Annotated in this window: 52 protein-coding genes, 5 tRNA genes and 1 riboswitch (2 of these 58 only partly in view); of the genes, 35 read left to right on the top strand and 22 right to left on the bottom strand. The window is 67.3% G+C overall.

Translation table 11 applies throughout. The features are described from left to right. Both fdhF and WS51_RS15410 read left to right on the top strand, forming a co-directional pair. On the top strand, positions 1-2,878 hold the 3' portion of the coding sequence (fdhF, locus tag WS51_RS15415; protein WP_069229412.1) for a formate dehydrogenase subunit alpha. It extends 59 nt beyond the left edge of the window; only the last 2,878 of its 2,937 coding nucleotides appear in the window; its start codon lies beyond the left edge, outside the window; its stop codon occupies positions 2,876-2,878. 7 nt (positions 2,879-2,885) lie between these two features. Next, the gene (locus tag WS51_RS15410) at positions 2,886-3,137 is read left to right on the top strand and encodes a formate dehydrogenase subunit delta (RefSeq protein WP_059507140.1); all 252 of its coding nucleotides are present in this window, start codon (positions 2,886-2,888) and stop codon (positions 3,135-3,137) included. An 8-nt stretch (positions 3,138-3,145) separates the two neighbouring features. On the opposite strand, the gene WS51_RS15405 is transcribed toward WS51_RS15410, so the two are convergent. Further along, the gene (locus WS51_RS15405) at positions 3,146-4,801 is read right to left on the bottom strand and encodes an FAD-dependent monooxygenase (protein WP_060328932.1); all 1,656 of its coding nucleotides are present in this window, start codon (positions 4,799-4,801) and stop codon (positions 3,146-3,148) included. Positions 4,802-4,931: 130 nt separating this feature from the next. On the opposite strand from WS51_RS15405, the gene WS51_RS15400 reads away from it, so the two are divergent. Beyond that, the gene (locus WS51_RS15400) at positions 4,932-6,770 is read left to right on the top strand and encodes a tetratricopeptide repeat protein (RefSeq protein ID WP_418219695.1); all 1,839 of its coding nucleotides are present in this window, start codon (positions 4,932-4,934) and stop codon (positions 6,768-6,770) included. Positions 6,771-6,848: 78 nt separating this feature from the next. On the opposite strand, the gene tcuC is transcribed toward WS51_RS15400, so the two are convergent. Beyond that, positions 6,849-8,144, bottom strand: a complete 1,296-nt coding sequence (gene tcuC, locus WS51_RS15395) for an MFS transporter (RefSeq protein ID WP_059448244.1) — start codon at positions 8,142-8,144, stop codon at positions 6,849-6,851. Positions 8,145-8,259: 115 nt separating this feature from the next. Here tcuC and WS51_RS15390 point away from each other — a divergent pair, with 115 nt between their 5' ends. Beyond that, the gene (locus tag WS51_RS15390) at positions 8,260-9,420 is read left to right on the top strand and encodes a hypothetical protein (protein WP_335645608.1); all 1,161 of its coding nucleotides are present in this window, start codon (positions 8,260-8,262) and stop codon (positions 9,418-9,420) included. Between the two features lie 75 nt (positions 9,421-9,495). On the opposite strand, the gene WS51_RS15385 is transcribed toward WS51_RS15390, so the two are convergent. Together WS51_RS15385 and WS51_RS15380 are read right to left on the bottom strand one after the other, a co-directional pair. Continuing rightward, complete coding sequence (locus WS51_RS15385) at positions 9,496-10,197, bottom strand: DUF2968 domain-containing protein (RefSeq protein ID WP_059507136.1); 702 nt, start codon at positions 10,195-10,197, stop codon at positions 9,496-9,498. Between the two features lie 114 nt (positions 10,198-10,311). Further along, complete coding sequence (locus tag WS51_RS15380; protein ID WP_069229410.1) at positions 10,312-11,499, bottom strand: type 1 glutamine amidotransferase; 1,188 nt, start codon at positions 11,497-11,499, stop codon at positions 10,312-10,314. Between the two features lie 277 nt (positions 11,500-11,776). Here WS51_RS15380 and WS51_RS15375 point away from each other — a divergent pair, with 277 nt between their 5' ends. The 7 genes from WS51_RS15375 to WS51_RS15340 all read left to right on the top strand — a co-directional run bounded on the left by WS51_RS15375 (position 11,777) and on the right by WS51_RS15340 (position 19,843). Further along, positions 11,777-12,457, top strand: coding sequence for a GntR family transcriptional regulator (locus WS51_RS15375; protein WP_059543694.1), 681 nt, complete (start codon positions 11,777-11,779; stop codon positions 12,455-12,457). 7 nt (positions 12,458-12,464) lie between these two features. Further along, entirely contained in the window at positions 12,465-13,841 is a 1,377-nt protein-coding gene (locus WS51_RS15370) for an amidase (protein ID WP_069229409.1), read from the top strand. Positions 13,842-13,988: 147 nt separating this feature from the next. Beyond that, the gene (locus WS51_RS15365; RefSeq protein ID WP_059448203.1) at positions 13,989-14,501 is read left to right on the top strand and encodes a disulfide bond formation protein B; all 513 of its coding nucleotides are present in this window, start codon (positions 13,989-13,991) and stop codon (positions 14,499-14,501) included. A 612-nt stretch (positions 14,502-15,113) separates the two neighbouring features. Then, positions 15,114-16,118 (top strand): xanthine dehydrogenase accessory protein XdhC, encoded by a 1,005-nt coding sequence (gene xdhC / locus WS51_RS15360; RefSeq protein WP_059772207.1) that lies wholly within the window; start codon positions 15,114-15,116, stop codon positions 16,116-16,118. An 18-nt stretch (positions 16,119-16,136) separates the two neighbouring features. Next, positions 16,137-17,162, top strand: coding sequence for an adenosine deaminase (locus WS51_RS15355; protein WP_059448201.1), 1,026 nt, complete (start codon positions 16,137-16,139; stop codon positions 17,160-17,162). Positions 17,163-17,643: 481 nt separating this feature from the next. Next, positions 17,644-18,960: a guanine deaminase gene (guaD, locus tag WS51_RS15345; RefSeq protein WP_069229407.1), complete on the top strand. Its 1,317-nt coding sequence runs from the start codon at positions 17,644-17,646 to the stop codon at positions 18,958-18,960. Between the two features lie 96 nt (positions 18,961-19,056). Then, positions 19,057-19,192, top strand: a riboswitch (yybP-ykoY riboswitch). Between the two features lie 78 nt (positions 19,193-19,270). Beyond that, on the top strand, positions 19,271-19,843 hold the full coding sequence (locus WS51_RS15340) for a TMEM165/GDT1 family protein (RefSeq protein ID WP_059448199.1): 573 nt from the start codon (positions 19,271-19,273) through the stop codon (positions 19,841-19,843). 52 nt (positions 19,844-19,895) lie between these two features. Here WS51_RS15340 and WS51_RS15335 read toward each other — a convergent pair whose 3' ends face one another. Then, a complete protein-coding gene (locus WS51_RS15335) occupies positions 19,896-20,597 on the bottom strand; it encodes a DUF4136 domain-containing protein (protein ID WP_059448198.1) in 702 nt (233 codons plus the stop codon). A 186-nt stretch (positions 20,598-20,783) separates the two neighbouring features. Between WS51_RS15335 and pepN the strand changes: the two genes are divergently transcribed. From pepN to WS51_RS15300, 7 genes are all read left to right on the top strand, one after another. Next, positions 20,784-23,477 (top strand): aminopeptidase N, encoded by a 2,694-nt coding sequence (gene pepN / locus WS51_RS15330; RefSeq protein WP_069229406.1) that lies wholly within the window; start codon positions 20,784-20,786, stop codon positions 23,475-23,477. Positions 23,478-23,774: 297 nt separating this feature from the next. Further along, a complete protein-coding gene (locus tag WS51_RS15325) occupies positions 23,775-24,788 on the top strand; it encodes a class 1 fructose-bisphosphatase (protein WP_059448196.1) in 1,014 nt (337 codons plus the stop codon). A 208-nt stretch (positions 24,789-24,996) separates the two neighbouring features. Then, positions 24,997-25,072, top strand: a tRNA-Thr gene (locus WS51_RS15320). A 174-nt stretch (positions 25,073-25,246) separates the two neighbouring features. After that, a complete protein-coding gene (locus WS51_RS15315) occupies positions 25,247-26,056 on the top strand; it encodes a helix-turn-helix transcriptional regulator (RefSeq protein ID WP_059807390.1) in 810 nt (269 codons plus the stop codon). A gap of 175 nt (positions 26,057-26,231) precedes the next feature. After that, complete coding sequence (locus tag WS51_RS15310; protein ID WP_069229405.1) at positions 26,232-27,965, top strand: FAD-dependent oxidoreductase; 1,734 nt, start codon at positions 26,232-26,234, stop codon at positions 27,963-27,965. Further along, positions 27,962-28,174, top strand: a complete 213-nt coding sequence (locus WS51_RS15305) for a hypothetical protein (RefSeq protein WP_059448193.1) — start codon at positions 27,962-27,964, stop codon at positions 28,172-28,174. Before WS51_RS15310 ends, WS51_RS15305 begins: the two co-directional genes overlap by 4 nt. Positions 28,175-28,405: 231 nt before the next feature. Then, positions 28,406-28,660: a GlsB/YeaQ/YmgE family stress response membrane protein gene (locus tag WS51_RS15300; protein ID WP_059448192.1), complete on the top strand. Its 255-nt coding sequence runs from the start codon at positions 28,406-28,408 to the stop codon at positions 28,658-28,660. Between the two features lie 89 nt (positions 28,661-28,749). Here WS51_RS15300 and WS51_RS15295 read toward each other — a convergent pair whose 3' ends face one another. The 4 genes from WS51_RS15295 to WS51_RS15280 form a co-directional block, all read right to left on the bottom strand. Further along, a complete protein-coding gene (locus WS51_RS15295) occupies positions 28,750-29,232 on the bottom strand; it encodes a thioredoxin domain-containing protein (protein WP_059448191.1) in 483 nt (160 codons plus the stop codon). Further along, positions 29,229-30,488 carry a sialidase family protein gene (locus WS51_RS15290; protein WP_069229404.1) on the bottom strand — a complete coding sequence of 420 codons (1,260 nt, stop codon included), beginning with the start codon at positions 30,486-30,488 and terminating at the stop codon, positions 29,229-29,231. Before WS51_RS15290 ends, WS51_RS15295 begins: the two co-directional genes overlap by 4 nt. Further along, complete coding sequence (locus tag WS51_RS15285; RefSeq protein WP_069229403.1) at positions 30,476-32,830, bottom strand: TonB-dependent receptor; 2,355 nt, start codon at positions 32,828-32,830, stop codon at positions 30,476-30,478. The genes WS51_RS15290 and WS51_RS15285 overlap by 13 nt, the downstream gene beginning before the upstream one ends. Positions 32,831-32,957: 127 nt before the next feature. Then, entirely contained in the window at positions 32,958-33,347 is a 390-nt protein-coding gene (locus WS51_RS15280) for a DUF2946 domain-containing protein (protein WP_059543675.1), read from the bottom strand. Positions 33,348-33,543: 196 nt separating this feature from the next. Between WS51_RS15280 and WS51_RS32535 the strand changes: the two genes are divergently transcribed. Next, complete coding sequence (locus WS51_RS32535) at positions 33,544-33,690, top strand: hypothetical protein (protein ID WP_009690993.1); 147 nt, start codon at positions 33,544-33,546, stop codon at positions 33,688-33,690. A gap of 220 nt (positions 33,691-33,910) precedes the next feature. Next, a complete protein-coding gene (locus tag WS51_RS15275; RefSeq protein ID WP_059507125.1) occupies positions 33,911-34,504 on the top strand; it encodes a chorismate mutase in 594 nt (197 codons plus the stop codon). Positions 34,505-34,539: 35 nt separating this feature from the next. Here the strand turns inward: WS51_RS15275 and WS51_RS15270 are convergent, their stop codons facing one another. Continuing rightward, positions 34,540-35,667: an exonuclease domain-containing protein gene (locus tag WS51_RS15270; RefSeq protein ID WP_059448186.1), complete on the bottom strand. Its 1,128-nt coding sequence runs from the start codon at positions 35,665-35,667 to the stop codon at positions 34,540-34,542. Positions 35,668-35,827: 160 nt separating this feature from the next. Next, a complete protein-coding gene (locus WS51_RS15265; RefSeq protein ID WP_059448185.1) occupies positions 35,828-36,031 on the bottom strand; it encodes a cold-shock protein in 204 nt (67 codons plus the stop codon). Positions 36,032-36,424: 393 nt separating this feature from the next. On the opposite strand from WS51_RS15265, the gene WS51_RS15260 reads away from it, so the two are divergent. Further along, the gene (locus WS51_RS15260; protein ID WP_059448184.1) at positions 36,425-36,688 is read left to right on the top strand and encodes a hypothetical protein; all 264 of its coding nucleotides are present in this window, start codon (positions 36,425-36,427) and stop codon (positions 36,686-36,688) included. A 512-nt stretch (positions 36,689-37,200) separates the two neighbouring features. Beyond that, positions 37,201-38,343 carry a porin gene (locus WS51_RS15255; protein WP_059448183.1) on the top strand — a complete coding sequence of 381 codons (1,143 nt, stop codon included), beginning with the start codon at positions 37,201-37,203 and terminating at the stop codon, positions 38,341-38,343. Between the two features lie 90 nt (positions 38,344-38,433). Here the strand turns inward: WS51_RS15255 and greB are convergent, their stop codons facing one another. Continuing rightward, complete coding sequence (greB, locus tag WS51_RS15250) at positions 38,434-38,997, bottom strand: transcription elongation factor GreB (protein WP_059448182.1); 564 nt, start codon at positions 38,995-38,997, stop codon at positions 38,434-38,436. A gap of 131 nt (positions 38,998-39,128) precedes the next feature. On the opposite strand from greB, the gene WS51_RS15245 reads away from it, so the two are divergent. The 3 genes from WS51_RS15245 (at position 39,129) to WS51_RS15235 (ending at position 39,487) form a co-directional block, all read left to right on the top strand. Next, a tRNA-Arg gene (locus WS51_RS15245) sits at positions 39,129-39,205 on the top strand. Between the two features lie 67 nt (positions 39,206-39,272). Beyond that, positions 39,273-39,349 (top strand) — tRNA-Arg (locus WS51_RS15240). Positions 39,350-39,410: 61 nt separating this feature from the next. After that, positions 39,411-39,487, top strand: a tRNA-Arg gene (locus WS51_RS15235). Positions 39,488-39,668: 181 nt separating this feature from the next. On the opposite strand, the gene WS51_RS15230 is transcribed toward WS51_RS15235, so the two are convergent. From WS51_RS15230 to WS51_RS15215, 4 genes are all read right to left on the bottom strand, one after another. Beyond that, the gene (locus WS51_RS15230; RefSeq protein WP_059448181.1) at positions 39,669-42,035 is read right to left on the bottom strand and encodes a RelA/SpoT family protein; all 2,367 of its coding nucleotides are present in this window, start codon (positions 42,033-42,035) and stop codon (positions 39,669-39,671) included. 66 nt (positions 42,036-42,101) lie between these two features. After that, entirely contained in the window at positions 42,102-42,305 is a 204-nt protein-coding gene (gene rpoZ / locus WS51_RS15225; protein ID WP_006025620.1) for a DNA-directed RNA polymerase subunit omega, read from the bottom strand. A 58-nt stretch (positions 42,306-42,363) separates the two neighbouring features. Next, positions 42,364-43,047: a guanylate kinase gene (gmk, locus tag WS51_RS15220; protein WP_059448180.1), complete on the bottom strand. Its 684-nt coding sequence runs from the start codon at positions 43,045-43,047 to the stop codon at positions 42,364-42,366. Positions 43,048-43,053: 6 nt separating this feature from the next. Beyond that, a complete protein-coding gene (locus tag WS51_RS15215; RefSeq protein ID WP_059448179.1) occupies positions 43,054-43,977 on the bottom strand; it encodes a YicC/YloC family endoribonuclease in 924 nt (307 codons plus the stop codon). 174 nt (positions 43,978-44,151) lie between these two features. On the opposite strand from WS51_RS15215, the gene rph reads away from it, so the two are divergent. The 9 genes from rph to WS51_RS15170 all read left to right on the top strand — a co-directional run bounded on the left by rph (position 44,152) and on the right by WS51_RS15170 (position 50,485). Then, positions 44,152-44,892 carry a ribonuclease PH gene (gene rph, locus WS51_RS15210; RefSeq protein WP_059448178.1) on the top strand — a complete coding sequence of 247 codons (741 nt, stop codon included), beginning with the start codon at positions 44,152-44,154 and terminating at the stop codon, positions 44,890-44,892. Further along, positions 44,885-45,514 carry an RdgB/HAM1 family non-canonical purine NTP pyrophosphatase gene (rdgB, locus tag WS51_RS15205; RefSeq protein ID WP_069229402.1) on the top strand — a complete coding sequence of 210 codons (630 nt, stop codon included), beginning with the start codon at positions 44,885-44,887 and terminating at the stop codon, positions 45,512-45,514. Before rph ends, rdgB begins: the two co-directional genes overlap by 8 nt. 34 nt (positions 45,515-45,548) lie before the next feature. Then, positions 45,549-46,763 carry a radical SAM family heme chaperone HemW gene (gene hemW / locus WS51_RS15200; RefSeq protein WP_059448176.1) on the top strand — a complete coding sequence of 405 codons (1,215 nt, stop codon included), beginning with the start codon at positions 45,549-45,551 and terminating at the stop codon, positions 46,761-46,763. 42 nt (positions 46,764-46,805) lie between these two features. Beyond that, positions 46,806-46,893 (top strand) — tRNA-Ser (locus WS51_RS15195). A gap of 151 nt (positions 46,894-47,044) precedes the next feature. Then, complete coding sequence (locus WS51_RS15190) at positions 47,045-47,446, top strand: hypothetical protein (protein ID WP_059507119.1); 402 nt, start codon at positions 47,045-47,047, stop codon at positions 47,444-47,446. 157 nt (positions 47,447-47,603) lie between these two features. After that, positions 47,604-47,897: a hypothetical protein gene (locus WS51_RS15185; RefSeq protein ID WP_059507118.1), complete on the top strand. Its 294-nt coding sequence runs from the start codon at positions 47,604-47,606 to the stop codon at positions 47,895-47,897. Positions 47,898-48,103: 206 nt separating this feature from the next. Further along, positions 48,104-48,595, top strand: coding sequence for an energy transducer TonB family protein (locus tag WS51_RS15180; RefSeq protein WP_069229401.1), 492 nt, complete (start codon positions 48,104-48,106; stop codon positions 48,593-48,595). Between the two features lie 297 nt (positions 48,596-48,892). Next, positions 48,893-50,203, top strand: coding sequence for an MFS transporter (locus WS51_RS15175; protein WP_060273804.1), 1,311 nt, complete (start codon positions 48,893-48,895; stop codon positions 50,201-50,203). A gap of 102 nt (positions 50,204-50,305) precedes the next feature. Next, a complete protein-coding gene (locus WS51_RS15170) occupies positions 50,306-50,485 on the top strand; it encodes a hypothetical protein (protein ID WP_059448171.1) in 180 nt (59 codons plus the stop codon). 61 nt (positions 50,486-50,546) lie between these two features. Here WS51_RS15170 and waaC read toward each other — a convergent pair whose 3' ends face one another. Then, a complete protein-coding gene (gene waaC / locus WS51_RS15165) occupies positions 50,547-51,545 on the bottom strand; it encodes a lipopolysaccharide heptosyltransferase I (protein WP_059507116.1) in 999 nt (332 codons plus the stop codon). 175 nt (positions 51,546-51,720) lie between these two features. Between waaC and WS51_RS15160 the strand changes: the two genes are divergently transcribed. Beyond that, positions 51,721-53,271: a chloride channel protein gene (locus WS51_RS15160; RefSeq protein WP_069229400.1), complete on the top strand. Its 1,551-nt coding sequence runs from the start codon at positions 51,721-51,723 to the stop codon at positions 53,269-53,271. A 117-nt stretch (positions 53,272-53,388) separates the two neighbouring features. Here WS51_RS15160 and WS51_RS15155 read toward each other — a convergent pair whose 3' ends face one another. From WS51_RS15155 to WS51_RS15135, 5 genes are all read right to left on the bottom strand, one after another. Then, a complete protein-coding gene (locus tag WS51_RS15155) occupies positions 53,389-53,790 on the bottom strand; it encodes a YXWGXW repeat-containing protein (RefSeq protein WP_059448168.1) in 402 nt (133 codons plus the stop codon). Between the two features lie 157 nt (positions 53,791-53,947). After that, on the bottom strand, positions 53,948-54,202 hold the full coding sequence (gene minE, locus WS51_RS15150; RefSeq protein ID WP_006486661.1) for a cell division topological specificity factor MinE: 255 nt from the start codon (positions 54,200-54,202) through the stop codon (positions 53,948-53,950). A gap of 12 nt (positions 54,203-54,214) precedes the next feature. Further along, on the bottom strand, positions 54,215-55,030 hold the full coding sequence (gene minD / locus WS51_RS15145; RefSeq protein ID WP_059448167.1) for a septum site-determining protein MinD: 816 nt from the start codon (positions 55,028-55,030) through the stop codon (positions 54,215-54,217). Positions 55,031-55,089: 59 nt separating this feature from the next. Further along, positions 55,090-55,860 (bottom strand): septum site-determining protein MinC, encoded by a 771-nt coding sequence (gene minC, locus WS51_RS15140; RefSeq protein ID WP_059448166.1) that lies wholly within the window; start codon positions 55,858-55,860, stop codon positions 55,090-55,092. A 163-nt stretch (positions 55,861-56,023) separates the two neighbouring features. After that, a protein-coding gene (locus WS51_RS15135) for a GNAT family N-acetyltransferase (RefSeq protein ID WP_230938231.1) crosses the window boundary here: on the bottom strand, positions 56,024-56,338 show its 3' portion. 339 nt of this gene lie beyond the right edge of the window; only the last 315 of its 654 coding nucleotides appear in the window; its start codon lies beyond the right edge, outside the window — the gene reads right to left on this strand; it ends in the stop codon at positions 56,024-56,026.

Genomic DNA, 56,338 nt, shown 5'->3' with positions numbered 1-56,338 from the left:
CAAGAGCGCCGCCCAGGCGCGCGTGCGCGATCCGTTCGACGAAACCGACTACGGCACGCCGCAGCGGCATGCCGATACCGACGTCACGCTCGAAATCGACGGCCAGCCGGTGACGGTGCCGGCCGGCACGTCGGTGATGCGCGCCGCGATCGAAGCCGGCATCAACGTGCCCAAGCTCTGCGCGACCGATTCGCTCGAACCGTTCGGCTCGTGCCGTCTGTGCCTGGTCGAGATCGAAGGCCGGCGCGGCTATCCGGCATCGTGCACGACGCCCGCCGAAGCCGGGATGAAGGTTCGCACCCAGTCGGACCGGCTGCAGTCCCTGCGCCGCAACGTGATGGAGCTGTACATCTCCGATCACCCGCTCGACTGCCTCACCTGCCCCGCCAACGGCGACTGCGAGTTGCAGGACATGGCGGGCGTGGTCGGGCTGCGCGAAGTGCGCTACGGTTTCGACGGCGCGAATCACCTGCGCGAGCAGAAGGACGAATCGAATCCGTACTTCACGTACGATCCGTCGAAGTGCATCGTCTGCAACCGCTGTGTGCGCGCATGCGAGGAAACGCAGGGCACGTTCGCGCTGACGATCGCCGCGCGCGGTTTCGAATCGCGCGTCGCCGCCGGCGAAAGCGAATCGTTCATGGCATCGGAATGCGTATCGTGCGGCGCCTGCGTCGCCGCGTGCCCGACCGCGACGCTGCAGGAAAAGTCCGTCGTCCAGCTCGGCCAGGCCGAGCACTCGGTCGTCACGACCTGCGCGTACTGCGGCGTCGGGTGCTCGTTCAAGGCCGAAATGAAGGGCACGCAGGTCGTGCGCATGACACCGCACAAGAACGGCCTCGCGAACGAAGGCCATGCGTGCGTGAAGGGCCGCTTCGCGTGGGGCTACGCGACGCACAAGGACCGCATCACGAAGCCGATGATCCGCGAGAAGATCACCGCCCCGTGGCGCGAAGTCAGCTGGGAAGAGGCACTCACGTACGCGGCGACGCAGTTCCGCAAGCTGCAGCAGAAGTACGGCCGCGATTCGATCGGCGGCATCACGTCGTCGCGCTGCACGAACGAGGAAACCTACCTCGTGCAGAAGCTCGTGCGCGCCGCGTTCGGCAACAACAACGTCGACACCTGCGCACGCGTGTGCCACTCGCCGACCGGCTACGGCCTGAAGACGACGCTCGGTGAATCGGCCGGCACGCAGACTTTCGCGTCGGTCGGCCAGGCCGACGTGATCGTCGTGATGGGCGCGAATCCGACCGACGGCCACCCGGTGTTCGGCTCGCGCATGAAGCGGCGCATCCGCGAAGGCGCGAAGCTGATCGTGATCGACCCGCGCCGTATCGATGTGGTCGACGGCCCGCACGTGAAGGCCACGTACCACCTGCAGTTGCGCCCCGGCACCAACGTCGCGATGGTCAACGCGCTCGCGCACGTGATCGTCACCGAAGGGCTGGTCGCCGATTCGTTCGTCGCCGAGCGTTGCGACACGCGCGCGTTCGAGCAATGGCGCGATTTCGTGTCGCGTGCCGAAAATTCGCCGGAAGCGACGGCGGACGTGACGGGCGTGCCGGCCGCGCTGGTGCGCGAGGCCGCGCGCCTTTACGCGACGGGCGGCAACGCCGCGATCTACTACGGCCTCGGCGTGACCGAACACGCGCAAGGCTCGACGACGGTGATGGGCATCGCGAACCTCGCGATGGCGACGGGCAACATCGGCCGCGAAGGCGTGGGCGTCAATCCGCTGCGCGGACAGAACAACGTGCAAGGCTCGTGCGACATGGGTTCGTTCCCGCACGAGCTGCCGGGCTACCGGCACATCAGCGACGCAACCGTGCGCAGCCAGTTCGAGGCGGCGTGGTCGGCCACGCTGCAACCGGAACCGGGACTGCGCATCCCGAACATGTTCGACGCGGCGCTCGACGGCAGCTTCAAGGGGCTTTACTGCCAGGGCGAGGACATCGTCCAGTCGGACCCGAACACGCAACACGTGGCGGCCGCGCTGTCGTCGATGGAATGCATCGTCGTGCAGGACATCTTCCTGAACGAAACCGCGAAGTACGCGCATGTGCTGCTGCCGGGTTCGACGTTCCTCGAGAAGGACGGCACGTTCACGAACGCGGAACGCCGCATCTCGCGGGTGCGCAAGGTGATGCCGCCGCTTGCGGGTTACGCCGACTGGGAAGTCACGCTGCTGCTGTCGCAGGCGCTCGGATACGACATGCACTACACGCATCCGTCGGAAATCATGGACGAGATCGCGCGGCTCACGCCGACCTTCTCGGGCGTGTCGTACGAGAAGCTCGACGCGCTCGGCAGCATCCAGTGGCCGTGCAATGAACAGGCACCGGACGGCACGCCGACGATGCACATCGACGCGTTCGTGCGCGGCAAGGGCCGGTTCGTGATCACGCAGTTCATTCCGACGCCGGAAAAGGTCACGCAGCGCTATCCGCTGATCCTGACCACGGGCCGCATCCTGTCGCAATACAACGTCGGCGCGCAGACGCGCCGGACCGAGAACGTGCGGTGGCACGAAGAAGACCGCCTCGAGATTCATCCGCACGATGCGCAGGATCGGGGGATCCGGACCGGCGACTGGGTCGGCATCGAATCGCGGGCCGGCCAGACGGTGCTGCGTGCGCTCGTGTCCGACCGCATGCAGCCCGGTGTCGTGTACACGACGTTCCACTTCCCCGAGTCGGGGGCGAACGTGATCACGACGGACAGCTCCGACTGGGCCACGAACTGCCCGGAATACAAGGTCACGGCCGTGCAGGTGATGCCGGTTGCGCAGCCGTCGGACTGGCAGCGCGCGTATGCACGCTTCAACTCGGAGCAGCTCGACCTGCTCGAGCGCCGCGCCGCGACGACGGGCAAGTGAGGACGCGATGGACAACGGACACCTGATCGACATGGCCAACCAGATCGGCGCGTTCTTCGAATCGATGCCCGATCGCGAAGAAGCGCTGGCCGGAATCGCCGAACACATCCGGCGCTTCTGGGAGCCGCGGATGCGGCGCGCGTTGCTGGCCGCGCTCGACGATCCGTCGAACGAAGCCGCGCAACGCGCCGCGCCGATCGTGCGCGACGCGATCGCCGCGCACCGCGCGTCGCTCACGCCGGCTGCGGCCCCCGCCTGAGTGCCCCGCTACGCGGGCACCGGCATGCCCGCGAACCAGCTTTCGCAATGGCGCAGCAGCGCGTTTGCGTCGGTAGCGGTGCGGCCGCGCACCGCGATGTAGCCATCGGGACGCAGCAGGTAGAACGACGGCCTCGAACGGCCATATACCTGCGCGAGCCCGTCGGCGCCGTCGCTTTCGGCATCGGCGACGCGCCAGGTTCGCACGGCTCCCGGCATGATCCGCTCCAGGCCTTCGGCGAGCGCACGCGCGTCCGCGGGCATTGGCGGAACGTCGCCCGTATCGCCCGCGTCGGCATCTGGCGGCTCCTCGAGCAGCAGCAGCGTGAAGCTCGCCGGGTCGTGCAAGTCGTATAGTCGCGCCGTCCCGGGTGCCCGTCCGAGCGGCCCGTCGATCACGTGCACGAGCGCGTCGGGCGCACGCTCGCCTGCGCGCGGCCCGCCATCGAGCACGCGTTCGAGCGTGAGCGGACTTTTCCGGTATTGCACGCCGAGCTCGCTGACGGTGCGGCGCACCGCATCGCGCACCGGCCCGAACGACGCCAGCAGCGGCACGACGTGATCGCGCAGCAGCTTCATCGCGCCGTGGTCGGCTTCGACGATCTGCGTGATGAAGCCCGTCTGCCGCAATACGTCACGCTCGATCGGGTGGCGCTCCGCGTGATACGTGTCGAGCAGCCGCTCCGGCGTGCCCGCGCCCAGCACGCGCGCGAGCTTCCAGCCGAGATTGAGCGCTTCCTGGATGCCCGTATTCATGCCCTGCGCGCCCGCCGGACTGTGCACGTGCGCGGCGTCGCCCGCGAAGAACACGCGCCCGTGACGCAGCCGGTCGACCATCCGGCTGTGCAGGCGGAAATACGCCGACCACGCGAGATCGCTCGGCGCGATCGACGCACCGACGCGAGCGCGCACGATCGCATCGCATTCCTCGAGCGTCGGGGGCGGCGCATCGGGCGATGCGCTATCGCCGGGCGGCCGGTCGGCGACGAGCCGGTAGCGGCCGCCGCCCATTGGAAACAGCCCCGCGATGCCGTCGGGCGTCGTGAACAGGTGGATCTCCTCGTCCGGCCAGCCGGGTATCGCGGCAAAATCGGCGAGCAGGAAGGTCTGTTCGAACGCATGACCGGCGAAGCCCAGCCCAAGCAGGTGGCGCACCGTGCTGTGCGCGCCGTCGGCAGCGATCAGGTACGACGGCGCGAACGCCTGTTCGCGGCCGTCGGCGCCGCGAAGCGTCACGTCGAGCGACGTAGCGCCGGCATCGCACGCGGTCAGCGTGACACCGCGCTCGACCGTCACGCCGAACCCGGCCAGGTGCTCGGCGAGCAGCCGTTCGGTGATGCTCTGGTCGAGAAACAGCAGATACGGATAACGCGTTTGCAGCGGATCGAAATCGAGCCGTGCGATCACGCGGCCGTCGGCATGCAGTGCGGCGGCATGCGCGCGATGACCCAACGCGAGAAACGGTTCGACCGCGCGATGCTGCTCCAGCAGTTCGAGCGTGCGCGCCTGGATGCCGATCGCGCGCGAATACGGCGCGGGCGTGGCGAGCCGGTCGATGATGCGCACCGGAACGCGGGCACGCGCGAGCGCCATTGCGGCGGCAAGGCCGGTCGGGCCCGCGCCGACGATCAGCACGGGCGGGATATCGAGCAGTGTGTCAGCCATGAGAACCTCGATGACACGCGATTGTGCAAGTCTACGCCGCTCCGCGTGACGGGGCCATATGCCGATCGGCCGATCCGGGCCGCCCGCGCGCAGTGTGGGAAAATACGTGTTTTCCGTCAGTTTTCGCGTCATGGATTCCGCATTCGACCGAGCGTATGCCGCGCATCGCGCGGGCCACCTCGCCGAGGCCGAGCACGGCTATCGCGCCGCACTCGCCACCAATCCGGCCGACGCCGACGCACTGCATCTGTTCGGCGTGCTGCGGCATCAGCAGGGCCAGCACGCCGAGGCGGCCGACCTCGTCGGGCGCGCGGTCGAGCTGCGCCCGAACGATGCGGCGCTGCAACTCAATCTCGGCAACGCACTGAAAGCGCTCGGCCGACTCGACGAAGCAATCGATCGCTTTCGCAACGCGTTGACGCTCGCGCCCGAATTTCCGCTTGCACACTACAACCTCGGCAACGCGTATGCGGCGCTGCAGCGCCACGAGGATGCGCTCGACGCGTTCGGCCGCGCACTTGAGCTCACGCCCGACGACGCATCGATCCACAACAATCTCGGCAACGCGCTGAATGCGCTCGGCCGCCACGACGACGCGATCGCCGCATTCCGTCGCGCCCTGGAACTGCGGCCCGGGCATGCCGGTGCGCACAACAATCTGGCGATGGCCCTGAACGCGATCGGCCGGGCCGACGACGCGATCGCGCACTTCCAGGCCGCGATCGCCGCGCAGCCGCGTTTCGTCGCCGCGCATTTCAATCTCGGCAACACGTTCGAGGCGCTCGGCCGTCACGGCGACGCCGCTGCCGCATTCGAAGCCGCGCTGGCGCTGCACCCGCCGTTCCCGCTCGCCCTGTTCGGGCTCGCGAACGCGCTGTGCGCACAGGCACGCCATCGCGAAGCGCTGCCGTACTACGAACGCGCGGTCGGCCTCGATCCGTCGTTCGGTCTCGCGTGGCTGAACCTCGGCAACGCGCATCACGCACTCGGCGCGCACGAGATGGCACTGCGCGCGTTCGACCAGGCGCTGCGCGTCGCGCCCGACCTCAAACTCGCGCACCTGCATCGCGCCGTCACACTGCTGACGCTGCGCGACTTCACCCGCGGCCTGCCCGCGTACGAAGCGCGTCACGACACGCCGGGCGCAACGCCGCTTGGCACGCTGCCGCGCTGGCAAGGCGAGCCGATCACGTCGCGCACGCTGCTGATCCGCGCGGAACAGGGCTTCGGCGACACGCTGCAGTTCGTCCGCTTCGTGCCGCTCGTGCGCGAGCGCTGCGCGCGCGTCGTGCTCGAAGTGCAGCCGGAACTCGTCACGCTGCTCACGCCGGCCGCGGCACGCTGGCGCGTGACGCTCGTCGCACAGGGTGCCGCGAAGCCGCCCGCGGCGGACATCGCATGCACGCTGATGAGCCTGCCGTTCCTGCTCGGCCTGCAGCCGGCCGACATCGTCGCGGGCAGGCGCTACCTCGACGTGCCGGACAGCGCACGCCGGCGCTTTCGCGGCTCGCTCGGCGGCCAGTCGAAGCGCAAGTTCGGGCTCGCGTGGTCAGGGCGCCGGCAGGCGCAGGAGAACCGCTCGATGCCGTTCGACGCGCTCGCGCCGCTGCTCGCACTGTCCGACATCGACTGGATCGTGCTGCAACCGGCGCTCGACGAAGACGAACGCGCGCGCGTCGACGCGCATCCGCGCGTGCATCGCCTCGACGGGCGACTGAACGACTTCGCCGAAACGGCCGCATTGATCGAACGGCTCGACGGCGTCGTCACGATCGACACCGCGGTCGCGCACCTCGCGGGCGCGCTCGGCAAGCCGCTGTGGATCATGCTGCCGTTCGCGGCCGACTGGCGCTGGTTCACCGGCGACGATTGCCCGTGGTATCCGCACGCGAGGCTCGTCCGCCAGTCCGCCACCGGGCAATGGCTCGACGTGGCGGCAGCGGTCGCCGCCGCGCTACGCGACGCCTGAGCGCGGCCGCACGCAGATGAACAACGGGAGCGCAATGCGCTCCCGTTGTTCAGTCGACGCGATGCAACACGGGCGGCGTCAGGTCGCCTTGTACTGGTTGCGCGACTCGGGCGTGCGATACAGCACGAGCGTCGCGATCAATCCGCAGATCGCGGCGACGCTGAGCCACAGCCCCGGCGCCGCCTTGTTGCCCGTCTGGTGGATCAGCAACGTCGAGATCGCCGGCGTGAAACCGCCGATCGTCGTCGCGAGGCTGTAAGCGAGCGAGAAGCCGGCCGTGCGCACGTCGGCCGGCATGACTTCGGTCAGCGCGACGACCATCGCGCCGTTGTACGAGCCATACAGGAACGACAGCCAAAGCTCGACCGCCAGCAGCCGCAGGAACGACGGATCGGCCACGAGCCACAGCACGGCCGGGTAGGCCGACAGCAGCGTGAGCACCGTGAATGCGATCAGCACCGGGCGGCGGCCGATGCGATCCGACAGCGCGCCCGACAGCGGCAACCAGACGAGATTGGACAGGCCGACGCAGACGGTCACCACGAGTGCGTCGAGCGACGACAGGTGCAGCACTTCCTTGCCGAACGTCGGCGTGTACGCGGTGATCATGTAGAACGACACCGTCGTCATGATCACCATCCCCATGCCGGCGATCACGACGCCCCAGTTCGCGAGCATCGAACGCATGATCTCGCCCATCGTCGGACGGTGGCGCTTCGCGAGGAATTCGTCGGTCTCCTTCAGCGAACGACGAATCAGGAACAGGAACGGGACGATCAGACAGCCGATCAGAAACGGAATGCGCCAACCCCACGCGGTCATGTCCTCGACCGGCAGCGCGCGGTTCAGCAGCACGCCGACGAACGCGGCGAACACGACCGCCACCTGCTGGCTGCCCGATTGCCACGACGTATAGAAACCCTTGTGGCCCCTCGTCGCGATCTCCGACAGGTAGACCGATACGCCGCCCAGCTCGACGCCCGCCGAAAAGCCCTGCAGCAACCGGCCGAGCAGCACGAGCACCGGCGCGAGCACGCCGATCGTCGCATAGCCGGGTATCGCGGCCACCGCGAGCGTGCCGAGCGCCATCAGTCCGAGCGTCAGGATCAATCCCTTGCGGCGGCCGTGGTGGTCGATGTACGCGCCGAGCACGATCGCGCCGACCGGGCGCATCAGGAAGCCCGCGCCGAACACCGATAGCGACAGCATCAGCGACGCGAACGCGTTGCCGCTCGGAAAATAGGTCTTCGCGATGGCCGACGCGTAATACCCGTAGACCATGAAATCGTACATTTCGAGGAAGTTGCCGCTGACGACCCGGAACACGGTTCGAACCTTCGATTCCTGCGTGACGGCGTGTGCTGCTGTTGACATGTCGTTCTCCCGGTGCGGGTGGCGCGACATCGGCGCCGCGTGGATCGGACGATGCGCGCGGCACCGGACCGGCGCGCACGAACGTCGCTGCCAGCCGGCGGCACACCGCGCGACGATGCGCGCACCGGCATGGTCGGCCAATGATGCCACGCGGAGCCGACAATTGCCTTGGGCCGGGGCCGCGATCGCCGCCGCCACGCGTGTCTCGTACGAATCGCCTCAAAAAACGCATCAAAATCAGATTGATCTGATCGACCGGTCGCCGTCGACTGACCACAATGTCAGGACTTGCCACGCTATTCGCGCCGCGGCCGGCATCGTTGCCCGTGTCGCACCGCGTACCGCCCTCATGATCCCGATGCCCCTCGTTTCCGTCGAAGGCCGGCTTGCCCGCCCTCGTGTCGCGCCGCTCGACGGCGTGCCGCCGTTCGGCCGCGAATGGACATTCCGCGGCGCGCCCGGTACGCGGCGCGGCCCGCGCTGCGTTGCCGTCCTGAAGACCTCATGCATCGACGTCGAAGCGCCGCATCGCACGTGCCACTGGCAATCGCCGCCCGCAACGCGGCCGGTGCCCGCCCGCGCACCGGCCGTTGCGGCCCGGGCGGTCGGCCAGCCCTTCGAGCACGCCGCCGGTCGCACGCAGGACCGGCGTGCGCGGTACGCCGCCTGCTGGAGCATCGGCGCACTCGGCATCATCGGCTGGCTGATCGCCGCGCACGAGCCGTTCCCGGGTTTCGCGCCGGCGGTGCAGATCGCCGACGTCGCGCCGGAACATGCCGTTCAAACCGCCGCGGTGGCCCCCGCCCCGCCGAACGTCGCGCCGACGTCGACCATCGCGGCGCGACCGGTTGCGACGCCTTCCGCAGCGTCGCCCGTCGCACGCGGTGCGACGGTTCATCCAGCATCGCGACACGTCGACACGACATCGCAGGCTCAGCGCGTCGCTGCCGCAGCGCCGCCAGCGCCGCATCGGCCGGACGACAGGCGCACGACAACGGCACGCGTGCACGCACCTTCCGCGCCGCGATTCGCCGCCCGCCCGGCTGTCACGCAGCACGCGTCGCGCACGCCGACGTCGGATCGCGTCGGTTCGCCCGTGCATCCCGGCGCCCCGCTCGACTCGCTCGACGATCCGCTCACGCTCATCGCGATGGCGAACGCGCTGCACGCCGATCGCCCCGCACCCGCGGCCGAAGCGCCCGGCGCCGGTTTCGACTGGACGGCGCAACTGTCCCACCGCCGCCTCACCGACGCACCGGGCACGCTCACCCGCTGACGCACCCAATAAAAAACCCGGCGAAGCAGTCTTCGCCGGGTTTTCGTTCGTGCGACGATCCATCGGACCAAATCGTCACTTGTGCACGGGCAGCCCCGATTCGGATTGCCGCTCGAGTTGCCGCACCTGCTCCTGCAGATCGCGCAACTGCACCTGTGCCGCCCGCTTTTCGATCTGCAGCGCCTGCGCCTGCTCCTGCGCCGCCTTCTGCCGCTGCGCAACCTCGGCTTGCTGACCGCGCGCGACATTCAGATCAGCCTGCAACTGCTGCGCACGATTCGCTTGCAGCGCAATCACGCGTTCGAGGAAAGTCTTCTGCGCCTCGAGTTCCGTGCGACGAATTTCGACGTCCGCGAGCTGCACCGTCTGCTGGACGAAATTCGCGTACACCATCTCCGCGCGGCTCTTCTCCTGCGATCTGATCACGCGCCACAGATGCTTGTCCTGAAACAGCGCGACGTAATACGTCATCTCGCGTGGATCGAACATCAAGCTCGCGCCATAGCTGCCGTTGTAGGTCGTGCGCATCTCGACGATGCGTCCGTCGTGCAGCATCTGCGTGAGTTCGGCGACGTTGCCTTGTGCGCCGGCCTCCGGGGCGGAGGCGGCGGAGGCCGACGCCGCAGCCGCCGCATCGCCGCTCAGGCTCGTCATCGCGGGACGCGTGCCAGCGACCGGCGCGGTCGCCTCGGACCACGCGGCGCCAGCGTGCGCGCAGGCGGCCAGCGCAACGATCCACGTTGCGCATCGTGCAGGGGAAAAATCTCGGAAGGCCAACGTCAGACTCCGGCGAACGAATCGGGAGTCGCGATTATCGTTCAAAACGGAACGACCGCATCTCGAAAATATCGCGATGCGGCCGGCCCTCCTGCGCGGCAATGGAAAAGCGGATCAAAGGCGGGTTTCGCGTGCCGCGCGCAGGAATGCATCGAGCAGCGGCGTGCAGTCGAGCAGCTCGGCGCCGCCGGCACGATGAAACTCCGGGTGCCATTGCACGCCCACGACGAAGGGCGCACGCCGGTAGCGAATGCCTTCGATGATTCCGTCGCCGGCCGACACGGCTTCGATGTTCAGATCGCGGCCGAGATCGCGAATCGCCTGATGGTGGATCGAGTTGACGATCGCTTCGCTGCGTCCCGGGAACATGCTGGCGAGTGTGGACGAGTCGGGGAAGCGGATCGCGTGGCGATGCTGGTCGTAATGCTCGCTCACGTGCGGATTCGCGGTCGGCACATCCGTCGCGATGTCCTGGTACAGCGATCCGCCGAACGCGACGTTGATCAACTGGCAGCCGCGGCACACGCCGAGCACCGGCTTGCCGGACTCGACGAACTCGTGAAACAGCTCGAGCTCGTACATGTCGCGCACGCGGTCGCCCGGCCATTCGGGACGCGCATCCGACGCCGCGTAAGTTTGCGGCGACACATCGGCGCCGCCTTGCAGCAGCAAGCCGTCGAGATGCTTCGCGTAGTCGCGCAAACGGATGTTGCTCGGATGCAGCATGCCCTGGTGACCGACAGTCGGAATCATGAACACGAGCACGTCGCGTGACATCACCCAATGCGCGATCGATTCCTCGAGATACTGCAGCGTCTTGCCGCGCAGCCCCTTCGCGCCCGGCTCCGGATGGAAGATCCGCGCCGACACGCCGATGCGCAGCGTACGCTGCGTGATCCGCTGGCCGGCGCGATCGAAGATCCGGCGCGCGCGTGCCGCGACGATCCGCCCGAACACCGACCACGGCGTGTCGCTTTGCTTCAGGTATGCGGGCGGCGCGTTCTGCGCGCTCGCGGGCGGCGGGCGCGGCGTGTCGAAATCGGGCTGCGCGCCGAAACCGGGCGGTGCGGCACCGGGCTTCGGCGGCACTGCACTGCCGTCGGCAGCGGCGCCTGTCGTGCCGGCAGCGCCCGGTTCGGACGCCGCCGTGGCGGGCGATGCGCCGTCCGCCGCGACGACCTGCGCGGCGGCGGCCTGAGCGGCGGGCGTCTCCGGCGTATGCGCGGGACCGGAACGGGGGGAATCGGTGGAAGCGGACGAGGTGCCGGGCAGACCGGCCGGGGAAGGCGTGTTTTCGCTCATGACGATGGGCTGGTACGTCGCTCGCGCGTGTGGATTGACGAGGATTCATTATGCTTCAGTGCTCGATCGCGCGGTAAACGAGCAACATCCTGTCGATATTGTTGCAACTCGTCGCATCGATCGCATGGCATGTCGCCGGACCCATTTCATGGATTCGATAGTCGCCCGGGCAAACTGGACAGCAGTGATATATCACAATAATATTCATGCATTGCCCATGCTCCCCGCTCGCCCGCACCATGATCGCGCCCTGTCCGGCCACCGCGCCGCCGCCTGGATGAACGCCCTGACCGACGCCCCGCGCGACCCGCCTGCCGCATCGGCGGTCAGCCTCGCCGATCGCGCGTATGCGCTGATCCAGCGCGACATCATCACGATGCGCCTGAAGCCCGGCGCCGCGCTCAATGAAGCCGACCTCGTCGCACGCACCGGCATCGGCCGCACGCCCGTGCATCAGGCCGTTCACCGGCTGGTGCTCGAAGGGCTGCTGTCCGTGATGCCGCGCAAGGGCCTCATGGTGCAGCCGCTGTCGCTCGACGACATCGTCGCGGTGACCGACGTGCGCCGCATCAACGAAGCGCATTGCGTCGAACTCGCCGCCCGCCATGCGACGCCCGACGATCTCGCGCGCATGGCCGCGCTGCTCGACGACGGGCAGGCGTGCGTCGACACGCACGACGTCGAGGGCATGATGGCGCTCGACCGCGCGTTTCATCAGGCCGTGGCCGCGGCGGCACGCAATACCGTGCTCGCGGAAATCCTGCGCGCGCTGCACGAACGCTCGCTGCGCTTCTGGTTCGTCACGCTGTCCGAGCCGCACCACTTGTCCGACGTCCAGCGCGAGCACCGCGAACTGTTCGAGCGGCTGTCCGCGCGCGATGCAGCCGGCGCGCGCACGGCCGTCGAACGCCATATCGATTCGTTTCGCGCCACCCTTGTCCAACATCTTCGTCCCTGAGCCGCCCATGACCGCCTTCACGCCCTTCCCCCCGCTCGCCCAGATCGCCGCCGACCTCGCCGCGGGCAGGACCACGAGCCGCGTGCTCGTCGACGTCGCGCTCGAACGGATCGCCGATCCGGCCGGCCAGGGTGCGGCCGTCTTCACCGAAGTCGACGCCGACAACGCGCGCGCGGCCGCCGATGCCCACGACCGCCTGCGTGCCGCGGGCACCGTGCTGTCGCCGCTCGCCGGCATTCCCGTGTCGGTGAAGGATCTGTTCGACGTCGCGGGCCAGGTGACGCGCGCCGGCTCGCGCGTGCTCGACGGTGCGCCGCCCGCCAAGGCCGATGCGGTCGCCGTCGCGCGGCTCAAGCGTGCGGGCGCGGTGCTGGTCGGCCGCACCAACATGAGCGAGTTCGCGTTCTCGGGGCTCGGCCTGAATCCGCACTTCGGCACGCCGCGCTCGCCGTACCGCCGCGACGTGCCGGGCGACGCGCGCATTGCCGGCGGCTCGTCGTCGGGCGCGGCGGCGTCCGTCGCCGACGGGATGGCGGCCGTCGCGCTCGGCACCGACACCGGCGGCTCGATCCGCATTCCGGCCGCGCTGTGCGGGCTCACGGGCTTCAAGCCGACCGCGAGCCGGATCCCGACGCAAGGCGGCGTGCCGCTGTCGACCACGCTCGACTCGTTCGGCCCGATCGGCTTGACGGTGGCCTGCTGCGCACTCGTCGACCGGATGCTCGCGGGGCTCGAACCGCACGTGCCGGCCGCGCGGCCGCTCGAAGGCGTGCGGCTCGGCGTGCTGACCAACTATGTGACGGACGGCGTCGATGCCGACGTCGCCGCCGCGCTCGACGCATCGCTGAAACACCTCGAGGCCGCCGGCGCGATCGTCACGGAAGTACGCTTTTCCGCGCTCGACCGGTTGCCGGACATCAACCGCTTCGGCTTCTCGCCGATCGAGGCATATGCGTGGCATCGCCCGCTGCTCGCGCAGCACCGCGACCAATACGACCCGCGCGTGCTTTCGCGCATCCTGAAGGGCGAGCCGGCGAGCGCGGCCGACTATCTCGACCTGCTCGCCGCCCGCCAGGCGATGCTGGACGAAGCGGCGCACACGGTCTGGTCGCGCTTCGACGCACTCGTCGCGCCGACGGTGCCGATCGTGCCGCCGCGCATCGCCGAACTCGAGGCGGACGACGCCGCCTTCACGCGCACCAACGCGCTGATCCTTCGCAACCCGAGCGCGTTCAATTTCCTCGACGCGTGCGCGCTGTCGCTGCCGTGCCATCCGCGCGACGCGGCACCGGTCGGCCTGATGCTCGCGGCCGCGCCGCATCGCGACGACGCGCTGCTCGCGATCGGCCAGGCGGTCGAAGCCGTGCTGAACACGATCCGGTGAGCGCCCGGGTGCAATGGCGGCGGGAGATCCCGCGCGAAGCGGCTGCGGCAGGTTGCCGCACGCGCGCTGTCAGTTTCGTGCCAGATCGTTCGCGCTAAAATCGCGCGATTGTTTATCGGACCGACCAACGACAGGAATCCCGCCGACATGAACGACTCCACGCTCGCACTCCGCCGTGAACGCCGCCTGCTGATGCTGCTCGGATGGGTGTGCATCGCCCTGCTGGCCGGCGCGCTGTACCTGCAGTACGTGAAGAACGAAGATCCGTGCCCGCTGTGCATCATCCAGCGCTACTTCTTCGCGGCGATCGGGATCTTCGCGTTCCTGGCGGCCGGGATGCGCAACTGGCGCGGCATCTGGGTGCTCGAACTGCTGATCGCGATCGCGGCGGCCGGCGGTGTCGGCACGGCCGCGCGGCACCTGTCGATCCAGATGAATCCGGGCTTCAGCTGTGGCTTCGACACGTTGCAGCCGATCGTCGACAGCCTGCCGCCCGCCCAGTGGTTCCCCGGCATGTTCAAGGTCGCCGGCCTGTGCGAGACCGTCTACCCGCCGATCTTCGGCATCCTGCTGCCGGGCTGGGCACTGATCGGCTTCGCCGCGATCCTGATCGCCGTCGCCGCGAGCCTCTGGCGCCATCGTCGCAAGCTGGCTGGCTGACAGCACGCGCCGCGCGCCGGCCGTTCGGCCGAGGCCGCGCGCGGCGCTGCGTGCGGCTCGCCCGGCTGCACCGGCGCGGCTCGAGGGCGGCCGCGTCCTGCCGGCCGCTCGTAAACACCTACCCCGGCCGCAACCCGCCTTTCCGGGCGAACGCGCCGCGCACGACATTCGCGCGCACGCCCGCCCCGCATGCGTTCCGGCGCGATGCCCGCGCATCGGCGCCCCGATTCCGCGCGGCGGGCCTATGATCGACATGATCGCCGTCTGATAGCCCGGATCACCGCCCGGCAATGTTTCCGCCGCGTTGCGGTGCTATCTTCGCGACTGGATGGCGATCTACGTGCGCGAGGCCAGCGGTCTCACCTCCTGCGTAACGCGCGCCCGATCCGCAATGTCGACTGGATTCATCATGACAACGCAAACCATCCGCATCCGTCACCCTCATGGCGTCCGCATGTCGCGCGGCGGTGTCCGCGCGCGTCCTCGGCGCACCGCACCCGCATCGAATCGGCCGCGCAGCCGGCCCGCGTTCCTCTCGCCCATCTTCGTTGCCGCCGCGCCTGCCAGCCCGCGCCGCGCGTCGTGCCGCGTCGTCCCGACCGGAGCGTGCTGATGGAAGCCTGGCTCGGCGATCTGCAGCAACTGCTCGCGCACGGCGAAGCGGCCGTCCTCGTGACGGTCGCGCATACCGACGGTTCCGCGCCGCGCGAGGCCGGCACGAAGATGCTCGTCACACGCGACATGGCCCGCCATACGATCGGCGGCGGTCATCTGGAATGGAAGGCGATCGAGATCGCGCGGCACCTGCTGAAGGACGGCGCGCACGTGCCCCACGCGCGCCGGCTCGAACGGCTCGCGCTCGGCCCGAGCCTCGGCCAGTGCTGCGGCGGCGCGGTCGTGCTCGCGTTCGAGCGGCTCGACGTCGGCGACCTCGGCTGGATCATGTCGCTCGCGAAGCGCGTCGCGGCGGGCGCCGCGACCGTGCGTAGCGTATCATTCGGCCCCTCGCCGGGTGCGCCGCTGCTGAGCGAGCCCGAATCGGCCGCGGCGCGCGCCGACTGCCTGCTGTGGGAAACCGGCGGCGTGTCGCTGATGACCGAAACGATCGCGCCGCATGCGTTCCCCGTCGTGCTGTTCGGCGCGGGACACATCGGCACCGCGCTCGTGAAGGTGCTGGCGACATTGCCGTGCCACGTGCACTGGATCGACGGGCCCGACGCGGTGTTCCCGCCTGCCGACGCACTCGCCGGGATCGGCAATCTCGCGATCGACGCAGTACCCAGCCCGGCCGATGCCGTCGATACGGCGCCGCCGCACGCGTACTTCGTCGTGATGACGCACGACCACGCACTCGATTTCATGCTGGCCGAACGCATCCTGCGCCGCGGCGACTATGCGTACTTCGGGATGACGGGCTCGCAGACCAAGCGCGCGCAGTTCGATCATCGGCTGGCGGCGATCGGCATCGATCCTGCCCAGCTCGCGCGGATGCGATGCCCGATCGGCGTCGAAGGCATCGTCGACAAGGCACCCGAAGTCATCGCGATCTCGGTGGCCGCGCAGTTGCTGCAGGCCGTCGAGGCAAACGCGCACACGCAGGCTTCCCCTACATTCTGACCGACCAAGAACAACGCCATGACCCCGACATTCAAGGAAAAGATTGCCCGCGCTCCGAAAGCCGAGCTGCACATCCATATCGAAGGCTCGCTCGAGCCCGAACTGATCTTCGCGCTCGCGCAGCGCAACGGCGTGAAACTCGCGTACGAATCGATCGACGCACTGCGCGCCGCGTATGCGTTCACCGATCTGCAGTCGTTCCTCGACATCTATTACGCCGGCGCGAGCGTATTGCTGACCGAGCAGGATTTCTACGACATGACGGCCGCGTACTGCGAACGCGCACTCGCCGACAACGTCGTCCACACGGAGCTGTTCTTCGACCCGCAGACGCACACCGAACGCGGCGTGCCGATCGAGACGGTCGTTGCCGGCATCGATCGCGCGCTCGCCGATGCCGAACCGCGCGGGCTGTCGAGCAAGCTCATCCTGTGCTTCCTGCGCCATCTGTCCGAGGACGATGCGCTCGCGACGTTCGAATCCGCGTTGCCGCTGTTCGAACGCTACCGCCACCGGCTGATCGGCGTCGGTCTCGATTCTTCCGAGCTCGGCCATCCGCCGACGAAGTTCGCGCGCGTGTTCGAGAAGGCGCGCGCGCTCGGGCTGAAGCTCGTCGCACACGCGGGCGAGGAAGGCCCGCCCGCCTACATCTACGAAGCGCTCGACGTGCTGAAGGTCGACCGGATCGATCATGGCGTGCGCAGCATCGAGGACGCGGCGCTCGTCGAGCGCCTCGCGCGCACGCGCACGGCGCTGACCGTCTGCCCGCTGTCGAACCTGAAGCTGTGCGTGTTCGACGACATGGCGAAGCACACGCTGAAGGCGCTGCTCGATCGCGGCGTCGCGGTGACGATCAACTCGGACGATCCGGCCTATTTCGGCGGCTACGTGAACGACAACTACTTCGCGACGGTCGACGGGCTGCAACTGACGGACGCCGAAGTGCATACGGTGATCCGCAACGGCTTCGAGGCGTCGTTCGTCGACGCCGCGCAGCGTGATGCGCTGATCGCGCGTCTCGATTCGTACTGGCACGCCGCGTGACGGCCGGCATCGAGGCTCCCGGACAGATGAAACACATCGACGACGTCCGCTTGGTGGCGACCGGTTCGGCCCTGCGCCACACCGGCCGCGTGCATGCACCGCGCACGCGCGCGGGCGTCGCGCGCGTCGCCCACGTGGCGGCGGCACCGGGCGAAGTCGCGCACCGAAGCCTGTCGTGGCGGCACGCGATGCAGCCCGCCGGTCGCGGATGCGGATGCGGATGCGGATGCGGATGCGGATGCGGATGCGGATGCGGATGCGGATGCGGATGCGGCCACGATCGCGGCCGCGACCGCAATGCCGTCAGCCGGCAACCCGGCGATGACGGACGCCCTGCTCGCGGGCGCGATCGCCATCCGCGGCGCCCGGCCTTCGTGCTTCGCTGCATCGCGCATGCCAGGGCCGCGACCGCCATGCCGTCGCCCGCGCGGCGCCGACTGCTTTCTTCTGTTCGCCTTACCTTGATGCAGGACCATTCGTCATGACGCAAACCGCTTTCCGTTCCCAACTGCTGACCTTCAACGGCGACCCGGCGCAATCGAGCCAGGCCGCGAATTACGAGACCGACGGCCTGCTGATCGTCGACGACGGCAAGGTCGTCGCGGCCGGCCCGCATGCGCGGCTCGCCCCGACGCTCGCCCGCGACGCGGTCGTCCATGACCTGCGCGACAAGCTGATCGTGCCCGGCTTCATCGACACGCACATTCACTATCCGCAGACGGACATGATCGCGTCGCCGGCGCCCGGCCTACTGCCGTGGCTCGACAAATACACGTTTCCGACGGAGCGCCAGTTCGGCGATCCGGAACATGCGCGCGAGGTCGCCGACTTCTTCGTCGACGAGCTGCTCGCCTGCGGCACGACGAGCGCGCTCGTCTATTGCACCGTGCACAAGCAGTCGGCAGACGCGCTGTTCGCGGCCAGCGACGCCCGCGACGTGCGGATGATCGCGGGCAAGGTGCTGATGGACCGCAACTGCCCCGAGTTCCTGCGCGACACCGCGCAATCGGGCTACGACGACAGCGCGGAGCTGATCGACCGCTGGCACGGCAAGGGCCGCCAGCTGTATGCGCTCACGCCGCGCTTCGCGCCGACGTCCACCGAGGCGCAGCTCGAGGCGTGCGGCGAACTCGCGCGGCGCCATCCGGACGTGTTCGTGCAGAGTCACGTCGCGGAAAACGTCGACGAAGTGAAATGGGTGGCCGAGCTGTTCCCCGGGCACCGCAGCTATCTCGACATCTACGATCGCTACGGACTGCTGCGCCCGCGCGCGGTGTACGGCCACTGCATTCATCTCGACGACGAGGACCGCCGCCGGATGGCGGAGACGCGCACCGTCGTCGCGCACTGCCCGACGTCGAACTTCTTCCTCGGCAGCGGCTTGTTCGACTTCGACAAGGCCGGCGAATTCGACGTGCCCGTGACGCTCGCCACCGACGTCGGCGGCGGTACGTCGTTCTCGATGCTGCAGACGATGAACGAGGCACACAAGGTCGCACGGCTGTCGGGCCATCACCTGAGCGCGACGCGGATGTTCTGGCTCGCGACGGCCGGCGCCGCGCAGGCGCTCGATCTTGCCGACACGGTCGGCACGCTCGCGCCGCGCACCGAAGCCGATTTCGTCGTGCTCGACCCGCAGGCCACGCCGCTGCTCGCGCGCCGCACGAAACGCGCGGAGTCGCTCGAGGAGCTGCTGTTCGCGTTCGCGCTGCTCGGCGACGACCGTGCCGTCTACCGCACGTATGCGGCCGGCCGGCTCGTGCACGAGCGCGGTGCCGCACGCCGCGCCGCCGCGTAACTTACTCGCACTCGCCCATGCCCGCTCCGGCGTGCGCCACGGCGCATGCCGGCGCAACCGGATTCGCGCCGCGCGCGCCACGCGCCGTGCTAGAATTCGCCGCTCATTGGGGAGTAGCCGCTCCGCTCGATGTCCCGCCCCCGGCGCGAATCGTGACGGAGGCGTCCGTCAACAGACTTGGCCGTTCGGCCATGGCGGGCGCAGCCACCGAGGCCTGGCGAGACCGATGGTTCACTGCGCGCCGCATCAGGGCCCGGCGCGCGGCGGATCGTCGCTCGCACGCACAACATCGGCCCGTGGAACCCCGTACGTGTCTCAAGCCTTCCTGATCTCCACCGGCGCCGTCGCCCTCGCTGAAATCGGCGACAAGACCCAACTGCTGTCCCTCGTGCTGGCCGCGCGCTATCGCAAGCCCGTGCCGATCATTCTCGGCGTGCTCGTCGCGACGCTCGTGAACCACGGCTTCGCCGGTGCGCTCGGCGAATGGCTCGGCGCGCTCGTCACGCCGTCGATCATGCGCTGGGCGCTCGCGTTCTCGTTCATCGCGATGGGGTTGTGGATCCTGGTGCCGGACAAGCTCGATGCGGACGAAGCCAATGCGAACCGCTCGCGGCTCGGTGTGTTCGGCGCGACGCTCGTCGCGTTCTTCCTCGCTGAAATGGGCGACAAGACGCAGATCGCGACCGTCGCGCTCGCCGCGCGCTTCCAGGATTACATCGGCGTGGTGGCCGGCACGACCTTCGGAATGATGCTGGCGAACGTGCCCGCGATCCTGCTGGGCGATCGTTTCGCGCACCGCCTGCCGACGAAGCTGGTGCACGGCATCGCGGCCGTGTTGTTCGTCGTGCTCGGCGCGCTGGCACTGCTGGGCGTCGGGGCCTGACGCACGCGGGCAGACGGCGCGGCAAGGCTGCCGCGCCGGTGTCGCTACCGCGTTACTTCGCGACGGCCGCGCCCGATGCGGGCACCGCCGGTACCGCGCGCTCGTTGGCGGCCGGCGCGGCCGGCCCGCCGCGCTTGTCGACGGGCAGTCGCACGGTGCGGATCGCACCGTTCGCCAACGGGAAATCCGCGAGCGCGCTGCGCGCGAGAAACGGCATCGCATACAGCAGCGCACCGTTGTCGCCGGTGGTGCGCGCGGTCACGTTATAGACTTCCTTGCCGGTCGCGCGCTCGGTGATCCGGATGCCTAGCGTGTAGTCGAAGACCTGATAAGTCTGCGCGACGTAGCCCGCCGGCATCGGCCCCCAGGGCCCCCACGGTCCCCACGGCCCGCCTCGCCAGTAAGGCCCCGGCCCGATGAACCACGGGTCGTAGTACACCGGCTGCGGCACCGTCACCAGGTCGCTGCCGACCCCGTAGGCCAGCCCGACCAGATAGCGCGCCTGCGCGGCCGGCACCTGCCGGAATGCGTACGCGGACAGTTCGTTCGCGACGATCGGCTCGTAGGTCGACTGCTCGATGCTGTGCTTCTGCGCATCGGTGCGCGTGAAGGCGTAAGTGCGTGTCGCGTCGCTGCCGCTCCAGTCGGAGAAGGCCGTGACCTGCGTCGTCACGTAGCTGGTGCAGCCCGTCAGCAGCGCCACGCACAGCACCGCCGCCCAGCCCGCACCGCGTTGAATCCATTCGCGTTTCATTTTGATCCTCGTCGATCCGTCACCCGTTCGTCGCACCGCGCGAACTGCACGGGATGCCGATAATACGCGGACTGCCGGAACCGGTAAAAAGTTCGCCCGGCACGCAGCCGCAAGCCTTTGTACAATGGCCCGGTTCGCCCGGCTCGCGCCGCGGGCCCGATACCCACTCCACCGATCTCGACGACCATGTCCGACAACGCCTCTTCCACCGTGATCCGCCGCGCCGACTACACGCCGCCGGCCTTCCTCATCGATACCGTCGCGCTCGAATTCGATCTCGCGCCGGCCCGCACGATCGTCAGGAATACGATGCGCGTGCGCCGCAATCCGGACGCGGCACCGACGCCGCACCTGGAGCTGATGAGCGAAGCGCTCGAATTCCTCGGTACGGCGCTCGACGGCGCGCCGTACGGCGCGGTGCGTGCGCACGAACACGGGCTGACCGTGGAAAACGTGCCCGACGCATTCGAGCTCACGCTCGAAAGCGCGTGCGCGCCGGACCAGAACACGACGCTGTCCGGCCTGTACGTGTCGAGCGGCAACTTCTTCACGCAGTGCGAGGCCGAAGGCTTTCGCCGCATCACCTACTTCCTCGACCGCCCCGACGTGATGGCGTCGTATACGGTCACGCTGCGCGCGGACAAGGCCGCGTATCCGGTGCTGCTGTCGAACGGCAACCTCGTCGACTCGGGCGAGCTGCCCGACGGCCGCCACTTCGCGAAATGGGAAGACCCGTTCCGCAAGCCGAGCTACCTGTTCGCGCTGGTCGCGGGCAAGCTCGTCGCGATCGAGGAGAAGATCACGTCCGCCTCCGGCAAGGAAAAGCTGCTGCAGGTCTGGGTGGAACCGGCCGATCTCGACAAGACCCGCCACGCGATGGATTCGCTGATCCACTCGATCCGCTGGGACGAGAAGCGCTTCGGCCTCGAGCTCGATCTCGACCGCTTCATGATCGTCGCCGTAGGCGACTTCAACATGGGCGCGATGGAGAACAAGGGGCTCAACATTTTCAACACGAAATACGTGCTAGCGAACCCCGAGACCGCGACCGACACCGACTTCGCGAACATCGAATCCGTGGTCGGCCACGAGTACTTCCACAACTGGACCGGCAACCGCGTGACCTGCCGCGACTGGTTCCAGCTGAGCCTGAAGGAAGGGCTGACGGTGTTCCGCGACCAGGAATTCTCGGCCGACATGGCGGCGGGCGACGACGTCGAATCCGCGGCCCGCGCGGTCAAGCGCATCGAGGACGTGCGCGTGCTGCGCCAGCTGCAGTTCGCCGAGGACGCGGGCCCGATGGCCCATCCGGTGCGTCCGGAAAGCTACGTCGAGATCAACAACTTCTACACGATGACCGTCTACGAGAAGGGCTCGGAAGTCGTGCGGATGTACCAGACGCTGTTCGGCCGCGACGGCTTCCGCAAGGGCATGGACCTGTACTTCAAGCGCCACGACGGTCACGCCGTGACGTGCGACGACTTCCGTCACGCGATGGCCGACGCGAACGGACGCGATCTCGCGCAATTCGAGCGCTGGTACAGCCAGGCCGGCACGCCGCGCGTGTCGGTGCGCCCCGCGTACGACGCAGCCGCGCGCCGCTACACGGTCACGCTCGCGCAAGGCTACGGCGATGCGTCGCCGGCCGCGCGCGAGACCCAGCAGGGGCCGCTGCTGATTCCGTTCGCGATCGGCCTGATCGGCCGCGACGGCCGCGACCTGCCGTTGCGCGTCGACGGCGAAGCCGCCGCGTCGGGCACGACGCGCGTGCTCGAGTTCACCGACACCGAGCAGACGTTCACGTTCGTCGACGTGCCCGAACAACCGCTGCCGTCGCTGCTGCGCAATTTCTCGGCACCCGTGATCGTCGAGTACGACTACAGCGACGACGACCTCGCGTTCCTGCTCGCGCACGACAGCGATCCGTTCAACCGCTGGGAAGCCGGCCAGCGCCTCGCGACGCGCGCGCTGCTGACGCTCGCCGCACGCGCCGCCGCGAACGAGCCGCTCACGCTCGGCGAGAACTTCGTCGCCGCGTTCCGCCGCGTGCTGACGGATGAAAACCTGTCGCCCGCGTTCCGCGAGCTCGCGTTGACGCTGCCGTCGGAAACCTATCTGGCCGACCAGATGGCCGAAGCCGATCCGGCTGCCGTGCATCGCGCGCGCCAGTTCGTGCGCCGCCAGCTCGCGACCGCGCTGCGCGCGGAGTGGCTCGCCGCGTACGAGCAGCACCAGACGCCGGGCGCGTACGAGCCGACGCCCGACGCATCCGGCCGACGTGCGCTGAAGAATCTCGCGCTCGCGTATCTCGCCGAACTCGAGGATCCGGCCGACGCCGTGCGCATCGCGACCGCGCAGTACGACGCGGCGAACAACATGACCGATCGTGCCGCCGCACTCGGCGCCCTGTTGTCCGCCGCGGCGTCGGGCGCGAACGACGCGGCCGCGCGCGCACTCGACGACTTCTACCGTCGCTTCGAGAAGGAAGCGCTCGTGATCGACAAGTGGTTCGCGATGCAGGCCGCGCAACGCGGCACGCCAGAGCAGCCGACGCTCGCGAAGGTCCGCAAGCTGATGGCGCATCCCGCGTTCAACCTGAAGAACCCGAACCGCGCACGCTCGCTGATCTTCAGCTTCTGCGCGGCGAACCCCGCGCAATTCCACGCCGCGGACGGCTCGGGCTATGCGTTCTGGGCCGAACAGGTGCTTGCGCTCGATGCGATCAACCCGCAGGTCGCCGCGCGCCTCGCCCGCTCGCTTGAACTGTGGCGCCGCTTCACGCCGGCGCTGCGCGACCGGATGCGCGAAGCGCTCGAACGGGTCGCCGTCGGCGCGAAATCGCGCGACGTGCGCGAGATCGTCGAGAAGGCGCTCGCGTAACCGCTCGTGTAACCTCGCGCACGCGATTCGCGCCGCGCCCGTGCGACGAAGCCGGCACCGCCCCATGGCGGCGCCGGCTTTTTTGTCGCCTGAAGGTTGGCGGGGTCGGAGCCGGATCGCGCATTGGCGCACCTCGCTTCCCGTCGCCGGCGATCGCCCCGGCGCACAGCGCGCGCCGCAATCCGGCCGGGCGCGGTCGCGCGGTCATGTAACCGGACGAAAAAAGGCGGCGGGCCGCAAGGCGCGCCGGGTAAAATTGCGGCAATTCAAGGATTCTTTGGCCTTTCGGAGTCTGTCATGTCCATTGCCCGCCGCACCACGCTGTCCAAGTTCCTGATCGAGCAGCAGCGTGAGACCAACAACCTCCCCGCCGACCTCCGCCTGCTGATCGAAGTCGTCGCCCGTGCATGCAAGGCGATCAGCTACAACGTGTCGAAGGGCGCGCTCGGCGATGCGCTCGGCACCGCCGGCAGCGAAAACGTCCAGGGCGAAGTGCAGAAGAAGCTCGACATCCTGTCGAACGAGATCCTGCTCGACGCGAACGAATGGGGCGGCAACCTCGCCGCGATGGCGTCGGAGGAAATGGAAACGTTCTTCCCGATCCCGGCGAACTACCCGCGCGGCGAATACCTGCTCGTGTTCGACCCGCTCGACGGCTCGTCGAACATCGACGTGAACGTGTCGATCGGCACGATTTTCTCGGTGCTGCGCTGCCCGGACGGCAAGCAGGCCACCGAGGAATCGTTCCTGCAGCCGGGCACCGAGCAGGTCGCGGCGGGCTACGCGGTGTATGGCCCGCAAACCGTGTTCGTGCTGACGACCGGCAACGGCGTGAACTGCTTCACGCTCGATCGCGAAGTCGGTTCGTGGGTGCTCACGCAAAGCAACATGCAGATTCCGGCGGATACGCGCGAATACGCGATCAACGCCTCGAACGCACGCCACTGGTACGAACCGGTCCAGCGCTACGTCAACGAGCTGAACGCCGGCAAGGAAGGCCCGCGCGGCGACAACTTCAACATGCGCTGGATCGCGTCGATGGTCGCCGACGTGCATCGGATCCTGAACCGCGGCGGCATCTTCATGTACCCGGCCGACAAGCGCACGCCCGATCGTCCGGGCAAGCTGCGCCTGATGTACGAAGCGAACCCGATGTCGTTCATCGTCGAACAGGCGGGCGGCGCGGCAACGACGGGCACGCAGCGCATCATGGAAGTGCAGCCGACCGGCCTGCACCAGCGCGTGCCGGTATTCCTCGGTTCGAAGAACGAAGTCGAGCGCGTGACCGCCTATCACAACGAAGGCAAATAAATTTGCACTGCAGCACTAGACGGAGGTGCGAGACATCAGTACAATCGCGCCTTCGCGATGTGGCCCTGACAGGCTGCATCGCAGTGAAGTGAAAGCGGGAAGTCCGCCGGATCGAAGGTGTCGCGAAGCAGCAGCAGCAAGCTGAAAAAATTTCGCAAAACCTATTGCCAAGATCTCGGATTTCACCATATAATTTCACTTCTCTGCTGCCGGTGTAGCTCAGTTGGTAGAGCAGCGCATTCGTAATGCGAAGGTCGTAGGTTCGACTCCTATCTCCGGCACCAAGATATAAAGGCCTGATAAGCATCGCTTATCAGGCCTTTTCTCTTTTCCGGCCACGATTGCGATACACAAGGCCGTGCGCCCCCTCCCCGTCATGTCCGCTTGCGGGCATCCCCCGACTCCCGCCCCGCGCGCCGCCGATTACAATCGCCGAACCACCGGCCCTTCCCCGCATCATGCGCATCTGGCGCCTCGAACGACCGAACCTCGGCGGACACCTGGACGTGTCGCGCGCAACCGGTCTCGTCACCGCGATCGGCGGCGGCGAGCCGAATGCGTTCGCCGCGGAAATCCTGAAGCTGTTCGACGATGCGCTGTCCGTCACGCAGTGCACGATCTTCGCGTACGAGTTCGGCAATCGGCCACGCACCCTGTCGGTCGCCGATCATCGCGGCGGCCGCTACCTGCGTGACGTCGCCGACACCTATGCGCGACATTTCTATGCGCTCGACGGCAACCAGAAGATCGTCTCGGCCGCCGGTCGCGGCACGCACCATCGCGGCGTGATGCTGCATCAGCAGGCCGGCGACGAGATCCGCCACGACGCCTATCGCGCGGCGTGCTACCGCGACCCCGACGTGTCCGATCGCCTCGCGTTGCTGATGCAGCCGAACGACTCGACCTGGCTGTCGATCAACCTGTATCGCGCGCAGCGCAGCGGCGCGTTCCAGCCGCGCGAGATCGCGGTGATCGAAACGCTCGCTCCGCTGATCGCGCAGGCCGCGCAACATCACTACGCGCTCGCCGGCGCGGCACAGGTCGGCATCCCGCAACTGATGCTCGCGCGGCTGCGCAGCGCGTGCCCGGCGCTCTCCAAGCGCGAACTCGACGTGCTGCGCGGCGTGCTCGAAGGCCAGACCGCCCAGGAGATCGGCGAAACGATCGGCGTGAAGGCATCGAGCGTCGTCACCTACCAGAAACGCGCGTATCGGCGCCTCGGCATCTCGAGCCAGCGCCAGCTGTTCGCGCTGTGCCTGCAACCCTGAGCCGCGCGCGCCGCCCCTGACCGCGTCAGGGTATGTCCTGCCCCACCGCCAGCCTCGCCTTGTACCCGGAATGGGGACAGCGGTGCCCGGTCCGGCTTCCATACTGCATCCAGCCTGCCGCACGCATCGCGCCGTCGCGCGTGCGCATTCAACCCGTGCAACCTGGAAGCCAACGATGGGCATCGAATTCAAGCCATATCCGTTCGTCGCCGCGCGCCATCCCGCGCAGCTGCCGGCCTGCCGCGACGGTGTCGACGTGCAGCGGCACCGCGTCGCGATCGTCGGCGGCGGGCCGGTCGGCCTCGCCGTCGCGCTCGGCCTCGCCAATCATGGCATCCGCAGCGTGCTGCTCGAAGCCGATGATTCGGTCTGTCACGGCAGCCGCGCGATCTGCATCTCGCGACGCAGTCTCGAGATCATCGAGCGGCTCGGCGCACTCGACGGATTTCTCGGCGTCGGCCTGCCGTGGAGCGGCGGACGCAGCTTCTATCGTCACGAGGAAGTGCTGCATTTCACGATGCCGCAGGACGAAAACCAGAAGCTGCCGCCGATGGTGAACCTCGCGCAGTATCACATCGAGCAGTTCCTGCTCGATGCCGCGTTGCGCCGCCCCGAATTCATCGAAATCCGCTGGCAGACGAAGGTCGCGGGCGTCACGCGGCACACTGACGGCGTGCGCGTCGACGTCGATACGCCGCTCGGCGGCTATGCGCTCGATGCCGACTGGATCGTCGCATGCGACGGCGGCCGAAGCACGATGCGCGACGCGCTCGGCCTGTCGCTGCACGGCACCCGCTATGAAGGCCGTTACGTGATCGTCGACATCGCGCTCGACAGCGATCGGCCGACCGAACGGCTCGCCTACTTCGACCCGCCATCGAACCCGGGCTCGACGGTGCTCGTCCACAAGCAACCCGACAACGTATGGCGGATCGACTACCAGTTGCGCGACGATGAGGATCCCGAAGCGGCCGTGCGGCCCGAGAACGTGATTCCGCGCGTGCAGAGCCTGCTCGACATGATGGGCGAGCGCGGCGACTGGTCGCCGATCTGGATCACGATCTACAAGGCGAACGCGCTGACGCTCGAGCGCTACCGCCACGGCCGCGTGCTGTTCTGCGGCGACGCAGCGCACCTCGTGCCGATCTTCGGCGTGCGCGGCGCGAACTCGGGCATCGACGACGCCGACAATGTCGCGTGGAAACTGGCGTACGTGATACGCGGCCTCGCGTCGGACGCGCTGCTCGACAGCTACTCGGACGAACGTGTGTTCGCCACGCACGAGAATCTGCGCTACGGCACCAAGAGCACCGAGTTCATGGCGCCGCCGTCGTTCGCGTTCGAGCTGATGCGCAAGGCCGTGCTGACGCTCGCGGTGCGGCATCCGGCGTTGCGTTCGCTGATCAATCCGCGTCAGACGTCGGCCATCGCGTACACGGCGTCGCCGCTCAATGCGGACGAACGCGATGCGTTCTCGGCCGGGCCGCCGCCCGGCTCGGTGCTCGCGGAGTGTCCGCTGATGCTGCACATCGGCAACGACGACGGCGCGCGTCGCGGCCACCTGACCGATCTCGTCGGCTCGGGCTTCACCGCGTTCCGCTTCACGCACGATGGTGCGCCCGATCCGGCGTTCTCCGATCTCGAGCAACGACTGCACGACGCCGGCATACCGTTCGCGCTGGTCACGCTTGCGCGGCACGCGGTGCCGCAACACGCGGGATGTGGCGGCCACGATGCCGACGGCCGGCTGTTCGACATGTACGGCGCGCGCGACGGCACCGTCTATCTCGTGCGTCCGGACGGACACGTGCTCGGCCGCTGGCACGATGCACGCCCCGCCGACCTGAGGGCAGCGCTCACGCGCGCGCTCCATCCGCACCCGTCAGCCGATCTTCAGGAAAACGCATGATGACCGACACCGAACGCGACATCCTCTATACCGACCTGTGCCGCACGATGACCCGCATCGGCGAAACCGATGCGTCGCTCTTCCTCGCCCGCTTCGCGCTGCTCGCGATCGAGGCGATCGGCGATGCGGCGACCGTCACCCGCCTGATCGCCGACGCCGGCGACGGCCTGCCCGACACGGGTGCACCGGCGCCGACGCACGGACAATGACACATGACGCTCCGCTCGCGGCGACCACGCCTTCCTTACAAATTCATTTCGAAGCCGGACGAATCCTCTGGAAAAACCCGTTAAGGGTGCATAACATTACTTAACGATTCCGACCCGTCTATCGCGTTACATTGCGTGGGCGGCGCGGCGGGTCGCATACCGCTTTCACGCAGCTTGCGGTGAAACAGCCGACGTCCGGTCATTTCGACTCAACACAAGGAGAGGATCACCATGACTCATGGCTTGATTATGTGGCTCATCATCGGCGCGATCGCCGGCTGGCTGGCGGGCCTGCTCGTCAAGGGCGGCGGGTTCGGCCTGATCGTCGACATCATCGTCGGTATCGTCGGCGCGGTGATCGGCGGCTGGCTTGCCGGGTTGCTCGGCATCAGCATCGGCAGCGGCTTCATCGGCTCGGTGGTCGTCGCGGTCATCGGCGCCGTGATCCTGCTGTTCGTGATCCGGCTGTTCAGGCGCGCGGCCTGACGATCTTCTCACGCGCCTTCGGGCGCGTTTTCGTTTCGCAATTGCATCGAAGCGGCACGCGGCATTGCGCCGCGTGCCGCCTTCCGGTTTTACCGGCGCTTGCCGCTTTGCAACCAGCCGTCGAGCACGTCGGTCGTCAGCAATCCGCTGCGCGCGTCGCGTGCGCCATCGCTGCCGATCCATACGGTACGCGGCATTTCTCCCCGCCATTTCTCGTCGAGAGCCGCGCGCAGACGCTCGGGCATCGGCTCCGCGTTCGCGTATTGCGCGACCTGCGGCGGCAGGTTCATGTGCGCGAGCGCCTGTGCGATGGCAGCGCCGCTGTCGTCGAACGCGTCCATCGAAACCATCGCGAGCCGCACGTCCGGATGTCGGCGCTGCCACGCGACCAGATGCGCGGCGTTCTCGCGGCAGTAGCCGCAATCGAGCGACCAGATCTCGACCGCGAGCGGCCGTTCGTGCGCCGTCGCGTACAACTGCCGGACCTCGGCCGCGCGCAGCGGCTGCAGTTCGCCGGCCCACGCCGGCACGCCCGCGAGCATCGCGCCGAGCAGAATCATCCATCGCTTCATTGCACGCCCTCCACGGGAATCAGCCGGTAGCCGTCGTTACGCGTGCGCCACGACAGGTAGATGCGCCCCGCATCGTCGAGCAGCTGCGGGTTGTCGCTCGCGCCCGACGTCGACGCGATCTCGCGCGGCGCCGACCAATGCTCGCCACGATCGTCCGAGCGGCGCAGCTTGATGTGCATCGTGTCGCCGTCGAACGCCTTCCATGCGAGCCAGACCACATCGCCGCGTGCGACGAGCGCCGCATGCGACGCCTGCTCGGCCGGCACCGCCGGATTCGCGCCGAACGCCCAGGGCGTGCCGAGCGGCCGGCCATCGCGGTCGATGCGCGAATAGAACACGTCCGCTCGCCCGTCGACCACGCCGAACCACGCGATGTGCCGCGTGCCGTCCGGCGTGATCGCGAGCGCCGGCCCATGCTCGGGGCACGCTTCGACATGCCAGTTCGAAAACGTCGCGCGCATCGGCACGACAGGCTCCGACGCAGACACGGGCAACGCCGCGAGCGCATGGTCGCGGATCTGCCCCGGGAACACGTTGCGCCACACGGCTTCGATGTGTCCCGCCGGATCGATCGCCATCGCGAGCCGGCAGCATTCGCACGTGTGATCGGTCACCTTGCGCTCGGGCTCGAAGGACGCACCGCCGTCGCGCGACACCGCGTAGTAGACGGCTGCACCTTCGTACGCCTGCCCCGCTGCCTTCGCCGCGACGAGATCGCGCTTGTCGATCCACGCGATAACGACGTTGCCGGCCGGATCGACCGCCATCATGTCGAAGCGGTGCGTGATCGCCTGCCGGTCGCGATGCACGGTGACGGGCACGCTCCAGGTCGCGCCACCGTCGAGCGAACGCGAGAAGCGCACCATGCCGGTGTACGGCGCATCGAGCGGCATCGACCACGATACGTACACCGCGCGACCATCCGGGCTCGTCGCGATCTTCGGGCGATTCTCCGCGCTCGTGTAGATCGGCTCGGGCATCGCGTTGACGGTCGCGGGTGCGGACAGCGTGCGGCCCGCGTCATCCGAGTGCGCGACGACGACATGCGCGCCTTCGACCCACGCGACCCACAGCCGATGCCGCACGTCGAATGCGGCGCCGGTCGCCAGCGGCTGCTTCTGCTGCGCCGGCGCGGCGTGCATGCCCATGTGCGCGGCATGCGGATCGGCGGCACCCGGAGCGTCGTGCGCGGCGGCAGTCGACAACGCCGCGACCCACAACACGCAGCCCGCCGCGAACGATTTCACAGCGACCATTTCAGTTCTCCGAAGAAAGTGCGGCCCGGATACGGATGGAACACGTAGTAGCGGCGGTCCGTCACGTTGTCGATGCCGACAGACGCGGTCCAGTGACGGTCGAAGCGGTAGCGCGCCTTCAGGTCGACGACCGTGAAGATGCTCGTGCCGCCGTACACGTCCGGATTCACGTCGCTGTTGTCGAGCGTATTGAACTGGCGGCCCGAGTAGCGGACCCCGACGCTCGCGAGCCAGTGTTCATCGAAGCGATACGACGCGAGCAGGTTCGCGCGCATGCGCGGGATGCGCGGAAAGCGCGAGCCGACGTATGCCGGATTCGCGGTGTCGGCCAGGATCTGCGCATTGCCTGCCGACACGTTCGCGTCGATGTCGAGCCCGCGCAGCACGACGTTCTGGCCGCTGAATGCGAGCTCGACGCCGCGTACGCGCACGCGATCGACGTTCGAGATGTTGGTGATGCTCGACGCGCCCGACACCGTCGTCTGGCTGTAGATCGAATCGCGCAGGTCGCTCTGGAACACGCTCGCGCGCACGACGCCGACGCCCACGTCGCGCTCGGCCGTGAAGTCCCAGTCGATTGCCTTTTCCGGCCGCAGGTTCGGGTTGTTGTTGACGATCGCGTTGTTCGAGATCGTCCCCTGGAACAGCTCGCCGACCGTCGGGAAGCGCGTGCCGGTCGCGAACGATACGCGCAAGCGCCAGACGTCCGTCGCGTCCCATTGCAGCGCGACTTTCGGCGACAGCGCATTCGCGCTGCGGCCTGCGTAGCCGAGCGTGCCGGTGGCGTTGCCGAGCGCGCCGCCGTATGCATCCCAGCGTTCGTAGCGCACGCCGAGGGTCGCGAGCCAGCCGGGCGCGAAGCGCCACGCGTCCTGCGCGAACAGCGCCTGCGTGCGCGTGTCGCCCTGGTACACGCTCGCGAGCGACGTCGTCGGCCCGGCCAGCCAGTCGGCCGTGTTGTACGTGACGTTGCGCAGGAAATAGTTGTCGTAGTGATAGCCGAACGTGAACGCGTGGCCCTTCACTTCCGGCGCCTCGGCCTTCAGGTCGAACGTGCGCCAGCCCGTGCCGTCGCCCTGGAACAGCGTACCCGCACCGCCCTGCACGGTCGATGCCGCGCGCAGCACGTCGCGCGACACGTCGTACGCGGACGCCACGCCCGACAGCCGCCAGCCCGAGTCGAGCCGGCCGTTCAGGCCGAGCGCGTACAGCCAGTTCTCCTGGTCGCCGCGCTGTGGCGCGAACGCGTTCGGCGCGACGGTCATGTTGCGGCCGCCGATCGACACGTTGCCGCCGTAGACGGGATTGCCGGCCGCATCGCGCAGGAAGGTTTCGCCGTGCTGCCGGTAATGGTTTTCCCAATGCCCGAGCGTCAGCGTCGCGTCGACGTGGTCCGTGAACGCGTAGCCCATCCGGACCGTCTCGTTGATCTGCTCGGTCCGTTCGATGTTCTGCGCGCCGACGATCGTGCGCGGCTTGCCGTTCGGTCCGATGTCGGCAGCCGCCCCCGATACGGGCACCGCGGCGCCGAGCTTCGGGTTGTAGGCGGAATTGGGGCTCGCATACTGCATCGGCTGGCCGTCGTTCTCGAGCCGATCGAGCGACAACGAAAACCAGAACTTGCCGACGCGGTTCGCGATTCGCGCAGTCTGGTGATTGCCGCCGAAGCTGTCCGCGAACCCGTAGCCATCGTGATAGCGCTGCGTGAAGAACTGCGTCGACAGCGATGCCTCGAGCGCATCGGGGCGTCGCGTCGTCAGCAGCACGGTCGAGCCGATCGCATTGCCGGGGTAAAGCGCGGAAAACGGACCATACAGCACGTCGACGCGCGCGATATCGTCGGGCGCGATCAGCGACCAGCGCGGCGGATACGCATAGCTCGAGCCCAGCAGGTTCGACAACAACAGGCCGTCGGCGTAGACGAGCCCGCGCGCACTCTGCAATTCGTTGAAGTCGCGGCCGGCGAACACGCTGTTGCGGTCGCCGATGTAGCGCTTGCGAACCATCAGGTTCGGGGCGTATTTCAGCGCGTCCTCGGTGGTGACGTTGGTGTGCGCGTCGATCTGCTCGCGCGTGACCGATTCGACGACGGCCGGCGTATCGGGATCGACGGGTTGCCGCCGGGCGGTGACGCTGACGGCCGTCAGCGTGTCGCCCGTCGACGCGGGCGTGACCGCGGCAACCGGGGCGGCATGATCGGCCGGGGCGCCGGCGCCTGCCGGCAGCGGGTCGGCGGATGCGACATCGAGCGTGGCCGCGTGCGCGGCCGGCCACGCAAAAGCGGCCGCGCACGCGAGTGCGAGCCGGCCGCGCGGCGGGCGCGCGGCGAAGGTGAACGACATGGATGAATTCCTGAAAACGTGACTGGACGCCGCCGGGCACGAGTCGACGCGCCGCGCGCATGCGGCGCGGCGCGCGGACCGGGCCGCGGGCGGCACGCGCGCCACCGGGGCGCGCGAACGATATCAATCAGGTCGGGACGTTTTCAGGCGGGCCGCGCGGCTGCGCGAGACGGATGCCCTTGCGGGGAAAAACAGGAACGACCGGGGTGGCCGCACGGTACGCGAACGCGCGCACGAAGCCCGGCAACGCAGGCAGGCTCGCACCGAGCGCCACGTTCGCCGCGAAGCCGGGACAGTACACGCAGTGCGGCACGCCGGCATGGTCGAACGATGACGTGCCGCGGTCGTCGTCCGGCTGCGCGAGGACGATCTGACGCGCGCCTGCCGCACTGCACAATTCGAGCGTGAGCTCGCCGGAACCGGTCGATGCGAGACGCGCATAGCCGATGACGGGCGACAGTACGTTCAGTACGAGCGCCAACCATACGAGGCCGATCCATCGCGTCGTTCGTTTCATTGCGGTCCAGGAAAAAGTGCGCGCAAGTATAACAAGCGGTCCGATTGTTGCGATGCGCGTGATGCAATAGCCGGCATCGCACGGCGCGCCGCAGCGCATGTGCCGTTAATACAACAGAGACAAAATCTAACGATTCGCCACTGGCATAAATCCAAGCACGAGGTTGATAATCATTGAACCTGCTGGAGAAATGACCATGGACGAAAGACCAACCCGCATGCCCCCGCCCGAGCAAGTGATGAGCCCGGATCCGGAACCTGTCGGCGTGGAATTCCTCGCCGAATTGCCCGAGCATGTGCGGGCATTCTTCGACGAGCAGCACAAGCTGTACTCGCCGAAGTGAACCTGCGTTCCGTTCCGTAACCGCCGCGTGTCGATCGATATCGTGCGGTTCATCGCTGCGTTTTCGGCGCAGATCGCTTCGCACCCGGGCTGCAACGGCCTGACGGTGCCGGATCGGCGCGTCCGCTGATTCTTCTGTCGCGTCGTTCCGCCGCGCGACTATCTTCGTCTATTCTTCTGGTTTTCCACTTCCGGCCCGCCCGGTTCTCCCGATCGTTCCGATGAAACAAGCCATTCGTGCCAGCGTCGCTGTCGCCGCGCTCGGTGTCGCCCTTCTTTCGTCGCCGCACGTCGCGCGCGCGGACGGCGACGATACCGCACTCACCAACCTCGTCGCGCTCGCATCGCAGCGGCTCGCGCTTGCCGAACCCGTCGCGAGATGGAAATGGGCGAACCACAAGGCAATCGAAGACCGGCCGCGCGAAGCGGCATTGCTTGCGTCCGTCGAGAAACGCGCCGGAGAGTCCGGCGTGGATCCGGCATTCGCGCGTACGTTCTTCGAGGATCAGATCGCCGCCAGCAAGGACGTGCAGAACGCGCTCTTTGCCGCGTGGCGCGCGACGCGGCCGCCGGAAGGCGCACCGCCCGATCTCGCGACCAGCACGCGCCCGGCGCTCGACCGGCTCACGCAGAAAATGCTGGCCGGCCTCGCACAAGTCGCCCCGCTGCGCGACGCGCCCGACTGCCAGGCGCGGCTTGCACGCAGCATCGCAAACTGGAAGACGCTCACCCGCTACGACCCGAGCCAGACGCAGGCGCTCGGCGTCGCGCTGTCGCACGTCTGCTCGGCCGGCGGCGCCAGCGCGATCGGCTGACGGCGCACGGCCATTGCACGCTGCGGCCGGGATGCTCAGTCGGCGGGCGTGAGTGCCGCTAGCGGAACCAGTTGCAGGCCGCGCGCGAGATGCGTCTGCAGCAAGCGATGCGTATGCGGCTCGAACGCGCCGTCCGCGCCGTCAGCCGCAAGCTGGGCCGCCGCATCGAGCGACTCGGCCACGCCCAGATAGCGCCAGCCGTCGATCACGTGAAACAGCCGGCGCTCGCCACTCGCCTCGAACGTTACCGGGCCGCCGAACGGCCAGGGTGCATGGCCCGCACGGGCGCTTTCGGCGGCCGGACGCCGGTTGTATGACGGACGCAGGCGAGCGATCCACTGCGCTTCCGCAAGCATTGCGCCGAGTTCGTTGCCGGTCTCCCGCCATTCGACGCGCCGCACCTGCTGCGCGATGCGCATTTCCTTCGACGAGCGCCGCTCGCCGGTCAGCAGCGCGCGCAAGCGCTGCCGCACGCGCACGCTGCGGCCGACGTACAGCGCTTCGTCGCCCTCCCCGAACAGCGCGTACACGCCGCATCCGGCCGGCGCGGTATCGAGCCACGCTTCGGTCATGCCGCCCGCGAGGCGGAAGTGGCGCGTGGTGCGTGCAATCTGGTCGCGCAGACGCTCGAGCGGCACGATCTCGTGCAATTGCCGCCAGAACTGCCAGAGGAGATCGGCATCCGCGAGCGCGCGATGGCGGGCGGCGGGGACGAGACCGTGGCGTTCGATCAGCGCATCGAGTCCGTGTCGCGCCTCCCGCGGAAACAGCGCGCGCGACAGCCGCACCGTGCAGAGTACGTCCGGATTGAATGCGAAGCCGGCGCGTTCGAATTCGGCACGCAGGAAGCCCCGGTCGAAGCTCGCGTTGTGCGCGACGAACAGCTTGCCGTCGAGCCGCTCGAACAACCCGGGCGCGAGCGACGCGAACGACGGCGCGTCGCGCACCATCTCGTCGGAAATGCCCGTCAGTTGCTGGATGAACGGCGGAATCGATTGCCCCGGATTGACCAGCGTCGTCCATGTCGATACGCCGAGCGGACTGATTTCGACCACGCCGATTTCGGTAATGCGGTGCTCGGCGGACGAGCCGCCGGTGGTTTCGAGGTCGACGAAGACGAGCGGCTGTTCGCAGGCGGGATCGGACGGACTGAAGTCGGACATGAAAGGACGGAGAAGCGATGCTTCCGTGAGTATGCACCGGCACGCGTGTTCGCGACAGTCCGAAACGGATTCGATTCGCCGGTCACGGGTTTTCGTGCCCCGGAAAAACAAAAAGCCCCCGCGCTGCGGGGGCCGGACGTGATCGGCAATGCGTGGCGCGTCACACCGCCTGGATATTCGCTGCCTGCTTGCCTTTCGGCCCGATTTTCACGTCGAAGGAAACGCGCTGGTTCTCCTTCAGCGTTTTGAAACCTTCCATCCGGATTTCGGAAAAGTGCGCAAACAAATCTTCGCCGCCATTGTCGGACGTAATAAAACCGAAACCTTTAGCATCGTTAAACCATTTTACGATACCGGTATCCATACCTTCGTTCCCCACTCGTTTAGATCAAAAAAGCTACTGTTTATAGCCGCCTCCCGACATCCCGCAACGGCGCGCCGATACTCCCCCCAGCGCTCCGCCCGGGGACGGAGTGCTGACTTTATAAATTGGACAATCCGGGTGCGTCAAGGAAATTTTTGGCGGTTTCTTTATCAAAAAAACGTCAATACCGCTGGAATCGGTACACCATCGCCTTTTATTAATTGATCCGCATCAAAAACCTGTCAATGTTACCGGGATGTCAATCACGCATAATCGAAATGATGAAAAACCTACCGGGGACAAATCGGAGCGGTAAAATCCTCGGGTTTTTTCCGGATTGCTAAGAGCGTCGGACGTTGCGATGCTGGGGCAATGCAATGGAAGGAGAAGGTCATGTGGCTGGACGGAATCAAACGCTTCGCGAGTCGGCTCGCACGCGTACGCCGCAAGTCCCGCGCGCTGGCCGAGTCCCGTGAAAAGCCGTGCGACACCGAGTTCGACCCGACCTGGCACGGCGATCATTGGCAGAACCTGCTGGCGTCACCGCTGGACGCTCGCCACTACGTGATGGAAGACTGGACGTACACGCCACCGCAGGCCGATGCCCACGACACGCCGCCAACGGGCAAGCGCAAGCGACGCTCGTACGCGCAATAGGGAATCCGGCAGGAACGCAGGCAAAAAAAAGCGCGACTGGGAAGTCGCGCCGACAAAGGTTTGGAGATCTTTTCCGTCAACGAAAAAGTCTGCTTCGGAAAGCAGAGATCGCAGTATAGCGAGAGAACATCCTTTCATTATCCATGCTCCACACAAACCTCTATTGCCGATGTGTCAATAATGGCGCTACGGCCGCTCTCGGCCGCCGCTGGCCGCCTGTCGCGATCGCGCAACGTCGCTGACATCCGTTACGCAGTCCTGAGCACCTTCTTGATCTGCTGCGTTGCGGCAAAGCCTTGATGGCCGGGCCTCTCCGCCCACCCAGCCATTCTTGCGAGATTCAAAATACTGTATTGCCAGAAGCAATTTTCTTCTGCCCCCGCGCGAATCCGTACACTGCAAATGGATTTCCGACGAGGGTGCCGCGCTCTACGCGCACGGCGTCGCCAACCCGCGATGCCGCCGATGCCCGCAGCAGGTTCGATCGATACCATCCTGTTTGGAGACAGATCATGAAAAAGCCCCTGATCGTCGCCGCATTGACCGGCGTGTGTGCCACCGCCGCCCATGCGCAAAGCAGCGTCACGCTGTACGGCCTGATCGATGCCGGCATTACCTATACGAACAACCAGGGTGGTCACAGCGCGTGGCAGGAGACGAGCGGCTCGATCAACGGCAGCCGCTGGGGGCTGCGCGGCACCGAGGATCTCGGCGGCGGACTGAAAGCGATCTTCACGCTGGAAAACGGTTTCGGGATCAACAACGGCACACTCAAGCAGAACGGCCGCGAATTCGGTCGTCAGGCCTTCGTCGGGCTTGCACACGAGAGCTACGGCTCGCTCACGCTCGGCCGCCAATACGACAGCGTCGTCGATTTCCTCGGCCCGCTGTCGCTGACCGGCACTCAATACGGCGGTACGCAGTTCGCGCACCCGTTCGACAACGATAACCTGAACAATTCGTTCCGGATCAACAACTCGGTCAAGTATCAGAGTGCCAACTATGGCGGCCTGAAGTTCGGCGCGCTGTACGGCTTCTCGAATTCCAGCGATTTCTCGAACAACCGCGCATACAGCGTGGGCGCGTCGTACAGCTTCATGGGTTTCAACGTCGCGGCCGCGTACATGCAGCTGAACAACAACATCAACGCACTGTCGCTCGCGGCAAGCGATCCGGGCGCGGTGGCCGGCGACTGGACGTTCGCCGCCAGCCGGCAGCGCACCTGGGGCGCGGGTCTCAATTACGCGTTCGGGCCCGCGACGGCCGGCTTCGTGTTCACGCAGACGCGCCTGACCGATTCGGCCCGGATCAGCGCCGGGCAGTCCGGTGTGACGGGCGGCATCCCGCTCGCCGGCGGCACGCGCTTCAACAATTACGAAGTGAACGGCCGCTACGCGCTGACGCCGGCATTCTCGCTCGCCGGCTCCTACACGTACACCGACGGCCGACTCGACGGCCAGACGCCGAGCTGGCACCAGTTCAACCTGCAGGCCGACTATGCGCTGTCCAAGCGCACCGACGTGTATCTGCAGGGCGAGTACCAGCGAGTCAACGCGGACGGCCTGGCGCTCGGCGCGAACATCAACGGGCTCGGCACCGCGTCGTCGACGAACAAGCAGATCGCCGTCACGGCCGGCATGCGCCACCGATTCTGAGCGATGGTCCCGGCCCCCGCCGGGCCGGGACCATCATGACGAAGCGCCCTACGGGGCGCTCGTCGTATTCGGCTCGACAACGCTTGCTGCTCACGCGCTGCCCGGTGCCGGATAACGAACGTCGAGCACGTCGATCGGCTGGGGACCGGCCGGCGTCATCAGCGTGACGGTGTCGCCGATCCTCGCCTTGATGAGCGCCCGCGCGATCGGCGAGATCCAGCTGACGCAACCGCGATCGAGATCGACCTCGTCGATCCCGACGATCGTGACCGTGTGATCCTCACCGTCCGGCGTTGCGTAATCGACGGTCGCGCCGAAGAACACCTGGTCGACATTCTCCTGCCGGCTCGCGTCGACGACTTCGGCGAGATCGAGCCGCTTCGTCAGGAAGCGGATCCGGCGGTCGATCTCCCGCAGTCGCCGCTTGCCGTAGATGTAATCGCCGTTCTCGGACCGGTCGCCGTTCGACGCGGCCCACGATACCAACCGCACGACCTCGGGGCGCTCGACGTCGATCAGGTTCAGGAGTTCGTCCCTGAGCCGCTTGTGACCGGCCGGGGTGATGTAGTTCTTCGTGCCCGCCGGAATCGCGGGTTGACCCGGGTCGAGATCGTCGTCGTCGCTGTCCGACTCTTTGACAAACGCCTTGTTCATGATGCAGATTCAATACATGGATGACTGATGCATCAAGGGTACACGAACGCGGGCCACCCAAGATCGGGTGACATTTTTTGCGAATAAGGCTTCCCTTTTTATACAACCCTGCTATACTTCCGCTTCTGCGTGCGGCTGTAGCTCAGTTGGATAGAGTACTTGGCTACGAACCAAGGGGTCGTGGGTTCGAATCCTGCCAGCCGCGCCACCTTTTTCAAGGGCCTTCCAAACCGAAGGCCCTTTCAGTTCGATGTTGTAGCGTTTTGTTGTTGCGTGCGGCTGTAGCTCAGTTGGATAGAGTACTTGGCTACGAACCAAGGGGTCGTGGGTTCGAATCCTGCCAGCCGCGCCACCTTTTTGGGGGCCTTCCCATCGCAGAAGGTTCCGACAGTTGAAGTAGTACCGCTTTGCGTGCGGCTGTAGCTCAGTTGGATAGAGTACTTGGCTACGAACCAAGGGGTCGTGGGTTCGAATCCTGCCAGCCGCGCCACCTCAGAAGGGCCTTCCTCCGGGAAGGCCCTTTTTTCTTTTCTCGCCCCTCCCTCTCTTCGGCCAGCGTTCATTCCGCTCGAATCGGCTCGCCGCTGCACGACATCGCCCGCCCCGCGACACAAATGAAAACGGCGGCCCATGGCCGCCGTCGCATCGCGCCGCAAACGCCCCGTGCGGCATCAGTAATCCTGTCGCTCGCGCTCGATTCGCATGCCGCCGTCGTGACGCGCATGGACGCTGTCGTCGGTCGAGCGCTCGCGCATGATCCGCATTACGTCCGGATTGGTCCGCACGCGCCGCATCACGTTCGCGAGATGCACGCGATCGCTGACCTGGATCACGAACCGCAGCACCGTCGATTCGTGCGTCAAATCCTCGTCCATCGCGATGTGAACGATGTTCGCGTCGGCCGATGTGATGTCCGCGGCGACGCGCGCGAAAATGCCCTTCGTGTTCTTCACGAGCGCCTTCACCGCGACGTCGAACAGGCGACCGGGCTGCGGCGCCCACTCGACGTCGATCCAGCGCCCCGGATCGCGCCGATGAATGCGCTGCGCGACCCGGCAATCGGTCGTATGAATCGCCATCCCGAGGCCGATGCCGATATAGCCCATGATCGCATCGCCCGGAATCGGCCGGCAGCACGCCGACAGTTGCACGGACATCCCTTCGGTGCCGGTAATCACGACCGGCGGCGCATTGTGCGCGGGATGCCGCTCGGACTTCGGCAGATCGTCGTCCGCGTCGCGGCCGCTCATCAGCACCTCGATGCGCTTGGCCATCACCGCGGCGACGCGGCGGCCGAGGCCGATGTCCGCGAAGATTTCCTGGCGGCTCTTGTTGCCCGTCCACTGGACCAGCTTCTCCCACACCTCCGGGCCGACGTCGGCGAGCGCGAGGCCGTAACCCTTGAGGCTCTGGTCGACGAGCCGCTCGCCGAGCTGCACCGACTCGTTCAGGCGCATCGTCTTCAGGTAGTGGCGGATCGCCGAACGCGCCTTGCCGGTGCGCACGAAACCGAGCCACGCGGGGTTCGGCTTCGAATACGGCGCGGTGATCACCTCGACGATGTCGCCGCTCTTCAGCTCGGTACGCAGCGGCAGCAACTCGTTGTTGATCTTCACGGCCACACACTGGTTGCCGAGATCGCTGTGGATCGAATACGCGAAATCGAGCGCCGTCGCGCCGCGCGGCAGCGCCATGATCTTGGACTTCGGCGTGAACACGTAGACCGCATCCGGGAACAGGTCGATCTTCACGTGTTCGAGGAATTCGCTCGAATCGCCCGCTTCGCTCTGGATGTCGAGCAGCGACTTCAGCCACTGGTGCGCGCGCTTCTGCACGTCGTTCAGATCCGCGCCGCCATTCTTGTACAGCCAGTGCGCGGCCACGCCGGCCTCGGCGATCTCGTGCATCTTGCGCGTGCGCACCTGGAACTCGATCGGCGCGCCGAACGGACCGACGAGCGTCGTGTGCAGCGACTGATAGCCGTTGATCTTCGGGATCGCGATGTAGTCCTTGAACTTGCCGGGCACGGGCTTGTACAGCGAGTGCAACGCGCCGATGCACGTGTAGCAGTCGAGCGGATTGTCGACGACGACGCGAAAGCCGTACACGTCGAGCACCTGCGAGAACGACAGCTGCTTGTCGCGCATCTTGCGATAGATGCTGTAGATCGTCTTTTCGCGGCCGGTGATCTCGACGTCGAGCTTCGCGTCGGCCATCACACGCTGAGCCGCCTCGAGGATCTTGCTGATCACCTCGCGGCGGTTGCCGCGCGCGGCCTTCACGGCCTTCTCGAGCGTCGCGTAGCGATGCGGGTTGAAGTTCGCGAAGCTCATGTCCTGCAGCTCGCGATACGTGTTGTTCAACCCGAGGCGGTGCGCGATCGGCGCGTAGATGTCGAGCGTCTCGCGTGCGACGCGGCGGCGCTTTTCCATCGGCACCGCGCCCAGCGTGCGCATGTTGTGCAGACGGTCGGCGAGCTTCACGAGGATGACCCGCACGTCGCGCGCCATCGCGAGCAGCATCTTGCGGAAGTTCTCGGCCTGCGCTTCCTCGCGGCTGCGGAACTCCATCTTGTCGAGTTTCGACAAGCCGTCGACCAGTTCGGCGACCTTCGGGCCGAACCGTTCGGCCAGTTCGCTCTTGGTCACGCCCTGGTCTTCCATCACGTCGTGCAGGAGCGCGGCCATCACGGCTTGCGCGTCGAGCTTCCAGCCGGCGCAGATTTCGGCGACGGCGACGGGATGGGTGATGTAGGGTTCGCCGCTCTGGCGATATTGACCGAGGTGGGCTTCGTCGCTGAAGTGGAACGCCGCCTTGACCTCTTTGATTTCTTCCGGAGGGAGATACTCGGCAAGCGCGGCCGTCAGATTCGCGATCGAAACGACGCCGTGCTTGCGCGGCTGTTCCGGTGTGGCGGTCGGCCCGAACAGATGCCGGAAGGACTGTTCGAGGACCGCGTCGATGTACTGGCGCGCAGGCGACTGGGCCGTGGCTTCGGTGGTCGAATCCGCGGAGGCGGACGATGGGGTGGTGCTCATATTCGCCTCCAGGTGGTCGAGTCGTTGCGCGCGTGGACTACATGGCTGGAACGGGCCGGATGCGCGTTACACCGGCACCTTCTTCAGCATCTCGACGCCGACCTGGCCGGCAGCGATCTCGCGCAGCGCGACGACGGTCGGCTTGTCGCGGCTCTCGATCTTCGGCGTATGGCCTTGCGCGAGCTGCCGCGCGCGGTAAGTGGCGGCGAGCGCCAGTTCGAAGCGGTTGGGGATTTGCTTCAGGCAGTCTTCGACGGTAATGCGAGCCATGTTGGTAATTCCTTCTGAATATAGTCCCTATTCTACCTTATGTCCCTCTACCCCCGCGTCATTCCGCGTGGGGCAAATGGATGCCGAGCTCGATGAACAGCTCGGCATGTCGCGCGTACTGCGAAGCAAAGCGCAGACGCGTCGCCGCGACGATGCATTCGAGCTCGGCCAGCGCACGATCGAAATTCTCGTTGATCACGACGTATTCCGCTTCGGACGCGTGCGCCATCTCGCTGCCCGCGGCGAGCAGGCGTCGCGTGATCACGTTCGGCTCGTCCTGGCCGCGCTTCTTCAGACGCTCCTCGAGCGCATCGAGCGACGGCGGCAGAATGAAGATGCCGACCGCGTTGCGGAACTGCTTCTTCACCTGCTGCGCGCCCTGCCAGTCGATCTCGAGCAGCACGTCGTGGCCGCTCATCATCTGCTCTTCGATCCAGACGCGCGACGTGCCGTAATAGTTGCCGTGCACTTCCGCGCTTTCGAGGAATTCGTGCGCGGCGTGGCGCGCGCGGAAATCCTCGACGGTCGTGAAGTGGTAGTGCTGGCCGTCCTGCTCGCCCGGGCGCGGCTTGCGCGTCGTGTACGAAATCGACAGGCAGATGTCGCGATCCTTCGACAGCAGCGCGTTCACGAGCGTCGACTTGCCGGCGCCCGACGGCGCGATGACCATGAACAGGTTGCCGGGATACACGCCGCCGTGCAGCGCATGCGACGCGTGGCCGTCGTGAGTGGGATGGGTCATGTTGCGTTACTCCAGGTTTTGCACTTGCTCGCGCATCTGCTCGATCAACAGCTTGAGCGCCATCGATGCGTCGGCCAGTTCCTTCGCCGCCGCCTTCGAGCCGAGCGTGTTTGCTTCTCGATTCAGTTCCTGCATCATGAAGTCGAGACGCTTGCCGACGCGGCCGCCCTTCTCGATCACGTGACGCGTTTCGTTCAGGTGCGCGGTGAGTCGCGACAGCTCTTCCGCGATGTCGATCCGGATGCCGTACATCGTCACTTCCTGACGAATGCGTTCCGCGGCTTCCTCGCGCGTGACGATCGGCGCGCTGCCTTCGGGCGCCGCGAGGCCGAGCGCTTCCTGCAGCCGCTCGACGATCTTCTGCTGATGCTTCGCGATCAGCTCCGGCACGAGCGGCGTGATGCGCGCGACGATCGCCTCCATTTCGGTGACGTTCGACAGCAGCATCGTCGCCAGTTGCGCGCCTTCGCGCGAACGCACGACGACGAGCTCGCCGATCGCTTCCTTGCCGCACGCGAGCACCGCATCGCGGATCGCGTCGGCCGACACGCCGCTCTCGGCGAGCACGCCCGGCCAGCGCAGGATCTCGCCCGCCCGCAGGCGGCCGACGCCCGGAAACGAATCGAGCACCGAGCGCTCGAGCTCCGCGAGCTGGCCGAGGGCCGTCTGGTTCAGCGCGCCGGCGCCGATGCTCTGCTCGCCGCGCTGCAGGTTGATGCGCACGTCGACCTTGCCGCGCGAGAGCTTGTTCATCAGCATTTCGCGCAGCGCGGGCTCGCACGCGCGCACGTCGTCCGGCATGCGGAAATTCAGGTCGAGGAAGCGCGAGTTCACGGTGCGCAGTTCGACCGACACGCTGGTGCCGCCGTTGCCGGTGGCCGTGGCGAGTTCGCGCGTCGCGCTCGCATAGCCCGTCATGCTGTAGATCATGGTTCGTCTCGCCGTCTGGGTGCCCTTGGCGGGCGGGAAAATGTCGAGGCGCCCGGCGCATTGCAAGGCGCGGGGCGGGAAGCGCGCATTATCCCATTTTTGCGCGCCACCCCGCCGGGCAAGGCTGCCGTTCGGCGCTAAAATCGGGGTTTCCTCTTCCGTCCACGATTCCCCATGACGTCTTCCCTGTCCCGCCCGAGCGGCCGCCGCGCCGACGAACTGCGCAAGGTCGCCCTCACGCGCCATTACACGAAACATGCCGAAGGCTCGGTACTCGTCGAATTCGGCGATACCAAGGTGATCTGCACCGCGAGCGTTGCCGAACGCGTGCCCGAATTCCTGCGTGATCGCGGCCAGGGCTGGCTGACCGCGGAATACGGGATGCTGCCGCGCGCGACGCACACGCGCAGCGACCGTGAAGCCGCGCGCGGCAAGCAGACGGGCCGCACGCAGGAAATTCAGCGCCTGATCGGCCGCGCGCTGCGCGCGGTGTTCGATCTCGAGGCGCTCGGCCCGCGCACGATTCACATCGACTGCGACGTGATCCAGGCCGACGGCGGCACGCGCACGGCCAGCATCACCGGCGCGTTCGTCGCCGCGCACGACGCCGTGTCGAAGCTGATCGCGGCCGGCAAGCTCGCGCGCTCGCCGATCACCGATCACGTCGCCGCGATCTCGGTCGGCGTGTACGAAGGCGCGCCGGTGCTCGACCTCGACTACGCGGAAGATTCGCGCTGCGACACCGACATGAACGTCGTGATGACGGGCGCCGGCGGCTTCGTCGAAGTCCAGGGCACCGCCGAGGGCGTGCCGTTCTCGCGCGACGAGATGAACGCGCTGCTCGACCTCGCGCAAAGCGGGATCGGCCAGCTCGTGCAGCTGCAGAAAGACGTGCTGGGCGCCGGCCATGTCTGACGATCGCACCGTCGCACCGCTGTCGCGCATCGTGCTCGCGTCGAACAACGCGGGCAAGCTGCGCGAGTTCACCGCGCTGTTCTCGACGGTCGGCATCGAGATCGTGCCGCAGGGCGAGCTGGCCGTGCCGGAGGCGGAAGAGCCGTTCGGCACGTTCATCGAGAACGCGCTGACGAAAGCGCGCCATGCGTCGCGGCTCACCGGGCTGCCGGCGATCGCCGACGATTCGGGCCTGTGCGTGCGCGCGCTGCGCGGCGCGCCGGGCGTCTATTCGGCGCGCTACGCCCAGCGCGCGGGCGGCGCCAAGGGCGACGCGGCGAACAACGCGTACCTCGTCGAGCAGCTGCGCGGCGTCCACGACCGGCGCGCATACTATTGCTGCGTGCTGGCGCTGGTGCGCCATGCGAACGATCCCGAGCCGCTGTTTGCCGAAGGCCGCTGGGAAGGCGAGATCGTCGACACGCCGCGCGGCGAGCACGGATTCGGCTACGACCCGTATTTTTACCTGCCGTCGCTCGGCGCGACGGCGGCCGAACTCGAGCCGGCCGTGAAGAACACGCACAGCCATCGCGCGCTCGCATTGAAGGCGTTGCTCGCGCGGCTCGCGGAGGAACCGGCATGATCGTCCTCGTCATGCATTCGCAACCGGAGGCCGCATGAGCCAGGCGGCGGAAACCGGCGCGCGCGTCGTCGCGACCTTCACGTCGCCCGGGCAGGTAAAGCTCACGTCGCTGCCGCCGCTCGCGCTGTACGTGCATTTTCCGTGGTGCGTGCGCAAGTGCCCGTACTGCGATTTCAACTCGCACGAGTGGAAAGGCGAGCGGTTTCCGGAAACCGAGTACCTCGACGCGCTGCGTGCCGATCTCGAACAGGCGCTGCCGCTCGTCTGGGGGCGGCAGGTGCATACGGTGTTCATCGGCGGCGGCACGCCGAGCCTGCTGTCCGCGGCCGGTCTCGACCGGCTGCTGTCCGACGTGCGCGCACTGCTGCCGCTCGATGCCGACGCCGAGATCACGCTCGAAGCGAACCCGGGCACGTTCGAGGCCGCGAAGTTCGCGCAGTTTCGTGCGAGCGGCGTGAATCGCCTGTCGGTCGGCATCCAGAGCTTCAACGAAGGACATCTGAAAGCGCTCGGCCGCATTCACGACACCGCGCAGGCACGCGCGGCCGTCGAGATCGCCGCGAAGACGTTCGACAACTTCAACCTCGACCTGATGTTCGCGCTGCCGAACCAGACACTCGACGAATGCCGGGCCGACATCGAGACGGCGCTGTCGTTCGCACCGCCGCATCTGTCGCTGTATCACCTGACGCTCGAACCGAACACGCTGTTCGCGAAGTTTCCACCCGCGGTGCCGGACGACGACGCGTCGGCCGACATGCAGGAATGGATCCACGCGCGCACGGCCGAGGCCGGTTACGGCCGCTACGAAGTGTCCGCGTACGCGAAGCCGAATCATCAGTGCAAGCACAACCTGAACTACTGGCGCTTCGGCGACTATCTCGGGATCGGCGCGGGTGCGCACACGAAGCTGTCGTTCCCGAACCGGATCCTGCGCCAGGCACGCTACAAGCATCCGGCCACCTTCATCGAACAGGCGATGGCCGGCACGCCGGTGCAGGAAGAGCGTGAAGTCGGTGCACGCGACCTGCCGTTCGAGTTCATGCTGAACACGCTGCGGCTCGTCGAAGGCTTCCCCGTGCACAGCTTTGTCGAACGCACGGGTTTGCCGATCAGCACGATCGAGCCGGCACTCAGGGAAGCGGAGCGGCGCGGACTGATCACGCGCGATTTTGCGCAGATCGCGCCGACGCCGCTTGGCCAACGGTTCCTCAACGACTTGCAGGAATTGTTCCTGCGCGACGATTGAAGCCGAACGAGGCGGCATTTCGGTTACAATGCCGCCTCGTGTGGAAGCGTGGCCGAGCGGTTTAAGGCACCGGTCTTGAAAACCGGCGACGGGAAACTGTCCGTGAGTTCGAATCTCACCGCTTCCGCCAGGAAGTTCGCCAAACCCCGTCCATTCATCGAATGACGGGGTTTTTGTTTGTCCGCCGCGCGCCACGCACGGTGCCCGCCCAACGGGCCGACGCATCTCGCGCGATGCCGTTACAATCCGGCGCTCCGATTCGCGAAACGGGAAACCACGTCATGAAGCCCTTCATCGCCTCGTCGCTCGTCGCCCTGCTGGCCGCCGTCGGCACGCACGCGGCGGCCGCCGATTCCGCCTCCGGCACCGACGCGCAAACGCCTTCGTGCGCGATCGCGTACGTGAAGGGCGTCGGCGGCTCGCCGCGCAGCCTGCGCGAATATCTCGCGAGCCCAACGCCGTACAACTACCTGAAGGAAAACGAGATCCAGTGCAAGGTGTCGGATGACGGGCGCGCATCGAACTGCACCGGCGTGACCTACATCCGCAACGAACAGGTCAGCGTGTACGACGATTCCGACCCGGCGACGCTGACGGTGGTCGCGCCGGTGGAGCTCGAGCATGGCGAGAAATATCCCGTGATCCTCGTGGTGCAGCGCAAGGACGCGCGCTGCACGCGGTAACGCTCGATACGGTACGCCCGCCGCGCACACCCACGGCGCGCGCGAGCCTCACGAGCGGGCTCGCCATCGCCTAGAATTCGATCAGCACGGCGACACGACCGCCGCCGCGACTCGATGCCGCGCGCACCATCCTTGCGCGCGGCACACGGAGACCGCCATGACCGAACTGTCGACAGCGACGGATCACGTCGATTACGAAGGCTTCGAGATCCATGTGGTGCCGGGTCTCGTGCCCGGCAGCGAATCGCGTTACACCTATACCGGATATGTGTGCCATCCCGGCGTGAATCCCGCGCTGCCCGATCATGCGGTGCCCTTCCACGCCGACGGGGAGGAAAGCTTCGCGAGCGTCGACGAAGCGGTTCGGGAAGCCGTGCACATCGGCAAGACGATCATCGACGGCACGCATCCGGACCTGTCCGTTCTGTCGCTCGTGACGCACGGCTACTGAGCGGGCCGGTCGGGTCACCTCGACCCGCCATTGCGCATGGCGCGCCGTCACATGTCACGTCACATCGCGACACGTGTCGAGCGGGCCGCCGATCGCCATCATCCGCGAATCGCCACGTCGCGCATCGCGCACTATGCGTTTCTCCCGATAACAGGTCGCGCCCGGACGCCTATCATTTTTTTATAGTCACCCTCCGGCACTTCCCCATGTCCCCTGTTCCCCACCCGGGCGCGAGCCGGCTGCGTGTTGCCGCGCTGATCGTCGCCTCGTTGCTTGCCGCCTGCACCATCACGCCGCCGCCGTCGCTACGCTCGGTGCTGACGATCCCGTCCGCCATCCGCAGTGCGAATCGCGATCAGTACCGCGTGGAAGTCGCGCGGTGCGTCGCCGAGCACAATCCGTCCGGCGTCTCGCACGGCACGCCGCAGGCGATGCTGCGCTCGCTCGTCGTCGTCGCATTCACCGTCGATGGCAGCGGCCGCCTCGTCAACGCTTCCGTCTATCGCAGCAACGGCGACAGCGAAGCGGAAGGGCTCGCGCTCGCATCGCTGCGCCGCTCCGCGCCGCTGCCGCCGCCACCGTCGAAACTGCTGGACGGCAATGGCCGGCTCGAAATGATGGAAGGCTGGCTGTTCAACGACGACGGCCGTTTCCAGCTGCAAAGCACCGCATCCGCGCAGGCGCAATCGATCGACTGAGCCCGGGCCCGCCCGCGATTGTCGCTATGTCGCGGCGCTGGCTATAATTTTCCGCAATCGCGCGGCTACCCGCCCGCGCGCGCGTTCGCGCGCCGCACCCGGCATGCGAATCGACCACGCCGACACCGGGCCGCGGCGACCTGTCCGCTGCCTCGTCGACCGGCGAGCGACGTTCGTGCCAAGATGCGTCGACGCCGCCACCGCATCATCCGCCGGCTGCTCTCTTTCGGCAGGCGTCCACCTGCCCGCCGGAGCGCACGCCCGGTCGAATGCCCCAACGACAAAACGGAGACATCCATGTCCGCATCCCCCCCGGCCGTTGCACACGCAACCGGTTCGGCCGGCGCCGTCAGCCACCGGCGCATCGTGTTCGCGAGCTTCATCGGCACCGCGATCGAGTTCTACGACTTCTATGTGTACGCAACCGCCGCGGCACTCGTCATCGGCCCCGTGTTCTTCCCGCACGGCTCCGCGACCGCACAGGCGCTGTCCGCCTTCGTCACGTTCGGCATCGCGTTCATCGCGCGGCCGATCGGCTCGTTCCTGTTCGGCCACTTCGGCGACCGCATCGGCCGCAAGTCGACGCTCGTCGCATCGCTGCTCGTCATGGGTGTATCCACCACCGCGATCGGCTTCGTGCCCGGCTACGACACGATCGGCGCACTCGCGCCAGTGCTGCTCTGCGTGTTGCGCTTCGGCCAGGGCATCGGCCTCGGCGGCGAATGGGGCGGCGCGGCGCTGCTCGCGACCGAGCATGCGCCACAAGGCAAGCGCGGCTGGTTCGGGATGTTCCCGCAGCTCGGCCCGTCGGTCGGCTTCCTGATGTCGAACGGGCTGTTCTTCGCGCTCGCGCTGTCGCTGTCCGACGAACAATTCCGCAGCTGGGGCTGGCGCATCCCGTTCCTCGTCAGCGCGGTACTCGTCGCGCTCGGCCTGTACGTGCGGTTGAAGATCACCGAGACACCGGCGTTCCAGGCCGCACTCGAGCGCAACGAACGTGTGCGCGTGCCGGTCGCGACGCTCGTCTCGCAACACTGGCAGCCCACGTTGCTCGGCGCGCTCGCGATGGTGGTCTGCTACACGCTGTTCTACATCTCGACGGTGTTCTCGCTGTCGTACGGCGTGGCGACGCTGCATATTCCGCGCCAGAGCTTCCTCGGCCTGCTGTGCTTCGCCGTCGTGTTCATGGGGCTCGCGACGCCGCTGTCGGCGTGGGCGTCGGATCGCTTCGGCCGCAAGCCGGTGCTGGTCGTCGGCGCGATCGCCGCACTGCTCTCCGGCTTCGCGATGGAGCCGCTGCTCGGCAGCGGATCGATGCCGCTCGTCGCGCTGTTCCTGACGCTCGAGCTGTTCCTGATGGGCGTGACGTTCGCGCCGATGGGCGCGCTGCTGCCCGAGTTGTTCCCGACCAACGTCCGTTATACGGGCGCAGGCGTCGCGTACAACCTCGGAGGGATCCTCGGCGCGTCGATCGCACCGTACATCGCACAGTTGCTCGCCGCGCGCGGCGGCCTGTCGTGGGTCGGCGGCTACGTGTCGGTCGCGGCGGCGATCAGCCTGATCGGCGTGCTGCTGATGCGCGAGACCCGCGACGCATCGCTCCTCTGAGCCTCCGGGGCGCCCCGGGTTGTGCGGCGGCCGGCGCTGCCTATACTCGATCCGGGGGCGCGCTCGCGTGCCCCCGGATCCCTCCCCGAAGGAGCCGCCGCGATGAATATCCACCTCGGCAACGCCGACCTCGTCATGATCCTGGCGCTCGCGCTGGGTAGCGCCCTGCTGCTCGCGGCACGCTTCCGCCCGAAAACGTGGCGCGGCCTCCTGTTCGAGGCGCTGCTCGCCAACCTGGCCGCCATCGCCGCGGTGGTCACGGTCGAAGCGCTGCTCGCCTGAACCCGCCAGCCGCGCCTTCGCGGGGGAGCCCGTTCAAGTCGATAGCGGGCCTGTCCACGCGCTAGGCCGTCAGCCGCTCGCGCTGCGCGCCATAGGCCGGCCCGACCGCGTCGATTGCGTCGAGCGCCTGCGCCACCGAGGGTGGCGCGCCCGGCTCGCCGATCGACAGTGCATTCGGTGCGCCGCCGATGCCGCAATGGTGGCGCGAGGTCGCGACGAAAATCATCACGGTCGGCCGCTGCAGCGCGTGCGCCATGTGCACGAACCCGGTGTCCACGCCCACGACGAGCGCCGCCCGGCCGATGGCCGCGCCGAGTTCGCGCACCGACATCGCGGGCAGCACGATCGCGCCTGGCGCGCGCGCGGCTATGTCCTGCGCGTCGTCGTGTTCGGCCGGCGATCCCCACGGCAACAGCACGCGCACGCCGCGCGCCATCATCCGGATGGCCAGCGCGGCCCAGTCATCGGTCGGCCATTTCTTGTCCGGATTGGACGTTGCGTGGAACAGCAGCATGAACGGCGCGCCGTCGGTCACGGCCGGCGGCAGGCTCGCAACCTGCGGCGGGACGATCCCGTACGCGGCGATGCCTTCGGGCACATAGCCCAGCGCCTCGCCGGCGCTCACGCGCATCCCGTGCCAGGCGTCGCAGTCCGGTCGCGGGCCGAAGCGATGGGAGTACGCGAAACGGGCGCCCGTCTCGCCGAGATCCTGCGTCTGATAACCGACGCGGCGTGCGGCGCGCGCGAGTGCAGAGATGATCGCGCTCTTGTAGACGCCGTGCAGATCGATGACGGCATCGTAGCGATGCGCGCGCAGCGCGCCGATCGACGCGGAGATCGCCTTCAGGTCGCCGCCGTTGCGCAGCTTCTTGAACCGCCGCAGCGGCGCGCAGAGCACCTGGCTCACGCCCGGATGCCAACGCACGACCTCCGCGCAAGATTCGTCCACGGCCCAGTCGACCTTCACGCCCGGGAAGGCGCGATGGAGGTCCGCGACGACGGGCAGCGTCTGGACGACGTCGCCGAGCGACGTCACTTTCACGATGAGGATGCGTTTCACGTTCGTTCTGATGAATGGCTGGCCATTTCGCCATGCTAACGATGCTTGTGGTGCGCAAACATTACGTCAACATTACATTTGCAACAAAATGCGACGCTTGTGTAGATATTTGTCGAGCCCCGGACACAGCCGGTTCTTTTTATAATGCTTCCTTTGCCCTCCCGGCCCGCTGCCGATGCCCCGCCCCGCCCTCCCCGCACTCCCTGCGCTGTTTCCCGCCCTCACCCGCCGCTCGCTGCGGATCTGGCGCCAGTACGGCGTATTCTGGCTCGGCGCGATCGCCGTCGGTCTCGCGGCCGTGCTGTACGCGCGGCTGATCGACTGGGGCTACGATACCTTCCGCACGATGCGCGAGCACGCCGCGTGGCTGCCGCTGCTGCTCACGCCGTCGATCGCCGCGGCGTCGGTATGGCTCACACGCCGTTTCTTCCGCGGCGCCGAGGGCAGCGGGATCCCGCAGGTGATCGCGACACTGCATGCGAGCCCGAGCGCATTCGGCGCGCGGTTGCTGACGTTGCGCATCCTGTTCGGCAAGGTCCTGATTTCGTTCCTGGGAATCCTCGGCGGCTTCACGATCGGCCGCGAAGGCCCGACCGTGCAGGTCGGCGCGGCGCTGATGTTCAATCTGCGGCGCTTCTACCCGCGCTCGAACGCGCAGATCGAACGGCAACTCGTGCTCGCCGGCGCGGCGGCCGGCCTGTCGGCGGCATTCAATACGCCGCTCGCCGGGATCGTGTTCGCGATCGAGGAGCTGACCCGCAGCTTCTCCGCCCGCGCCAGCGGCGTGCTGATCACCGCGATCATTCTCGCCGGTGTCGTCGCATTGGGCCTGAACGGCAACTACACGTACTTCGGCACGATCGACGCCGGCAAGCATTTTCCGAAGATGCTTGCGGTCGCCGTGCTCGTCACCGCGATCGTGACGGGCATCGCGGGCGGCCTGTTCAGCTGGCTGCTGCTCAATACGGGCCGTTGGCTGCCCGCGCGCCTGCTCGGCCTGTATCGCGAACGCCCGATCGCGTTCGCGGCGCTGTGCGGCTTCGTGATCGCGCTCGTCGGCCTCGTATCGGGCGGGACGACGTTCGGCAGCGGCTACGCGGAAGCGCGCGGCCTGCTCGACGGCCATGAGCGGCTGTCGGTGCTTTATCCGTTCCTGAAGATGGTGTCGATGGTCGCGTCTTACCTGCCGGGCATCCCGGGCGGGATCTTCGCGCCTTCGCTGTCGATCGGCGCCGGGTTCGGCAACCTGCTGCATCTCGTGTTCGGCGACCTGAGCCTGCCGATACTGATCGCGCTCGCGATGGTCGGCTACCTCGCGGCGGTCACGCAGTCGCCGATCACGTCGTTCGTGATCGTGATGGAGATGATCAACGGTCACGCGCTCGTGATTTCGCTGATGGCAACCGCTCTGGTGTCGAGCCGCATGGCGCGTTTCTTCGCGCCGCCGCTCTACGAAACACTCGCCGAGCGCTATCTCGCGCCGCCCGCGGCTGCCGCCGAGCCCGCAGCGGCACCGGCTGCCGCGGCCGGTGTCGTGGCGCCGCAGGATGCGGCGGCCGCACCCGCCGATCCGCTCGACACGCTGCGCGAGCAGGACGATGGCGAGCCGGAAGCCGCGGCGGCCGGCAACGTCGCCACGCACGCGCCGGCGACGCCGAACGAGCGCGGCCCGTCAGGAGCCGGTGCGAGCGGCACGGCGCACACGGACCCGCGTGATCCTCAGTAGATCACCACCGGCGCCGGCCGGTAGTAGACGGGCCGGGCCGGCACCACGACACAGCCGGCGAGCGTGATCGCGACGAGCGCGATGGCAATGGCGGTTCGCTTCATCGCACGCCTCCCGTCAGGCCCAGTGGCCACGTGTCCAGAACCAGTTCGGGCCGCGCTGATCCCAGTGGCCCGGCACCCAGTGCATGCCGATGCGCTCGGTTTCCCAGTGGCCGCCGATCCACACGTAGCGTCCATGATCCCAGTGCCAGTGCCCGCGCTCCCACACATAACCCACGCGCGCGGCGGGCACGACCTCGTAGCGCACGGGCGGCGGCGCATTCGGCGCAATGACGACGACTTCCTCGACCGGCGCGGCCACCGGTTCGGCGACGACCATGCGGCCCGACTGCACCATCATCGGCGCACCGACGAGAATCTCGTCCGCGCGTGCGGCAAGCGGCGCGACGACGGCCGACAAGCCCGCGGCGAGCAGCGCGAGCGAAACGATACGACGTCGAACGGTAGAGACAGCCATGACAACCTCCTGATTGACAAATGACGCGAGCGTATTCGTTCAATGCGGGAGGTCGGCCAACGGCCGACAGACGCCGTGTTACGGCGAGCCCGAAAGTGCAACAGGGCGTAAGACGCGCACGACGGCATGCGCCGTCGTGCGGAGGGACAACCAGGAATCAGGCTTGCGGAATCTCGATCTTCACTTCGAGGACTTCGAGATCGTCCTGGCGCTCGAGGCTCACGCGGATGTCATCGTTCGAAATATGCACGTACTTCGAGATGACCGCGACGAGTTCCTTCTGCAGCGCCGGCAGATAATCGGCCGGCGGCCGGCCGCCGACCCGCTCGTGCGCGATGATGAGCTGCAGGCGCTCCTTCGCGACCGATGCGGACTTCTTCTTCTCGCCGAGGAGAAACGAAAGGATGGACATGGGCGGCCTCCGTTACTTGCTGCCGAAGAGGCGCTGCAGCAGGCCCGGCTTCTGGTAATCGGTGAAGCGCAGCGGCTTGTCCTCGCCGAGGAAACGGGCGACGACGTCCTTGTACGCTTCCGCAACGTCGGTGCCGTCGATATGCACGGCCGGCAGCCCCTGGTTCGATGCGTGCAGCACGGCTTCCGACTCCGGCACCACGCCGATCAGCTTGATGCGCAGGATCTCGCTGATGTCCTCGAGCGAGAGCATTTCGCCTTCGCTCACGCGCTTCGGGCTGTAGCGCGTGATCAGCAGGTGTTCCTTGATCGGCTCCTTGCCTTCGGTCGCGCGCTTGGTCTTCGACGACAGGATGCCGAGAATGCGGTCCGAGTCGCGCACCGACGACACTTCCGGGTTCGTGACGATCAGCGCTTCGTCCGCGAAGTACATCGCGTGCAGCGCGCCCGCCTCGATACCGGCCGGCGAATCGCAGACGATGTATTCGAAGTCCATCGCAACCAGGTCGTTCAGCACCTTCTCGACGCCTTCACGCGTGAGCGCATCCTTGTCGCGCGTCTGCGACGCCGGCAGGATGAACAGGTTCTCGCACTTCTTGTCCTTGATCAGCGCCTGGTTCAGGTTCGCTTCGCCCTGGATCACGTTGACGAGGTCGTACACCACGCGACGCTCGCAGCCCATGATGAGATCGAGGTTGCGCAGGCCGACGTCGAAGTCGATCACGGCCGTCTTGTGGCCGCGCAGCGCGAGGCCGGACGCGAAGCTCGCGCTGGTCGTCGTCTTGCCCACGCCGCCCTTGCCCGAAGTCACCACGATGATTTTTGCCATTTACCCAATACCCTGTGTTCGTCAATGAGAGCCGATCGATCCGGAGCGTACCGCGTGAATCACGTCAGGCGCAGCGGTTCGATCATCAGTTTTTCCTCTTCGAGCCGGATCTGCACCGATTTGCCCAGTATGTCGGCGGGCAACGGGTTCTCGGTCGTTCGATAGATACCCGCGATCGAAATCAGTTCCGGCTCCAGACACGTGCAGAAAATGCGCGCGTCGTGATTGCCGTGCACACCCGCGAGTGCGCGGCCGCGCAACGGCGCGTAGATGTGGATGTTGCCTTCCGCGATGATCTCGGCGCCGTGACTGACCGGCGCCAGCACCACGAGGTCTCCTTTCGCGTAAATCTGCTGCCCCGAACGCAGCGGCCGATCGATCACCAGCGTCTGGCCGCCGGCCGCAACCGGCGTCGGCGCCGCTGGCTCCGGTGCCGGTTCGGCCGCCACGGCCGCAGCTGCGGCAGCGGCCGGCGCCTGCTCTGCGTCCTCGGCCGGCTTCGCGGCCGGCGCGCGGCGGTCGCGCGCCTCGAGCAGCGGCAGGCCGGCTTCCGCCGCCCAGCCCTGCGTGGCGAGCGCGACGACGCCCACCGGGCGCATCCGCACGTCGTTCAGCATCTGGCGGATGTCGGCAAGTGCGACGCGTTCGTCGCCCTCGAGGCGGCGGACGTCGATCGCGACGACATCATCGGCAAAAAACTCGGGAGTCGCTTCGAAGCGCTTGACCAGTTCGGCACGCAACGCATCGAGATCGGTCGTCTTCACGGTGAACAGCAACGTATCGACCGATCCGCTGCGCAGCTCGAAGAATGGCGATTTTTTAAGCGACATGGACACTCTGCAAAAATTTTTTGCGTATTTTACAGGCGTCCACGCGTGCGGCCATTATTTTTGGGGAACCGGGCGGCGACGGGCGTGGCGAGCGCACGCCGGCGGGCGGGTGGCCGGACGGCCGACGGGCCACGATCGCGCCGTGCGGCCCGCGCATGCATGCTCAGGGCGTGTCGACGTGCGACACGAACAACGACTTCATCGCGCCGGGCATCCGTGCGATCGGCGCATGCTCGCCCGTGTTGCCGAAACCCGCGCGTTCGTAAAACCGGATCGCGTTGCGGTTCGCATCGGCGATCCACGCATAGACGTCCTGCGCGCCGCGTTCGGCCAGCCACGCGGTGGCGGTCTCGAGCAGCAGCACGCCGCCGCGCAGGTGGCGGACCGCATGCGCGACCCACAGCTCGCTGACGAACGCGCGCCGCTCGGGCGTATTGTCGAAATATGCGCCGATCATGCCGGCCGGATGCCCCTCGGT

This window comes from Burkholderia territorii (assembly GCF_001718335.1).
Classification (GTDB): Bacteria; Pseudomonadota; Gammaproteobacteria; order Burkholderiales; family Burkholderiaceae; genus Burkholderia; species Burkholderia territorii.
This window is presented reverse-complemented; position numbering and strand designations above follow the sequence as displayed.

Bases quoted from the DNA above. Each gene is read 5' to 3' on its own strand.
- WS51_RS15285 (WP_069229403.1), bottom strand. From the start codon at position 32,830: ATGTCGTTCACCTTCGCCGCGCGCCCGCCGCGCGGCCGGCTCGCACTC.
- WS51_RS15290 (WP_069229404.1), bottom strand. From the start codon at position 30,488: ATGGTCGCTGTGAAATCGTTCGCGGCGGGCTGCGTGTTGTGGGTCGCG.
- rdgB (WP_069229402.1), top strand. From the start codon at position 44,885: ATGTCTGACGATCGCACCGTCGCACCGCTGTCGCGCATCGTGCTCGCG.
- hemW (WP_059448176.1), top strand. From the start codon at position 45,549: ATGAGCCAGGCGGCGGAAACCGGCGCGCGCGTCGTCGCGACCTTCACG.
- WS51_RS15310 (WP_069229405.1), top strand. From the start codon at position 26,232: ATGGGCATCGAATTCAAGCCATATCCGTTCGTCGCCGCGCGCCATCCC.
- WS51_RS15270 (WP_059448186.1), bottom strand. From the start codon at position 35,667: ATGTCCGACTTCAGTCCGTCCGATCCCGCCTGCGAACAGCCGCTCGTC.
- WS51_RS15255 (WP_059448183.1), top strand. From the start codon at position 37,201: ATGAAAAAGCCCCTGATCGTCGCCGCATTGACCGGCGTGTGTGCCACC.
- WS51_RS15325 (WP_059448196.1), top strand. From the start codon at position 23,775: ATGTCCATTGCCCGCCGCACCACGCTGTCCAAGTTCCTGATCGAGCAG.
- greB (WP_059448182.1), bottom strand. From the start codon at position 38,997: ATGAACAAGGCGTTTGTCAAAGAGTCGGACAGCGACGACGACGATCTC.
- WS51_RS15410 (WP_059507140.1), top strand. From the start codon at position 2,886: ATGGACAACGGACACCTGATCGACATGGCCAACCAGATCGGCGCGTTC.
- WS51_RS15265 (WP_059448185.1), bottom strand. From the start codon at position 36,031: ATGGATACCGGTATCGTAAAATGGTTTAACGATGCTAAAGGTTTCGGT.
- WS51_RS15370 (WP_069229409.1), top strand. From the start codon at position 12,465: ATGACCGCCTTCACGCCCTTCCCCCCGCTCGCCCAGATCGCCGCCGAC.
- pepN (WP_069229406.1), top strand. From the start codon at position 20,784: ATGTCCGACAACGCCTCTTCCACCGTGATCCGCCGCGCCGACTACACG.
- WS51_RS15295 (WP_059448191.1), bottom strand. From the start codon at position 29,232: ATGAAGCGATGGATGATTCTGCTCGGCGCGATGCTCGCGGGCGTGCCG.
- WS51_RS15355 (WP_059448201.1), top strand. From the start codon at position 16,137: ATGACCCCGACATTCAAGGAAAAGATTGCCCGCGCTCCGAAAGCCGAG.
- WS51_RS15185 (WP_059507118.1), top strand. From the start codon at position 47,604: ATGACCGAACTGTCGACAGCGACGGATCACGTCGATTACGAAGGCTTC.
- WS51_RS15175 (WP_060273804.1), top strand. From the start codon at position 48,893: ATGTCCGCATCCCCCCCGGCCGTTGCACACGCAACCGGTTCGGCCGGC.
- xdhC (WP_059772207.1), top strand. From the start codon at position 15,114: ATGGAAGCCTGGCTCGGCGATCTGCAGCAACTGCTCGCGCACGGCGAA.
- WS51_RS15335 (WP_059448198.1), bottom strand. From the start codon at position 20,597: ATGAAACGCGAATGGATTCAACGCGGTGCGGGCTGGGCGGCGGTGCTG.
- rpoZ (WP_006025620.1), bottom strand. From the start codon at position 42,305: ATGGCTCGCATTACCGTCGAAGACTGCCTGAAGCAAATCCCCAACCGC.
- WS51_RS15365 (WP_059448203.1), top strand. From the start codon at position 13,989: ATGAACGACTCCACGCTCGCACTCCGCCGTGAACGCCGCCTGCTGATG.
- minD (WP_059448167.1), bottom strand. From the start codon at position 55,030: ATGGCAAAAATCATCGTGGTGACTTCGGGCAAGGGCGGCGTGGGCAAG.
- WS51_RS15405 (WP_060328932.1), bottom strand. From the start codon at position 4,801: ATGGCTGACACACTGCTCGATATCCCGCCCGTGCTGATCGTCGGCGCG.
- WS51_RS15180 (WP_069229401.1), top strand. From the start codon at position 48,104: ATGTCCCCTGTTCCCCACCCGGGCGCGAGCCGGCTGCGTGTTGCCGCG.
- WS51_RS15380 (WP_069229410.1), bottom strand. From the start codon at position 11,499: ATGAGCGAAAACACGCCTTCCCCGGCCGGTCTGCCCGGCACCTCGTCC.
- rph (WP_059448178.1), top strand. From the start codon at position 44,152: ATGACGTCTTCCCTGTCCCGCCCGAGCGGCCGCCGCGCCGACGAACTG.
- WS51_RS15300 (WP_059448192.1), top strand. From the start codon at position 28,406: ATGACTCATGGCTTGATTATGTGGCTCATCATCGGCGCGATCGCCGGC.
- WS51_RS32535 (WP_009690993.1), top strand. From the start codon at position 33,544: ATGGACGAAAGACCAACCCGCATGCCCCCGCCCGAGCAAGTGATGAGC.
- WS51_RS15215 (WP_059448179.1), bottom strand. From the start codon at position 43,977: ATGATCTACAGCATGACGGGCTATGCGAGCGCGACGCGCGAACTCGCC.
- WS51_RS15155 (WP_059448168.1), bottom strand. From the start codon at position 53,790: ATGGCTGTCTCTACCGTTCGACGTCGTATCGTTTCGCTCGCGCTGCTC.
- guaD (WP_069229407.1), top strand. From the start codon at position 17,644: ATGACGCAAACCGCTTTCCGTTCCCAACTGCTGACCTTCAACGGCGAC.
- WS51_RS15305 (WP_059448193.1), top strand. From the start codon at position 27,962: ATGATGACCGACACCGAACGCGACATCCTCTATACCGACCTGTGCCGC.
- WS51_RS15275 (WP_059507125.1), top strand. From the start codon at position 33,911: ATGAAACAAGCCATTCGTGCCAGCGTCGCTGTCGCCGCGCTCGGTGTC.
- WS51_RS15280 (WP_059543675.1), bottom strand. From the start codon at position 33,347: ATGAAACGAACGACGCGATGGATCGGCCTCGTATGGTTGGCGCTCGTA.
- WS51_RS15260 (WP_059448184.1), top strand. From the start codon at position 36,425: ATGTGGCTGGACGGAATCAAACGCTTCGCGAGTCGGCTCGCACGCGTA.
- WS51_RS15170 (WP_059448171.1), top strand. From the start codon at position 50,306: ATGAATATCCACCTCGGCAACGCCGACCTCGTCATGATCCTGGCGCTC.
- WS51_RS15230 (WP_059448181.1), bottom strand. From the start codon at position 42,035: ATGAGCACCACCCCATCGTCCGCCTCCGCGGATTCGACCACCGAAGCC.
- tcuC (WP_059448244.1), bottom strand. From the start codon at position 8,144: ATGTCAACAGCAGCACACGCCGTCACGCAGGAATCGAAGGTTCGAACC.
- WS51_RS15375 (WP_059543694.1), top strand. From the start codon at position 11,777: ATGAACGCCCTGACCGACGCCCCGCGCGACCCGCCTGCCGCATCGGCG.
- WS51_RS15390 (WP_335645608.1), top strand. From the start codon at position 8,260: ATGCGCGCACCGGCATGGTCGGCCAATGATGCCACGCGGAGCCGACAA.
- WS51_RS15315 (WP_059807390.1), top strand. From the start codon at position 25,247: ATGCGCATCTGGCGCCTCGAACGACCGAACCTCGGCGGACACCTGGAC.
- minC (WP_059448166.1), bottom strand. From the start codon at position 55,860: ATGTCGCTTAAAAAATCGCCATTCTTCGAGCTGCGCAGCGGATCGGTC.
- WS51_RS15400 (WP_418219695.1), top strand. From the start codon at position 4,932: ATGGATTCCGCATTCGACCGAGCGTATGCCGCGCATCGCGCGGGCCAC.
- WS51_RS15160 (WP_069229400.1), top strand. From the start codon at position 51,721: ATGCCCCGCCCCGCCCTCCCCGCACTCCCTGCGCTGTTTCCCGCCCTC.
- gmk (WP_059448180.1), bottom strand. From the start codon at position 43,047: ATGACCCATCCCACTCACGACGGCCACGCGTCGCATGCGCTGCACGGC.
- minE (WP_006486661.1), bottom strand. From the start codon at position 54,202: ATGTCCATCCTTTCGTTTCTCCTCGGCGAGAAGAAGAAGTCCGCATCG.
- WS51_RS15190 (WP_059507119.1), top strand. From the start codon at position 47,045: ATGAAGCCCTTCATCGCCTCGTCGCTCGTCGCCCTGCTGGCCGCCGTC.